Raw genomic sequence first — 57671 nt, 5'->3', positions numbered from 1 at the left:
GGCAGCCCAGGGTCGGATCTTCAGCGAGGGCACGTTTCGCGTCGGTAAGGAGATCAAGCCCGGCACGTACGTCACCACGGACGTCGAAGGCTGCTACTGGGAGAGGCAGAACAGCTCCGGCGACACAATCGACAACTACTTCACCAACAGCGCCCGCCGAGTGCAGGTGACCATCCGCGCCTCTGACTACGCCTTCAGCTCCGAGAACTGCGGCGAGTGGCGCCCCGCGCGCTGAGCTGAGGCACCCACATCCACCGCCTACCCCGGGCGGGCCGACGAGTCGTCGGTCCGCGGACCCCACACACCTGGAGACGATCATGACCGAGCCTCCGCAGCCCACCACGCCCCTGATCGAACTGATCTTCGAGCGGCTGGCCGCCGCTGACGTACCGACCGAGACCGCCGAGCTGGTCCTCGCCGCCCTCACCGGCGACGACGACCTGACCGCCGCGCTCGCCGGCGCCCCCACCCGGCTCGACCCCCACTCCCCCATCGGCGACGACTCGGCGGAGCACATCTGGTTGAAGTCGGTGACCGTCGCCGGTTTTCGCGGCGTCGGCCCGGAGCGGACCCTCCAGGTCGACCCCGGTCCGGGCCTCACGCTGGTCGTCGGCCGTAACGGATCCGGCAAGTCCAGCTTCGCCGAGGCCGTCGAGCTCGCCCTGACCGGTGACAGCGCGCGCTGGGCCGACAAGACGAGCGTCTGGCGTACGGGGTGGCGCAACCTGCACAACCCGGACCCGTGCTGGGTCGACGTGGAGCTGCGGGTCGACGGGGTGGCGACGCCGCCCCGGGTGCACCGCGCCTGGCCGGTCGACGCGGGGCTCACCGATGCCGAGGTGACGGTCACGAGCGCGCACGGGCGGCACGGGGGGCTCGACGAGCTGGGGCTGGCCCGCCCGCTGGAGCTGTACCGACCGTTCCTCACCGCGGCCGAACTGGGCAAGCTCGCCTCCGGCACGCAGAGCCAGCTCTTCGACGCGCTCTTCGCGATCCTCGGGCTCGACGCGCTCACCGACGCTGATCAGCGTCTGCTACGCGCCGCCCGGCCGCACGACACCACCATCAAGGAGGTACGCGCACAGCGCACCGCCCTGGCCAACGCGCTCGCCGACATCACCGACGAGCGGGCCCAGCGGATCGCCGTACTGCTGCGCGGCCGGGGAGCCGTTGACCTCGGCGCGGTCACGGCCGTCCTCGACGAGCCGGAGGAGGCGACCACCGACCGGGAGGTGCTGCTCTGCCGCGAGCTCGCCGACCTCGACCCGCCCCCGATCGACGAGGTGACCCGGCTCGCCGGTCAGCTGCGGGACGCGGCGAACGAAGCGACGCGGTACGACGGTGGCCGGTCCCGGGCCGCGTTGCGCAGCGCCGAACTGCTCCGCCTCGCCCTCGAACAACACGAGGACGACGGCGATGGAGCGTGCCCGGTCTGCGCCACCGGCACCCTCGACGATGGGTGGCGTGCCGCCGCCGAACGGTCGCTGACCGAGCTGAGGCAGCGCAGCGTCGCCGCTCAGACGGCGACGACCCGCCGGACGGCCGTGCTGCGGCAGGCGCGCCACCTGATCGACGACCTGGCGGTACCAGAGCACCTCGGGTCGGAGGCCTCGGTCGGCGTGTTGCGCGACGCCGTGGCCGCGCTTGCCCGCGTACCCGGAGAGCCTGCCGAGCTGGCCGACCACCTAGCCGCGCGGTACCCGGTCGTAGTGGCGGCGGCGGACGCGGCCCGCGCGTACGCCGAGGGGTTTCTGCGGCAGCGCGACACCGGCTGGCGGGCCGCCGCGGCCGACGTGCGCGAGTGGGTGGCCGCCGCCGGCGGGCTTGCGGCGCGGGAGGCGACCCTGGCCCGGTTGAAGGCCGCGCGCGCGTGGCTGAAGGGGGCGGCTATGGAGATCCGCAACGAGCGGATCGCGCCGTTCGCCGGGCATTCGCAGCGGATCTGGGCTCAGCTACGACAGGAGAGCAACGTCGAGTTGGGTGCGATGACGCTGGAGGGGATCAACAACCGGCGGCGGGTGGTCTTCCCGGTCAGCGTGGACGGCGCCGACAACGGCACCGCGCTGGGGGTGATGAGTCAGGGTGAGATGCAGGGGCTCGGGTTGGCCACGTTCCTGCCGCGCAGCTGTGCCGCGGAGAGCCCGTTCCGGTTCATCGTGGTCGACGACCCGGTGCAGAGCATGGATCCGTCGAAGGTGGATGGCCTGGCCCGGGTGCTCGCGGAGTTGGCCGAGCAGCGGCAGGTGGTCGTGTTCACGCACGACAGCCGTCTGCCGGACGCGGTGAGCCGGCTCGACCTGGGCCGGGCACGGATCATCGAGGTGACCCGGGCGGAGAGGTCGGTGGTGACGCTGCGCGCCGGCTCCGATCCAGTGACCCGCTATCTGAACGACGCCCACGCCCTGTCGCGCAACGACGAGATCCCCGCCGAGGTGCGCGGCCCGGTCGTGGCCGAGCTGTGCCGCTCCGCGGTGGAGGCGGCCTGCGACCGGAGGGTGTGGCGGTCCCGGGTCGCGCGCGGGGTCCCGCACGCCGACATCGAGTCGGCCATCGAGAGCGCCTCGCGTCGACTGGCGACCGTCGTCGCCCTCGCCGCGTTCGACGACGCCGACAAGGGCGGTGACGTGCTCGGCTGGCTCCACCGCCGACACGGGCGTCGGGTCGTCGACGCGTACCAGGCGTGTCGGGAAGGGGTACACGGCGGGTACCAGGCGGACCTGCCCGGCCTGGTCGCGGACGTCCGTCTCCTCGCCGGGGCGCTGTCGTGACCGCGCCAACGCCGCAGCGCTGCCTGGCGGCGGCCGACGAACTGCTACGTGGATCCGGTCTGCTCGGAGCTGCGGCCCTGAGCGCCGGTTGGTGGCCACGGGCCTGCGCCTGCCTGATCCGGCTCGCCCTCGAAGGCGGCGTCGACGCGTACTGGGGGCGGGTGAAGCCGACCGTGGCGGCCTGCCGCCAGGGCCGCGCGAAGCAGTTGATGCTGCGCGGCCGGCTCGGTCCAGGCCCGGAGGTCGCCCGCCGGGTGGCGTTCGCGTGGACGACCCTCTCCGCCGCCACGCACCACCACTGCTACGAGCTGGCCCCCACGGCGACGGAGTTGCGTCGGCTACACGGCGAGGTGAGCACTCTCCTCGCCCGACTTGAACCGACCGCGTGAACTGTTCAGCCACTCGCGTATGGACACAACGCGCAACGAGGTGCCGCTCCGGTTGAGCCGGCGTGACCACGTTGACACCTACTGTGATGCTCCGATGTCGATCATGAGGGACGTGGGATGGCAGAACTTGAGGAATTCGAGAGCGACCTAGCCATACCCGTTGACTACGTGCCCGGTGCCCGTGGTCACGCTGTTCTCGCCGTGGGACCCGACGGCGACGGCACCGAGGCCCTGGCCGTGTGGCGACTCAGCCCGACCGGACGTGCCGGCGGCGCTTGGGTGGTACGCCTCGATGAAGTCGAGCAGGACGACCAGTTCGTTCGCATCATGTGGATGTTGCAGGGGCGATGCCTGGTGGGGTGGGACCGGGAGACTCCGGCCACGATCCTGGACAGGATCGCTCACTTACTACCCAAGGAACTGGTCAGCACGTTGCAGGGGAGCGTGCTGACCATCCCTGAGCTTCTCGCGGAGATCGCTGAGCATCGGTCCGCCTACAGCGAAGCGGTCGACCGTCAGCGTGCGGTGTCGAAGTCGAAGCTTGCTCCGCTCGCCTGGCCCACCGAGGTACCCGATCATGAGGATCTAGCGATCCGGCTCGCGGTGCAGCCCCGTGCCGCCTCGCCGGTAGCGGGGGTAGCGCTGGCCCTGACGTCGGCGGTCGCCATGACCGCTCAGCTATGGCAGGACACCGAACAGGCGCGGTATCGCCGAAAGTACCTACGCACTCTGGGCGAGCCCCAGCCATTGCCTCCGCGTTGGCTGGCTTCCTTGCGTGCTGCCGCCGGCAATTCCGCTCAGGTCACGATCTAAGGAGTCGACGTGTACGCAGTTTTCGACCTCGAGACGACCGGCCTGCGTACCAGTTGGCACGACCGGGTGGTCGAGGTCGCCGTCATCCACCTCGACGGCGCCGGGCAGGTGACGCACGAATGGTGCAGCCTGGTCAACCCCGACCGGGATCTCGGTCCACAACTCATCCATGGCATTTCGGCCGCCGAGGCGCGGCGCGCACCAGAGTTCAAGCGAATGGCAGGTCACGTAGCCAACCTTCTGCGCGGGCGGGTGCTGGTCGCTCACAATCTGCACTTCGACGCCGCATTCCTCCTCGCGGAGTACCGCCGGCTGGGGATTGAATTGCCGATCAGCCTGGCGGAGGGGTTGTGCACCATGCGGCTGGCCGGGCACTTCCTTCCGTCAGCCGGCCGTAGCCTGCACGACTGCTGTCGCGCCGCGGGATTGCCGCCCCACCAGGCTCACTCCGCTCTGCACGACGCGAGGGCTGCCGCGAAGCTTCTGACCCGCTATCTGCTGGACGCGGGAACACCACCGCCGTGGACGTCAGTCATTGACGCCGCTGCGGCTGCGCCCTGGCCACCCTTGGCTACCGAAGCAGTGGCGCCGGTGCCACGTCGTGGACTGGGGCACCGCGAGGAGCACTTCCTGGCCCGTCTGGTGGACCGGCTCCCTCGGCTGCGCGAACCGCAGGGTGACGCGTATTTGGACCGGCTCGACAAGGCACTGCTTGACCGGCACATCTCCGCCAGCGAGGCGGACGCGCTCGTCGCCACGGCCGACGAAGTCGGCCTCGCCCGAGTCGACGTCGACCACCTGCACCGCGCCTATCTGGCGAGTCTGGCCGCTGCAGCGTTAGAGGACGGCGTCCTTACGTCGGCCGAACGCAACGATCTGGACCAGGTTGGCTCGTTGCTCGGGCTACAGGTGACGGACGTCGACCATGCCCTCAAGGTCGCTCGTGACGTCGGCGCGGTCCGGCCTCAGACCAAGGGCTGGCGGCTGCAACCCGGTGACGTGGTGGTCTTCACCGGGGCGATGGACCCACCTCGGTGGTCCTGGGAACAGGACGCTCGGGCAGCGGGGCTAAACGTCGGTGACAACGTCACCAAGAAGACTCGACTTCTGGTGGCTGCCGACCCCGATTCGATGTCCGGCAAGGCCAGGAAGGCCCGCGATTACGGCGTTCCGGTAGTTCACCCCATCGCTTTTCAGCGCATGCTCGCCGACCTCGGCCGGTAGGACGCGTCCAAGGAACGAACTCACCAACCAGTACGGCGTCTAGCTAAGGAGTTGAAGGCATGGCAGACGATGTCCCGGATGGACCGGTCCCGGAGGCGGCCGGACGCGGGCAGCGGGTCCTCGACGTGCTGGACAAGGCGATCGCACTGCAGAGCCCATTGGTGCAGAAGAACATCGCCCGGGCCCGTCAGCGGAACCCAGAGGCGACACCGGCCGAGGTGGTCCGCAACCTGGAGCGCATGTACATCAGCGCGTTGACCGGGACGGGCGCTGCCGTCGGCGGAACTGCGGCGGCACCGGGCGTCGGCACGGGCGTCGCACTGGCGTTGTCGGCGGGCGAGGCTCTGTCCTCGCTTCAGCTGAGCGCCCTGTTCGCGCTCTCGATCGCCGAAGTCCACGGAGTCCGCATCGACGAGGTCGAACGCCGCCGAACGATCGTCATGGGGATCATGCTGGGCGGATCAGGGTCGGCCACCATCACCAAGGTAGCCGAGCGCACCGGGCAACACTGGGGACGTCAGGTTGTCGCCAAGGTGCCCGTCGAGACGTTGCGACAAATTAACAAGGTCCTGGGAAAGCACTTCATCACGAAGTTCGGGACCAAGCAGGGGATCATTGTGCTCGGCCGAGTGGCACCGTTCGGCATCGGCGCGGTGATTGGCGGTGGCGCCAACGCTGCTCTCGCCGCTCTGGCCGTGCGGGCAAGTCGTCGCGCGTTCGGCCCACCTCCGCCCTCATGGCCGTGATCGACACCGCTGACGTGGATCGACATGTTGCTTGAGGTAGTGGCATCGATTACCTGTCCCGCTGCCAACTTATGAAGGGACGTCTTGGCGAGCAGGTCGGCCGAACAGGTCCGGTGCCCTATGGTGATAAACCGGACGCCTGGTGGGTGAGCGTCCGGTCGCAGCTCGCGCGCCGTTTCAGCCGAAGGGTGGACCGATGACTGAGCACGCCCGCGACGTCGACGACTGCTGAGATGGACTGGGCCGGATGGGCGTTGTTCGGGTTGGTCGCCACCGCGGCGCTCACCGCGGCGATGATCACCGCTCAACTGGCCGGCCTCACCCGGCTCGATCTTCCTCTGGTGCTCGGGACCTTCGTCACCGCCGATCCCGACCGGGCTCGGGTCGTCGGGTTCTTCCTGCACCTGTGCGCCGGTCAGGGGTTCGCCCTCGGGTACGCGGGCACGTTCGCGCTGTTGTACCGCGCCACCTGGTGGATCGGAGCGCTGCTCGGGATCGTGCACGTCAGCATCGCCCTGACGGTGCTGCTGCCGCTGCTTCCTGGTGTCCACCCCCGCATGGCGTCGCAGCGGGCGGGACCGGCCAGCACGGCGGTGTTGGAGCCACCCGGGCTGTTCGCCCTCAACTACGGCGTCCAGACTCCCCTGGTCACGGCCGTCGTCCACGTCGTCTACGGGGTCGCTCTCGGGGTACTCCTGCAGGCCCGGTGACCCGGCGCTCGTCGCGGGAGCGATCGCCGTGACCGGTGAGCGACCGATCAGCGACTACGGGCTGCTCGGCGACACGCGTACCGCCGCCCTGGTCGCCAGTGACGGCGCGATGGACTGGCTCTGCGTGCCGCGCTTCGACGGTGAGCCCCTGTTCGGCAGGCTGATCGGAGGTCCGGACGCCGGAACGTTCCGGATCGGCCCGGCGCGGTCGGCCACGGTCCTCGAACGGCGGTACCGGCCGCACACCGCCACCCTGGAGACCACCTGGGCGGTGGGCGGCGGCCGGCTCTGCCTCACCGAGGCGATGGTGGCCGAGGTCAGCGGTCGCCTGCTGCCCACGACGCTGGTCGTGCGCCGGCTGTCGGCCGAGCGGGCGGCGGTCGACGCGGTGGTGGAGTTCGATCCCCGCCTGGGCGTCCGGCACCGCCGGCCCCGCGTCCAGCACCGGCGTCAGACCCTGGTGTGTGAGTGGGGTGCGCTGGCGGTCGCGCTGGACAGCACGCCCTCGTTCCGGATCGAACCGGGCCGACCCACTCCCCTCACGGTCCGGCCGGGTCGTCCGGTCACCCTCGTGCTGGCCGTGGCCCACCGTGAGCCGATCGTCCACGTCGAGCCGACGGCCGCGTGGGACCTGCTCGTCGCGGACGAGGCCCGCTGGCGCGCCTGGACCGCGGAGATCGACGAGCGGGTGCCCTTCCGGGAGCACGTCGTACGAAGTCTGCTCACCATGCGGCTGCTCACCTACTCGCCCTCGGGCGCGCCGGTGGCCGCGCCCACCACGTCCCTGCCCGAGGACCCGGGTGGGGTACGCAACTGGGACTACCGCTACGTCTGGCCCCGGGACGCCAGCATCGGTGTCAGCGCCTTCCTCAGCGTCGGCAAGGCCGACGAGGCACAGGGCTTCCTCGCCTGGCTGTTGCACGCCAGCCGGCTGCAACGGCCACGCCTGCCGGCGCTGCTCACCCTGCACGGCCGGCGCGTACCAGCGGAACGGGAACTCCCCTCATGGCCCGGCTACCTCGGCAGCCGGCCGGTACGCGTGGGCAATGCCGCCGCCGGCCAGCACCAGCTCGACGGCTACGGCTGGGTGATCGACGCCGCCTGGGCGTTCGCTCAGGCCGGACACCGCCTCCATGCCGAGACGTGGCGGGCGGTGCGCGGTTTCGCCGACGTGGTCTCCCAATGTTGGCCGGAGCCCGATGCCGGTATCTGGGAGGTACGCGAGCCCGCCCAACACGTCCATTCCAAGCTCATGGGCTGGCTCGCCCTGGACCGTGCCCTGGCCATCGCCGACACGCATCCCCTGCCGGACGGTCAACGTCGACGCTGGCAGCGATCCCGGGACGCCATCGCCGCCGAGGTCCGGACGCGTGGCTTCGACCCGACGACGGGCAGCTACGTTCGCACGTACGGCTCCCGGGACCTCGACGCGGCTCTGCTCGTCCTGCCGCTGCTCGGCATCGACCGGACCGGGTCGCCCCGGATACGCGGCACCATCGACGCCATCGGGGACCGGCTGTCGGCCGGCGGTCCACTGCTCTACCGCTACCCGCCTGGGCGGGACGGCCTCCCCGGCACCGAGGGCGCGTTCCTGCCCTGCTCGTTCTGGCTCGTGCAGGCCCTGGCCCGCACCGGGCGTCGGCGCGAGGCCGTCGAGCTGTTCGAGGCCATGGTCGACCACGCGAGTCCCCTCGGCCTGTACGCCGAAGAGGTGGACCCGGCGACGGGCGCCCACCTCGGCAACTACCCCCAGACGCTGACCCACGCCGCGCTCGTCCAGGCCGCGCTCGCCATCCGCGACGCCCCCGTTGGTGATCCCGGCCCGGTCTGAGGGGAGTTGCACGGCCAGCGCCCCCGCACCCCGTGATACTGGGCCGGTGGAGAGTGCCCGCCCCCGCCTGCTGCTGGTCGAGGACGACCGTGCGCTGACCGCGCTGCTCACCGACCTACTCACCGACGAGGGGTACGAGGTCGACCTGGCCGCTGACGGGCAGAGCGGCCTGCACCAGGCGTTGGCCCGCGACTACCAGCTCATGGTCATCGACCGGGGGTTGCCGGTGCTGGATGGCCTCGGCCTGGTCACGGCGCTGCGCGGACGCGGTGTGACCGCCCCGGTGCTGATGCTCACCGCCCGCGGCGCCCTCGACGACCGGGTGGAAGGGCTCGACGCGGGCGCGGAGGACTACCTGGTCAAGCCGTTTGAGGTACCGGAGCTGCTGGCCCGGCTGCGCGCGCTGCGCCGCCGCCATCAGGACGTGGCGAGCCGACTGCCACTGGGTCCACGGCGCTGGTTGGACGTGGGTAACCGGCGGGTGTTCGACGACGGTCAGGAGATCCCGTTGTCCGCCCGCGAGTTCGCCGTGCTGCGGGCGCTCGCCGGCCGGCCCCTGAAGGTCTTCACCCGGGCGGAGCTGCTCAGCACCGCGTTCACCCATGCCGACGCCCCCGGCAGCGTCGACGCCTGCGTCCATCACCTGCGCCGCAAGCTCGGTCGGGGCGCGATCCGTACGGTCCACGGGCTCGGCTACCGCATGGGTACGGGCTGACAGCGTGAACGAGGCCCGGCTGACTCGTGCGCGTCGACGCAGCGTGGCCCAGACCGCGGGGGCGATCGGCGTCGTGCTGCTGCTGGTCGGCGCGTTGATGTTCGTCCTCACCAGCCGCCAGGAGTCCCGGGCGCTGAATTCCGAGCTGGGTCAGGTACTCGCCATGGCCGAGGACGTGGACGACCCACCGCCCGGCCAGGTCCTCGCCCAACGGACAGCCGGGACCGACGCGGTCGAGGTGACCCCGAGCGCGTCGCCGGAACTGGTGCGCGTTCTCGACGACGCGCTGCGGCGGCAACCGGGGCGGTTCGACACCGACGCGGGCGACGACCACCCGGTCCGTGTGCTGGTCGCTCATCGGCCCGACGGCAGCCGCTGGGCGGTCGCCGCCGACCTCGCGCCCCTGCGCGAGCGGCAGGGGCAGCTCGGCGTCGCGCTGCTCGTCGCCGAACTGGCCGGTCTGGCCGGAGCGTTGGCGGCCGCCGCTCTGCTCGCCCGCCGAGCCGTCGCTCCCCTGGCCACCGCGCTGACCCTGCAACGCCGCTTCGTCGCCGACGCCTCGCACGAGCTGCGCACCCCGCTCACCGTGCTGCACACCCGGGCGCAGATGATCGCCCGTCGCGCCCGGGCCCAACCGGTGGAGCAGCTCACCGACCAACTCGACCAGCTTGTCGCGGACACCCGGGCGCTCGGTGAGGTCGTCGACGATCTGCTGGTGTCGGCTGCGGCCGAGCAGAAGCCGCCCCCGGACACCGTCGTCGACCTGGCCGAGGTGGCTCGTGAGGTGGTGGCGAGCATGTCGGCGTACGCGCGGGAACGGGACGTCGAGCTGCGCGTCGAGGTCGAGGCGACGGCGCCGGTGCGGGGCGCTCAGGTGGCCCTGCGGCGGGCGCTGACCGCTCTGGTGGACAACGCTCTGGGCCACGTGAGCGCGGGCGGGCACGTGCGGGTGCGGGTGCGTCACCGACCGGGGTGCGTCGCCGCCGAGGTCGTCGATGACGGGGTCGGCCTGGACCCGGCGGAGGCGGATCGACTCTTCGAACGCTTCGCGCATGGCACCGCCGGGACGGGTCGTCGGTTCGGGTTGGGCCTCGCGCTGGCGCAGCAGGTGGCGCAGGCGCACCGGGGCTCGCTCGAGGTGACCGGCGCCCACGGCCGGGGCGCCACGTTCACGCTGCTGCTACCCCTGGCCTGACCTGTCGGGTGCGAATTCGGCCCCGCAAGGACTTCGCAAGAATTCGGCTATAACGTCCCGCGCAGTGACATCCCGAGCGCCGAGGAGATCCTGTGCCTGACACCGTCAATGGCCTGCCGCTGCACCCCCTGGTGGTGCACGTCGTGGTGGTCCTGCTGCCGCTGGCCGCGATCGGCGTCGCCGCGCTGGCCGTCAAACCGTCGTGGCGCGGCCGGTACGGCACGCTCGTCGTCGTGATCGCCGCGCTGGCCACACTCGCTGTGCCGCTCGCCTCCTCCAGCGGTGAGGACCTTGAGCACCGGGTCGGTGACCCGGGGGTGCACGCCCAGCTCGGAGACACGTTGATCTGGTTCGCGATACCGCTGCTCGTCGCCGCCGTGGCGCTGGTCTGGCTGCACCGCCGCACGTCGCGGCCGGCGGAGAACCGGACCGGCACCGCGGGGAAGGTCACCGTGGTCGTCGCCGCGCTGGCCGTGGTCGTGGCCGCCGCGAACCTGGTGCAGGTCTACCGGGTGGGCGACTCCGGGGCGAAGGCGGTCTGGGGCAACACCCCGGCCGCGTCCGCCGGGCACGGCGACGACGACTGAGATTAGCCGGTGCCTGGGCTGCCCAGCCGACGGTGACGCGCCAGTCGTGCGAGTAGGGTCCCGATCATGACGATTCCGCACCTGAGCGCTGCCGACGGCACGACCCTGCCGGCGATCGGGCTCGGCACGTACCAGTTGAACGGCTCGGCGGGCGTCGACGCGATCGGGCACGCGATCCGGGCGGGCTACCGGCTACTCGACTCGGCGGTCAACTACGAGAACGAGGGCGCGGTCGGTCGGGCCGCGCGGGACGCGGGCGACGTCCGCGACGAACTGATCGTCACCTCGAAGCTGCCGGGGCGGCACCACGGCCACGACGCGGCGCTGGCCGCGATCGAGGAGAGCGTGTTCCGCACCGGCCTCGACCGGATCGACCTGTACCTGATCCACTGGCCGAACCCGAAGGCCGACAGGTACGTGCAGGCGTGGCGGGCGCTGATCGAGGCGCGTGAGCGGGGTCTGGTGCGGCACATCGGGCTCTCCAACTTCCTGCCGGAGCACATCGACCGACTGGTGGCCGAGACCGGCGTCGCGCCGGTGGTCAACCAGATCGAGGTGCACCCGTACTTCCCGCAGCAGGAAGCGCTGGACTACCACCGGGAGCAGGGCATCCTGGTGCAGGGGTGGAGCCCGCTGGGCCACGGCAACGACCTGCGACAGCACCCGGTCATCGCCGAGATCGCGGCCGCGCACGGCGTCAGCACCGCGCAGACGATCCTGGCCTGGCACGTGGCCCGCCAGGTGATTCCGCTGCCCAAGGCCGCGTCGCCGCAGCGGCAGATCGAGAACCTGGACGTCTTCGACGTCACGCTCACCACCGACCAGGTCGAGGCCATCACCGCGCTGGGCCGCCCCGACGGGCGGCTGTCAGATCAGGACCCCGCGGTGTACGAGGAGTTCTGACCGACCCGCCACGCCGGACTGTCATCGCGCCGGGAGAGCATGTGTCGTGCTCGACGGACTTGACGACATCGACTGGGCGCGGCTGGGCCACGCCTACGGGGCGGCCGACGACGTGCCCGGCCAGCTACGCGCCCTGCTCTCCCCCGATGGGACCACCCGGGACGAGGCCCTGGGTGAGCTCTACGGCAACGTGTTCCACCAGGGCAACCGGTTCGAGGCGAGCGCCTACGCGGTGCCGTTCCTGCTGGAGATGCTCAGCGATCCGGCCACCCCGGACCCGGCGTCGGTACTCGGGCTGTTGAGCGCCCTCGCCGTCGGGTACGACGAGGGTGTCCTACCCGACGGCTTCCCGGTGGCCGAGTACCGCCGGGCCGCCGAGGGCGGGCGCGCGCTGCTCGCGGCCAAGCCGCCGCCGTGGACCGGCAGCGACGAGACCCAGAAGGAGTACGTCGAGTACCTCTACCTCGAGTCACTGTCGACGACGGATCAGGGCCGACTGTGGGCGTACGTCGCGCTGGCGGCCTACGACGCGGTGCGCGTCGGGGTCCCCGTGTTCCGCGACCTGCTGGGTCACTCCGATCCGGATGTGCGCCTGGTCGCGGCGTACCTTCTCGCCTGGTTTCCCGAGGAGGCCGAGGGCAGCGTATCCGCGCTGGCCCGCGCCCTCGACGCCGCCTCGGGCGTCGCGGCGACGCCCGGCGAGGTGGCCACCATGCTGGTGTCCGCGGGGCTGCTCGGTACCGTGCCGGACACCCGGTGGCTGACCGATGCGCGCCCACTGGTCCGCTGGGCCGCCGCGATCGGTCGGACCCGGGTCCTCGGCGCGGCGGCCGACCCGGCGACCGTCGCGGAGCTGGTGGGCTGGGCGTCGGCGGCTTCCGGCGAGGCCCCGGCCGCGCCAGCGGAGGGTGAGTGGGTGCCGTTCCTCGGTGGCGATCTCGGCGGCTACGCGGCGCTCGCCCTGCGCCAGCTCGGTCCGCGGCACGCCGACCACGCGTTCGACGCGCTGCTCGAACGGTTGCCGACCGTCAGCGGCGAACGGTCGTTGACGGCGTTGGGCGCGGCGCTCCCGCTCGCGTTCCCGGACGGCCCGGCGACGGCAGGAACGGCCGCGGACGCCCTCACGCCCCGCCAACGTCGGCTCGCGGAGACGCTGAGCCGGTCGCCCGAGCCATGGCTGATCGACGGTCAGAATTTCGGCAACGTCACCGAGCTGGTCTGCGGCTACGGCCTCCCGGGAACGCGGGAGGAGATGCGCGCCTACCTCGCCCGCACTCCGTAGCGGGGCGTCGAGGTCACCCGATTGATCGCTACCGTGGGTGACCTCGGTGGGGGCAGGCACCCGGCCGAGCGTGATGACTGTGTGGCATCAAGATGCCGCTGAGGCATCACGCTCGCCGGGGCACCCGGGCCCCACCGCGGGCCGGGCCCCACCGCGGGCATCCGGCCCTCACCGCCGGGCACAAGCCGCCCACCGCGCCGACGCTGTCGGCCACCGCGCCCAGGTCGCCCACCGCCGGCTGCGGCGCGCGCCACCCGGGCCGAGAACGGCCCGGTAACGCCGGCACCAGCTAGACGAGCCCGCCCAGGGCCGGGTCGCTGATGCTGTCCTTGCCGTTCTCGATGTGGCCCGCGCAGCGGTACGTGAAGTCGGGGTCACCCGCGACGGCGACCGTCAGGTCGTACCAGCCGTGCGTGCGGGCCAGCTGCCAGGTGGCGCGCTCGGTGTGACCGGGGCGCAGCGACAGCGTGACCGCCCGCGAGTGGTACCCGTCCCGAACGGTCACCTCGACCCGCTTCGGCCCACGGTTGGTGAGCGTGAGCTCGATCTTGTCGCCCCGCTCGTCGAAGGCGGGCGTGATGTCGAGATCCGAGCGACCGGCGGCGAACCGACGGAAGAAGCCGTTCGGTCCGTGCACCGACAGGTCGTACCCGGAGGAGACCTGCCAGGTGTCGGCCAGGCGCTTGCCCGGCTCGACCGTATAGCTGCGCGGCGCGGCCGTGCTGCCGGCCTGACGGACCTGGAAGACCGCTCCCGCGCCGCCGGTGTTGCGGAACTCGATCCGGAACTCGCCGTCGCTCCGCCGTCCGTCGGCGTGCAGGGCGTACGGGATCGCCCGCGCCGGGCGTACGCCGCGCTCCTGCTTGGGCAGCCGCCCCTCGGCCGGCGGCACCGGCACCTCGTCGGGGTGCCGGACCAGGTCGGCGGGCTTGAAGTCATCGGTGTCCGGCAGCTTCACGTCGCGCGAGCGGTTCGGGTGCCGGAAGTCGAAGGCCGTGGTCAGGTCACCGACGACGGCACGCCGCCACGGGGTGATGTTCTTCTCGACCAGGTCCGGCCGGCCGTGCCCGAACCGCGTCTCCAGGAACTTGATCAGCGAGGTGTGGTCGAAGACCTGCGAGTTGACATAGCCGCCCCGGGTCCACGGCGACACGATGATCATGGGTACGCGGATGCCGAGGCCGTAGGGGCCCGCCGGGTGGTCGGCGTCGCCGGGGAAGATCTCGTTGGTGGTCGGCACGGTCGACTGCCCGTGCTCGCGCGTCTGCGGAGGTGTCGGCGGGACCACGTGGTCGAAGAAGCCGCCCTCCTCGTCGTACGTGATGAAGAGCGCCATCTTGCTCCACACCTCGGGGTGCGAGGCGAGGATGTCGATGACCTGCGAGACGTACCAGGAGCCGTAGGCCGGTTCCCAGTTCGGGTGCTCGGTGTACGCCTCGGGCGCGGTGATCCAGGAGACCTGCGGCAGGCGTCCCGCCTCGACGTCGGCCCGGAAGTCGGCCAGCAGCGCCTCGGGGTCGCGGCCCTGGGTACGGATCTCGGTGCCGGTCTTCGCGCGGTCCGCCAGCGGCGTGCCGGGCTGCGCGTTCTGGTACTGGTGGAAGTAGAGCAGCGAGTTGTCGCCGTAGTTGCCGATGTACGGGTCGTTCGTCCACCCCCAGGAGCCGGCGGCGTTGAGCCCGGTGCCGACGTCCTGGTAGATCTTCCAGGAGATGCCGTTGCGCTCCAGTCGCTCCGGGTACGTCGACCAGTCGTAGCCGGCCTCGGCGTTGGTGATGACCGGGCCGCCGCCCTTGCCGTCGTTGCCGACCCAGCCGCTCCACATGTGGTAGCGGTTCGGGTCGGTCGGCCCGATCAGCGAGCAGTGGTAGCTGTCGCAGACGGTGAACGCGTCCGCGAGCGCGTAGTGGTAGGGCAGGTCCTGCCGGGTGTGGTACGTCATCGACGTGACGCCCTTGTTCGGCACCCACCCGTCGAACCGGCCGTCGTTCCAGGCGGCGTGCCCGTCGTTCCAGCCGTGCGGCGGGTCCGGCAGGAAGGTCTGGCCGAGGTCCTTCACCTCGGGGCGGAAGGGCAGCAGCTCGTCGGCGCCGTCGGGCTGGTGCCACACGTCCTTGCCCGACGGCAGGGTCACCGGATGCGGGTCGCCGAAGCCACGCACACCGCGCATGGTGCCGAAGTAGTGGTCGAAGGACCGGTTCTCCTGCATCAGGATGATCACGTGCTCGACGTCCTCGATCGAGCCGGTCCGGTTGTTCGCCGGGATGGCGAGCGCCTTGCTGAGGTCCAGCGGGAGCGCCGCGCCGATCGCGGGAACTCCCATCGCCTTGAGGAACGTACGCCGATCCACCGTGCCCATAACTCCGCCTTTGTGTGCTCTGGTCGAGAAACTGGCGACCGGACGGTATCGGGGGCGGGTTGACGGCAGATGACCATAATTGGACCGGACGGGAGCCCTCCGACGTACCGTGAGATCGTGCCGACGAGAGACGTACTCACCAAGGCTGACCTCGCCGAACTGCGCCGCTCGGCGCTCGGTGCGGCCGACCCGCTCGGTGTCGCGGCCGACCTCGCCGAGGCAGTCGAGCAGGGCCGGTTGGAGGATCCGGACGATGCCGGGGACGCCCTGACGCTCGCCGCCGAGATCGCCCGGATCCGGGCCCGGACCGACGCGGCCCTGCGGTACGCGGATCAGGCGCTGGCGGCGTACCCCTCGGTCGACGACCCCCGGGCGGGCGTGGCCCGCGCGCTGCGGGCCCGGGTGATGTTCCAGGCCGGCGGCCGGGACGACGAGGCGATGGCCGAGCTGACCGCGCTGCGTCCGTTGCTGCTCACGCAGCCCGACGTGCCGGCCTACCTGAGCGCGGCGCTGGACGCGGCCGGTCGGTCGTCGACCGCCGAGACGTGGCTGAGCGAGGCGGTCGGCACACTGCTCGCCGAGCGCGACACCACGGCGGACCCGGAGGTCGGTCCGCCGGACGCCCCCGGTGTGCTGTTCCTGCTGCTGCAACAGCGCCACCGGGTACGCCGCAACCTCAACCTGACGCACGACCGGCAGGACGATCTGGCCGACCGGCTGGAGAACCAGCTCGTCCGCCAGGTCTCGGAACGCCAGGGCGGCGCGTCGGATCTGCTGCTCTGGCCCCGCGACGAGTTCGACGAGCTGCTCGCCGCCCACCCCGAGCTGACCGACGTGTACGGGCCGGACTGGGACGCGCACCGGGCCCGACTGGAGAAGGAGTTGGTACGGCTGACCGGCGCCGGCCGGACCGGGCTGGGCGTGTACCGGGCGACGGTGGCCGGCCTGGACGCGTTCGCCCGTGGACGCGACGGCGACCCGACCGACGCGGCGATCCGGGCCGGCTACGCGGCCGAGGTGTCGGCGCGGCCCGCCGCCCGCGTGCCCTGGCCACCCGAGCGCAACGACGCCTGCTGGTGCGGATCGGGCCTGAAGTACAAGAAGGACTGCCTGCCGCGCTCACGGAGCTGAGTGGTGGCTCCGCGTACGCGACTCTGGGCACGCCCGATCGGTACCGATAGCCTCCATGCCGCGGATCATCGAGATCCGCCATGGCCGGAGGAGTCGCCGAATGTTCGAAGAGTTCCAGGGCATCCCCGCCCACCCGCTCGTGCTGCACGCCGCGGTCGTGTTCGTGCCGCTGCTGGCGCTCCTCGCGATCGGCTACGCGCTCGTCGCGCCGATCCGGCCGCACACGCGCTGGGTGCTGGCGCTGCTCGCGGTGGGCGCGCCCATCTGCGCGCTGCTGGCGAAGCTCACCGGGGACGCCTTCTTCGAGCGGTTGCGCTCGGCGAACCGGGTGACGCCGGAGTTCGTCCCGAAGCTGGAGGCGCACCAGGATTTCGGGGACATGACCCTGTACGCGACGATCGCGCTGGGAATCGTGGCGCTGGCCCTGGTCCGCTTCGTCCCGCCGCGCGCCGTCGAGGGCGTACCCGCCAACCGGGCGGTGACCGTGGCGTTGCAGGTGCTGTCGGTGGTGGCCGCCGCCGTCGCCGTGTACTACGTGGTCCGTACCGGCGACTCCGGCGCGAAGGCGGTCTGGGAGGGTCAGTGACGGCGGTGGTGTCGGCCCGGCCGTAGCCGAGCCGACACCACGTCACCCGTCAGCCGGCGTGGTACGCCCGGATGACGGTCTGCTCGATGCCGCTACCGCCGTTGCCGGCGGCCTTCACCCGCAGCGAGACGGCCTGCCCGGAGGCGACCTTCGGCAGGTCGAACCGGTAGTTGTCACCGCTTCCGGTGACCCGGGCCGACTTCCAGGTGACGCCGTCGTCAGTCGACGTCCACACCTGCATCGACGTCACCTTCTGCGCCTTGACGCCGTACGCCTGCCGGACGGTCAGTTCCGCCGGACCGCCGACGGTGTGGTTGTCGTGGTCCATCGGCAGCGCGTAGTCGACCGCGAGCAGCGGCAACGGCATGCGGCCGGTCCCGACCGGCCCGGCGGACCGGAACGTCCAGGACGTGTTGACCTTGGTGGAGATCGGCAGGATGAGGCTGGTGTCGACGTCGAAGGTCAGCCGGTAGTCGGCCATCGACTGCGGCACCGTGAAGTCGGCGATCGGCCGGTCGCTCTGCTCGACCAGCTTGCCGTTGCGGTACAGCGACAGCGTGCGCTTCACCCCGATCGCCTCACCCTGCAGGCAGTCGGCGCGCTGGTGCTGGTCGGTCAGCGTCACCATGTCCAGGTGCAGGTTGCCCTGGGTCCGCGACGGCGGGCTGGCGCAGCTCCAGCCGTCACCGGCCGGGTCGTCGTACCAGTCGGAGTGCAGCGGCTGCCGCGCCCAGACCTTGGACTGCTGGCTGCCCGGCCGGTACTGGCGCGGCGCCTCCATGGCCCCCAGTCCGCCGTAGACACCCTGGTCGGCCCAGACGATCTCCGGTGACAGGTACGACGTCCGGTTCGGCGGCATGACGCCCTCGAAGGTCTGGGTCACCGGCACCCCGTCGACAGTCTCACCGAAGCGGACGAACGTGGTGTACATCTCCGGTGAGTCGGTCTGGTGGAACCGCTCGTCGATGCGGGCCAGCCGGGCCTGCTCCGCCCTGGTCACCCGGAACGACGGGTCGGCGGGCACGCCGGCGGTGTACTCGTGCACGATGTTGTAGCGGTACGGCTTCGCGGTACCGGCCGGCGAGTCCATGTTGACCGCCGCCCAGGTGCGCCGCGATCCGATGGTGGGCTTCGGGACCGCCACGCTGCGGATCGCCGTCGCCACACCGAACCCGCTGATCTGGTGCCACCACGGCAGGCCGTTCACCGCGGTCTGGAAGGTGGTGAGGTCGGTCCGGGTGGTCCGGGTGGCCGCCCCGTCGACGGTCGCCGTGACCGGCCGGGCCTGCGCCGGGTCGAGGGTCACGCTCCGGTCGGCGCGCATGTCCAGGTCACCTGCGGCGGTGAGGGTGCTCTCCTGCACGTCGCTGTCGACGTAGTAGGCGATCGACGCGCCGAGCACCGAGTACCGTCCGGCCGGCACCCGCAGGGTGAACGTGTCCCCCGGAGTGCCACCGGCTCCGCCGTAGAACAGCAGCGGGTCGGTGAGGTTGGCGACCATGAGGTTGATCCAGGCGTCCGCGCCCTCGCGCAGGCCGGGCATCGGCTTGGTGTGGATCGTCAGGTCGTAGCTGGGCTGCTCGACGTAGAAGCTCACCGGAGTGGAGGCGACCACGTTGAGGCCGGTGCGGGCGGTGACGGTGGCCAGGTAGAGGCCCGGCCGGCTGGCCAGCGCCGCGCGGTTGATCCGCAGCGTCGCCGCCCCCGTCGCGCCCCGCTTGAGGGTCACCCGGCTCGTCGACAGCGACGCCGCGCCGCGCGGCACGCTCTGGCCGTCGTGGTTGACGATCGACACGTCGAGGTCGAGGACCGTCGTGGCCGGGGTGGACCCGCCGGTCCAGCTCAGCTTCGTCTCGCTGGTCCCGGCCTGCGGGTACGCGAACGTGCCGAGGTTGATCACCGGCTGGTCGCTGGTCGGGCCGCCGAGGGCACGGGCCGCGTTGAGGCGGCCGGCTCCGATGGCGTACGGGTCGATGCCGGTCAGCGGGTCGGACGCGCCGACCAGGGCGGCCTTGATCTTCTCGCCGGTCCAGTCGGGGTGCCGCTGGGCGAGCAGCGCGGCGGCGCCGGCGACGTGCGGCGTCGCCATCGAGGTGCCGCTGAGCGACTCGTAGTACCTGTCGATCGGGTCCTGCAGGTTGGTGCCGGCGGCACGGGCCGCGACGATGTCGACGCCCGGCGCGACCAGCTCCGGCTTGGCCGCGTGGTTGTTGATCAGCGGTCCCCGGCTGGAGAAGTCGGCGAGCTTGTCGTCGCGGTCGACGGCCCCGACGGTGAGCGCGGTGGCGGCCGACCCGGGCGAGGAGATCTGCGCGCCGCTGTTGCCGGCCGCGATGACGAACAGCGTGCCGGTCTGCCGGCTCAGGGCGTCGACGGCGAGCGAGAGCGGGTCGCTGCCGTCGTCGGCCTGGCTGCCGCCGAGGCTCATGTTGATGACGTCGGCCCGGGTGGCCGCCCACTCCATGCCGAGGATAATGCCGGAGTCCTCGCCGGAGCCGTGGTCGTCGAGCACCTTGCCGATCACGAGCTGGGCGTCCGGCGCGACGCCACGACGCTGACCGTGCGAGGCTGCGCCGGTGCCGGCGATGGTCGAGGCGACGTGCGTACCGTGGCCGTTGTGGTCGACGGCGTCACCGCCCTCGGCGGTGAAGTCGGCCCGCTCGACGACCCGCCCGGCCAGGTCCGGGTGGCTGAAGTCGGCGCCGGTGTCGAGCACCGCGACCCGGGCGCCCTTGCCGGTGTAGCCGGCCTTCCAGGCGTCGGGCGCGTCGATCTGGGTCAGGTTGCGGTCCAGGCCGGCGGGCTTCGCGGCGGCGGGCAGGGCGGTGGCGCGGACCTTGCGGTCCAACCAGACCTTCTTCGCGCCGGCCAGCAGCGAGTTGGTGGCGAGCTTCGCGGTGGCCGGGCTCTTCTTGGGTACGTGGCCGGCCACGGCGCCGATGCTGGAGAGCGTCTGCACGTCGGCGAGCGCGGCCACCCGGGCGGAGGCGGTGGCGGGCTGCACGATGACCGGCAGCTGGGTGGTGCTCTCGTCGTCGTACCCGTCGGCGATCAGGGCGGTGACGTCGAACAGGTCGGGGTCGAGGACCGAGCCGATCTGGGACGCGACGCGGGCGGGGACGACGTGCAGATGCCCGTCGGGGCCGCAGCTCTGGTCGATCACCGCGTTCTCGTCGACCGGCCGGATCGTGACCTGCGGGCAGCCCGAGCCGGTGCTGAGGACGGTCACCACGTCGCCGGTCAGCAGGGTGACGGTGTGCGTCTTGCCGTCCGGGGAGGTGCGGGGTGTGTCGGTGCCGGCGATACCACCGGGGCCGGCCGTGGCGGTGCCGCCGGGCACGGCGGTCAGCGCCGTAGCCGTCACGGCGACGGCCAGCAGCCAGCGTGTTCTCCTGAGCATGTCGCTCCTGTCTCATGTGGACAAATGGCGCCTCTTGGGCGACATTTGCAAGATCATAGGTCTGCGCGGCGGATCTTCGGGAGGTCGCGAAGACGGTTTTTTTCCCCGCCGAGACAACGTTGCCCGCCATGTGTCGACGGCCCACCTGGTTCGATGTCGATTCGGTTACCGCCGCCGACCCCGATCGGGAGAACGGCCGGAGTCGGCCACCCGAAGGGATCGACGCCGACGTCCACCCGCACCTAGCATGGCGACGAATGGATCTTCGCGACTGGCCCCTGCCGAGACCCGGCAACCAGCCCGACCGAAGGGAGACGCGCGTGCGTCGACCCCGTCATCTGGCACTTCTGAGCGTCGGCGTGTCCGGCGCACTGGTCCTGAGCGCGACACCGACACCCGCAGCCGCCCGCCCCACGGCGTCCGCGCCCACCGGCATCGTCGTGGCCGACGGCATGACCCAACCGGTGTTCTCGCTCGCCGACGCCATCGAGGAGCGGGTGTACGTCCAGACCCCGGTGGACACCGACCACGACGGTCGTCCCGACCGGGTGGCGATCGACATCTCCCGGCCGCGGGAGACCGCCACCGAGGGCTTCAAGGTGCCGGTCATCTTCGAGCACAGCCCCTACCGCAAGGGCACCTGGGGCGACGTGCCGTACCCGAGCGTGCTCGTCGACGACCTGCCGCAGAACGGCCTGACCGACCGCTCCGGCCGGCGTGCGCTCGACGCCGGCACGCAGCGCGCCCAGGCCAAGGCCAACCTGCCCGGCTCGCTGGACGACTACTACGTGCCGCGCGGGTACGCGGTGGTGCTCGGCCAGAGCGTCGGCACCGGTGACTCGGACGGCTGCCCGACCAGCGGTGACCAGGCCGAGACGCTCGGCACCAAGGCCGTCATCGACTGGCTCAACGGGCGGGCCAAGGGGTACGACGCCAACGGCGCCCCGGTCACCGCCGGCTGGACCACCGGCGCGGTCGGCATGACCGGCGTCTCCTACAACGGGACGTTGCCCAACCAGGTGGCCACCACCGGGGTCAAAGGCCTGAAGACCATCGTGCCGGTCTCGGCGATCAGCAGCTGGTACGACTACTACCGGGCCAACGGTCTGGTGGTCGCGCCCGGCACGTTCCAGGGCGAGGACCTCGACATCCTGGCCCAGTACACGGCCGGGCAGGCACGCGCCGAGGGGCAGTGCGCCGACGAGCTGGCGCAGATCACCGAGGAGCAGGACCGGGTCACCGGCGACTACTCGAAGTTCTGGCGCGACCGCGACTACCTCGACGCCCGCAACGTTCAGGCCAGCGTCTTCGTCGTGCACGGCCTCAACGACTGGAACGTCAAGACCGAGCACTTCGCCGGCTGGTGGGACGAGCTGGCCAAGCGCCACGTACCGCGCAAGATCTGGCTGCACCAGGGCGGGCACGGCGGACCGGGCAGCAGCGCCTCGGTGACCCTGCCCAGCGGGCAGACCTGGACGTACAAGCAGACCGAGAACCGCTGGTTCGACTACTGGCTGTGGAACGTGCGCAACGGCATCATGGACGAACCGACGGCGGTGCTCCAGCGCGAGGACCGGGTTTACACCACGTACGCCAACTGGCCCGACCCGGCCGCACGCGAGGTCGGGCTGCGGTTCGCCGCCACCGACGCCACCGCCCCGGGCACGCTCACCACTGCCAAGCCGCCGAAGGCCCGCATCGAGCAGAGCTTCGTCGACGAGGGACGGACGATCCACCCGGACACCCTGGTCGCCGACCCGGACACGGCCAGCGCCAACCGACTCGCCTACCGCTCCCCCACGCTCGCGCAGAGCGTGCGCATCTCCGGCCGCCCCGAGATGCGGCTGCGGATGGCTATCGACAACAAGCCGGACGCCAACCTCACGGCCTACCTGGTCGACTACGGCCCGGCCGGGTCGACCGCCACGCCCGTCGTGGTGACGCGCGGCTGGATGGACCCGCAGAACCGCGTCAGCGCCGCGCGCACCGCGCCGGTCAAGCAGGGCAAGCTGTACGACTACCGGTGGACCATGGAGCCGAAGGACTACGTCTTCCCGGCGGGCCACCGGATCGGCGTGGTCGTCTTCTCCAGCGATCAGGAGTACACGCTGTTGCCGTTGGGCGGCACCGAGCTGCGGGTCGCCCCGAACGACAGCGAACTGCGACTGCCCGTGGTGGGCGGGCGGGGCGTACTCGGTTTCTGATCGACTCCGTCAACGGGTGGGGCGGTCCGACGACGCGTCGGGCCGCCCCACCCGTGTCTGGTCGTCGGCGCTCCCGGTGTGTGCGAGTGCGGCGAGGAGTCGCAGTTTCTCGTCGCTGTCGCTGTCCTTGTCGGGGTAGTAGACGACGAGGATGACGTCATCGATGGGGAGCTTGTCCCGGTGCAGGCGTAGGTCACCGACGACGGGGTGGTGCACCGTCGTCGTGCCTCCGTCGAGATTGCGGACGTCGTGGCGGGCCCACAGGGTGCGGAACCGCTGACTGGACAGCGCGAGTTCGCCCACCAGCTCGACGAACCGGGGGTTGTCGATGTCGTCCCCGATGGTGGTGCGGAGGGTGGCGATGAAGTTGGCGGTGGCCTTCGTCCAGTCCTGGTGGAAGGCTCGTTCCTCGGGATCGAGCAGGAGCGACCGCAACCGGTTCTCACCGGGCCGCAGGCGCGGGGAGAACGCCACGGCCATCGGGTTGGAGGCCAGCACGTCGAAGGCGCGTCCTTCGACGAACGCGGGGACCTGAAGGTGGGCAAGCAGCTCGTACACGCGCGCCGGTACCTGCTCGGACCGCTTGCGGCGCGGCGCCCGGGGGCGCGCCGCCGCGAGGTCGAGCAGGTACATCCGCTCGATGTCATCGAGCTGCAGGACGCGCGCGAGCGATTCGAGGACCTGCGGTGAGGGGTTCCTGTCCCGCCCCCGTTCCAGCCGCAGGTAGTAGTCGGGGCTGATCCCGGCGAGCAGGGCGACTTCCTCGCGGCGTAGGCCGGGCACGCGGCGCCGGCCACCGCTCGGGAGCCCTACCTGCGACGGTGAGACCAGTTCGCGGCGGGCCCGCAGGTAGCTGCCCAGCCGGTGGCCGCCGCCCGACTCCTCTTCCCTCATGGTCACCACGGTAGTGCGGCGCGGGTGCCGCAGAGGGGCCCTGGTGGGACCTGGGAAAACCGGGGCCCTGCCACCCCCGCCGGGCTCGGTCAAGACTGGTGATCGCCCTGTTCGGCAAGGACAGCGAGCAGCACCGTCTGCGCCCGCGAGTTTCCGCGTCGGCGCCCTCTGGATCGAAGGGAAGATCTCGTGGATCTCTCCAACCGCACAGCTTTCATGGTCGGCGGCACCTCGGGTATCGGGCGGGAGTTGGCCCGGCGGTTCGCCGCGGCGGGCAGCACCGTGGCCGTTGGCGGTCGCAACCCAGAGGCCCTCGCGGACCTCGCCACGGAAGGTTTCGGCACGTTCGGCATCGACGTCACCGACGGCGCCTCTGTCGCATCCGCCCGGGACGCCGTGCTCGCCCGCTACCCCGAGCTGGACACGGTGGTGACGATGTCGGGTGCCATGCTCCTGGAAGACCTTCGCGACCCTGCGCACTTCGCGGCGGCGCAGACGACGATCGACACCAACCTGGTCGGCACCATCCGGGTCATCGACGCCTTCACGCCGCATCTGGTCGGTCGGGGTGCGGGCACCTTCATCACCGTCACCTCCGGCATCGCCTTCCTGCCGTTCCCGCCCATGCCCAGCTACGCCGCCTCGAAGGCCGGGGTGCACGCCTACTCCGAGGCACTGCGCGCGCAACTCGACGGCACCGGTGTCGACGTCGTCGAACTCGTCCCCCCGGCCGTCGCGACAGCCGGTCAGGAGAAGGTGAACCCGCGCGCGCTGCCGCTCGACGACTTCGCCACCGAGGTCATGCAGCTGCTCTCGGCGAACCCCACCCCGAGCGAAATCCTCGTCAAGGGCGTGCACATGCACCGTTGGGCCGAGCGCGACGGCACCTACGCCGACCTCGTCGCGCAGCGCTCGAAGGCCCTGGCGATGCTTCCCGGTCGCGAACGCTGACACCGTCCGGGGCGGCGGGCACACCCACTAGGGCATCCTAGGAAGATAGTTCACCGCGCGGCAGCCGGCCGGGCCCTCACCACCGGCCCGGCCGGTGTGCTGTCGTCGTCATTTTTCCAGCAACTGCGGGACGTATTGACAACTTTCGACATCAGGGTGAGGCTTGGACTGCTGAGAGCGCTCTCTCGCACCGGCCCACCGGGCCACCACCAGTCTGGCCAGGGCACACTCCGCTGTCTTCGGCGGCGGCATCGGAGTTGCCCCTGACCCGTCCCCCGACAGGAGTTACCAGATGGACAGGGCCGCACCCCACGTCCCCCGCCGGCTACGCCTCACCGTGGCGATCGGCGCCCTGCTGACCCTCCTCGGCACGTACCTGGTCTCGACCACCGACCGGGCCGACGCCGCCCCGGTCGCCAACGTCATCCGGGTCGCCGAGTTCCCCGCCGACTGCACGTACAGTCACCGGCTGCCGGACGACCCGATCGTCTTCCCCGGACTGCCAGGGGCCTCGCACATGCACAGCTTCTTCGGCAGCACGGCGACGAACGCCACCACCACCCTGCCCGACCTGGTGAAGTCCACCACCACCTGCGACCCGGCGGTGGACGTCTCGTCGTACTGGGTGCCGACCCTCTACCGCGACAACGTCGCGGTGGAACCGGCCATCGCCACGTTCTACTACCTCGGTGAGGGGGTGCGCTCCGACGTCGTCGCCAACACCCAACCGATCCCGCAGGGCTTGCGGCTCGTCGCCGGCAACGCGAAGGCCACCGGCCCGAACGACAGCATCGCCCGCTGGTCCTGCCTGCACGCCGGTCAGGTGCCACCGTCCAAGGACTTCGTCAACTGCCCGGCCGGCACAATGCTGGAGTCGTACCTGGACTTCCCGCAGTGCTGGAACGGCCGCGACCTGGACTCCGCGGACCACAAGAGCCACCTGGCGTACCCGGTGAACCAGGCCTGCCCGAGCACCCACCCGGTGCACGTGCCGAAGCTGCGGCAGGTGCTGCGGTACCCGGTCAACGGCGACCCGTCGCACTTCCGGCTCGCCTCCGGGCCGGGCTACACCATGCACGGCGACTTCTTCAACGCCTGGCCGACCGCGGAAATGGCCCGCCGGGTCCAGGACTGCATCCGTCCGGTCATCAAGTGTGGACACGACGGCCGACCGATCTGAATCGTCGTACCCGACGGGGACGGCCCGGTCCTGCCGGGTCGTCCCCCGCTCCTCGGGAGGCCGCGGCGGAAGGAGGAGGCATGCGCGTGCAGGTCGCGTTGCTCATGACAGCGGTACTCGCCGCCGGCTGCGCCGGTGGACCGTCGAGCAGCACGGACGAGGCGGCACCACCGCTCTCCACGCCGGCCGTCGCCGCCCCGTCGACCGGCGCGTTCAGCCCCACCGACATCGCCTGGCTGCAACTCACGGCGGCGATGACGCAACGGTTGCTCCCGGTGCTGGACCTGGTGCCCACCCACACCACCGACCCGACCTGGCGCGGGCTGGCCGCGCGGGTCCAGGCGGGCAACCGGGCCGACCTGGCCCGCTCCCGTGACCTGCTCGGCGAGGCCGGAGCGCCGACGACCAACCCGCACGAGGGTCACGACATGCCCGGCATGATCACCGCCGACGAGCTGGCCGCGCTCCGGTCGGCCACCGGGAAGGCCTTCCAGCGGCTGCTCGCCACGCATCTGCGGGCGCACCTCGCGCAGACGGTCAAGATCGCCGCTGCCGAGCAGCGGGCCGGCGTCCACCCGGACACCACGGCGCTGGCCGCAGCCGTGATCCGAGCCGGTGACGGCGATCTCGCCCGTCTCGACCAGCTCGACCGACCACCGGGAACGCCCCGGCCGACCTGACGGTTCGGGCCCGCCGCCGCGTTCAGCTCACCAGCAGCCGGGCGATCGTCGCCGGTTCCGCCAGGTGCGGGAAGTGGCTGCCGGACAGCACGGTGACCTCGACCTCCGGCAGGACTCCCGTCAGCCAGGCGAGGTAACGAGCCGGCGGCTCGGACGAGGTCACCCAGCGGTAGGGAACTCCCCGCTCCGCGATCGACCGCAGGTCACCGGAGCGCGCGGCGGCGATGTCCTCGTCGGAGGAGTGCAGGATCTCGCCCCAGTACCCCAGCAGCAGATCCGGCCGGGGGTCGGTCGCGGTGGTGACGATCGCCCGCGCCTCGGCCGGCAACGACTCGATGCCCATACCGGCCAGCATGCGATCCCACACCTGCCGCCACTGCGGGCCGCGCAGCGTCGGCTCGGCCTCGCGTACGGCGGCGCCGAACGGGCCGGGCAGCAGGATCTGGTCCAGGTTGACCACGCCCCGCACCGGATAGTGCGCCGCGTAGGTCGTGGCGACGACCGCGCCCACCGAGTGCCCCACCACGATCGGCGTGCCGAGACCCGCCTCGGTCACCCGGGCGTGCACGACCTCGGCGACCTCGGACATCCGGTAGGAGTCCCGCCGGGGCGCGTCGCCGTGACCGGGCAGGTCGAGGGCGAGGATCCGCCGGTCCGGGTCGATCGCCGCCAGCTCGCGCCGCACCGGGTCCCACTGCCTCTTGTCGTAGGTCAGGCCGTGGATCAGGACCAATGGCGGTCGGTTGTCGTCGGTCACTGCGGTGCCTCTTCCAGGTTCGGGTTGCCGCTGCGGCCGGCCCGCAGCGAGTCGAGCGTGAGGTCCAGGGCGGCCTCCAGGTGGTCGACCTCTCCGGTGTTGATCAGCAGCAGGACGCCGCCCTGGATGCCGGCCAGCAGCGCCGCCGCCGTTCGGTGGGCGTCCACCTCGGCAGCGATGTCTCCGGTCGACTGCATGTGCCGGATGCCCTCGGTGATCTTGTCCTGCCAGCGCCACATGAGCCCGGTCACGATCGCCTGCGCGCCCGGCGCGCGCCGACCCGTCTGGCCGAGCAGCCCGTTGAGCGGGCACTTCACGCCCTGCGCGAGGTAGCGCTCGACGAGCCGGTCCCGCCACGCCTGCCAGGCCGGCCAGGAGGTCAGATTGCTGAGCATCGGCTCCTGGTCGGTGAGCACCTGGTCGGCCTCGTGCTGGGCCACCGCGAGCAGCAACTCCTCCTTGCCGTCCGGAAAGTAGTGGAAGAGCTGACCCTTGCTGGTGCCGGTGTGGGCCATCACATCTTCCAGGCGTACCTCGTCGACGCCGCGCTCACGGATCTCGGCGGCGGCGCCGGCGACGATCCGCGCCCGGGTCGCCTCGCCCTTGCGGGTCAACGCGCGAGTCATGGCCTCACCCTAGCTCGGGTTTTGGACTTGCAGGTCCATTTCTGGCGAGCCAAGGTCGTGAACGCGCGGCCCGCTCCGAGGACCGCACAGCGACCGGGAGGACGCGACGATGAACCAGTACTACCTGCTCGGACGGTCCGGCCTGCGGGTGAGCCGACTCGCGCTGGGCACGATGAACTTCGGTGTCGACGGCTTCCACGCCGCGTACGGCAAGACCGAGGAGGAGTCCGAGCCGATCTTCCGCCAGTATCTCGAATCGGGCGGCAATTTCGTCGACACGGCGGACTTCTACACCGCCGGGGAGAGCGAGAAGATCCTCGGCCGCCTGATCGACCGGGCCGGTGTCCGCGATCGACTCGTACTCACCAGCAAGTTCACCAACACCATCGACCCGGGCGACCCGAACGCGAGCGGCAACGGCCGCAAGCACATCATCCGGGCCGTCGAGGCGTCCCTGGGCCGACTCGCCACCGACTACATCGACCTGTACCTGCTGCACACCTGGGACCGGATCACCCCGGTCGAGGAGGTCGTGCACACCCTCGACGACCTGGTGCGCTCCGGCAAGATCCGGTACGCCGGCCTCTCCGACGTACCGGCCTGGTACGCGGCCCGCGCGCAGAGCTACGCCGAGGCGCACGGCCTGGCCCCGCTGATCAATCTGCAACTGCCGTACTCCCTGGTCAACCGCGGCGTCGAGGCGGAGTTCGTGTCGATGGCGCAGACCGTGGGCATGGGGCTGACCGCGTGGAGCCCGATCGCCGGCGGCCTGCTCACCGGCAAGTACCGGCGCAGCGGCGAGGGCCTGAGCGGGTCTGGCCGGTTGACCACTCCCAACGCCGGGGGTCGGGAGATCAGCCCCGGCGACTGGCAGGTCATCGACGCGCTGGAGAGCGTGTCCGCCGATCTGGGCCGCAGCATGGCACAGGTCGCGATCAACTGGGTCGCCACCCAGCCCGCCGTCGCCTCGGTGATCATCGGCGCGAGCAGCGCCGCGCAGGTCGCCAGCAACTTCGAGGCGCTCGACTTCGAGATCCCGGCCGACGCCCGTCGCCGGCTCGACGAGGCCAGCGCCCCGAACCTCGGGCTGCCGTACGGCATGTTCACCCCGCAGTACCAGTCCTGGGTGGTGAGTCCGGGTCTCTCCATCGGCGACAAGCCGGCCGGCTACGCCCCGCAGGTCGTCAACGCCGCTGCCGACACCGCGCGGTAGCCACGCGTCGAGGCGGTGTGCCGCTGCTTGCGCGCGGCGCACCGCCGCACCCCAGCGTGGGTCACAACCCTTGGCCGCCCACGGCGGCTGAGGTCGTCGACGCCGAAGAGCCCTCGTAGAGGTCGACGTAGCGCCGCAACACGTCGGCGGCCCGGTCGTCGAGCGCGGTCAGGTCGAGGGTGTTGTGGCGAACCCCCAGCGACTCGGGCAGGGCGTACACCCGCAGGTCGATGCCGTTCGCCCGGGCGATCCGGCGGGGCACCCGCACTGCCGCGGCGGGATCCACCACCGTGTCGAGCGGGCTGATCGCCACGGCCGCGCTCACGAGGCCGGTCCGTCGCGCCGTACGCGGCAGGGACCGCACGATCGTCAGGTACCGTGTGACCGCCGCCAGCGAGTAGCCGCGCGCGGTGACCCGGTCGCGCAGGACGCGCCGCCCGTACAGCGTGATGAGGGGCCGGACCGCGAACGCCGGGGCCTGCCGGGGGCCGAAGAACGGCGACAGCACCAACAGCCGCCGTACGACGTCTCCCCGGGTCTGGGCCAGCCAGGTGGCCAGCACCGCGCCACCGGAGATGCCGACCACGCCCACCTCGTCCCCCAGGCCCGCCGCGACCGTCACGGCCTGCTGGGCGTACGCAGTCAGCTCGCCGGCCCCGACCCGGTGGTGGGCCCGCCGGTCGACGGTGCCGTGGTGCGGGGCGCGCGGTATCCACACGTTGTAGCCCCGGGCGAAGAACACCTCGGCCAGGGCGTCGTACTGCTCCGGCGCCATGGTGTAGCCGTGCAGCAGCAGGACGGCCCGCGCGGTACGCGAGCCGTGGCTCAGCAGACGGCTGCGCGACTCCGGCCGTACCTGCGGATCCGTGGCCTCTGCCGCCGTGGTGCTCTGCGCGGCAGCGGTGGCGGCATCGAAGTCGAGCGGTGACGCCGGTGCGAGCCGCAGCTTCCGGTGCCCCAGCGGCCAGAGGTACAGCCCGGCGACCGCCGCCGCGACCAGCGCCGTCGCGCCGACGACGAGGGTGAGGAACTCCGGCATGGGCAGATCCTGACAGGAGGTGACGTCGGCACGGCCGCGGGGGCGCGCCCCGGTGACCCGGGGCGCACCCTGCAGGGACTACGCCGTCCCGCCTGGCGAGGCAGGCGGTTCGAACAGCACCCGGGCGCGGAGCTGCCGGAATCCGGTGCGTTCCAGCTCCGCGAGCACCGCGACGCGGTGGGCGTCCACGTCGGCGATCACCTCCCGCGCGCCACCGGCGGCGAGCACCCGGACCGCCTCGGTCAGCAGCTCACCGCGCGCCGCGTCGTCGAACAGGCCGAGGTACGCCAGGAGTGGATAGCAGGCGTCGCCGGCCGTGCCGACCAGCCCCACCGGCCGCCCGTCCGCCACGCCGACCCGCCAGTCGTCGGGCGACTCCCCCAGCCAGGCCACCGGATCGGTGGCCAGGTCAACTCCGGCGACGGCACTCGCGATCTCCCTGCCGGTCAGGACGTCGGGCTCGGCGATCCGGGCGACCAGGGCGTTGATCTCCGCCACGTCGACGGGTGGCCGGAAGGTGTAGCGGCCGGAGGTCGCCGGCAGCGGCGTGCCCGTCCACGAGCAGCGCAGCCGCTCACCCACCTCGACCAGGCCGGCGAGCCGGGCCGCCTCCATCGGCGCGCTGACCACGGCCAGCACCTCGGGTCGACGCCGCCAGTGCGCCGGCAGCGCCGCGTAGTAGCTACCGGGACCTCCCAGCGCCTCGTGGGCGGCGCGCAGCAGCGCGGCCCCCACCTCCGGCTCGGCGGCCAGGTCGAACCGCTCCAGCCAGGGGGCGCCGACGGCCCCGGGCGGGAGGAGCCAGGCGGCCCGGCCGACGACCCGGCCGTCGCGCAGGGCGATCCAGGTGGTTTCGGGTCGGTAGCCGCCGCCGGCGATGCCGTCGGCGTACGGGATCTGCCGCAGTTGGGGCAGCGGATCGGTCATGGAGTCGAACAGATTCTCCTCGCCCGCGACGAGCGGGCGGATGAGCAGACTGGTCATGGCGGACCTCCGGAAAGCGGACGCCCCGGGTCAGATCCGCGCGGACGCCGGTGCGCGGAGGGGGCGCAGAACATCGGACATTGTTCTGACCTCCTCTCGGCTCGACGGCGTGCCGCCACCATACGGGAGGCGCCGTCGGCGTTCAACACCCCGGCTCACAGCGTCGGATTGGTCTGCGCGCCGCGTCGGTGGGCGTGCCCGTCGGCGACGGCGATCCCGGCCAGGATCAGCGCCGCCAGGCCGGTCACGGCGACCGGCGGGAGCAGGACGCTGGGCAGGGCCGCCACCGCCAGCACCGCAGCGCCGACAAACAACATCTGGCAGCGCGGCGCGGACTGGTACCGGCGCTCCAGGAAGCTGCGGCCGATCAGGAACAGCACCGGACCACCGAAGATGATGGCCACCAGCGCCCAGTCGATGGGCGGATGCGGATCCTCGATGACCTGCCCGAAACCGACGGCGGTGCAGATGATGCCACCGACGATGAACAGCAGGCTGTAGCTCGCCAGTCGCGACAGTTGGAGCCCTTCCCCGCCGGCGCTGCCGCTGGCCTGCTGGCCCGGCCCCACGTGGTAGAAGTAGATCCGCCAGAACGAGACCGTGGCGACGAACGCGGACACCAGGACGATGGTCCGCTCGGTCGAGAAGCCCGGGAAGCTGACGGCGGCGCCGGCTTCGAGCACCACCTCGGCCAGCGCGATCATGAAGAACTGGTTGTACCGCTCCGCGAGGTGCACCTCGGACACCGAGACCAGGCTGGCGATCGGCGCGCGGCCGATGCGCGGCACGGGCCAGTTGAAGGCCGCACCGACCAGTTCGATGCCGAGCGCGAGCGTCCAGAAGACACCGCGACCGAGGCCGCCGTCGAGGCCGCCACCGATCCAGAGCGCGCCGGAGACCGCGTGCCAGGTCAGCACCCGGTACGAGAACATCTGCGCCGGATGACCCCGGAGGGCGAACACCAGGTAGAGCGGCCTGCCGAGCTGGATGACGACGTACGTGCAGGCGAAGATCATGCCTCGCTGACCGAACGCCTGCGGCAGCGAGACCGCCAGCACCAGCGTGCCGAACATGGTGGCGAGCAGGAGGACCTGCAGGTCCACCCGGCGCGGGTCGTAGGTGCTGGCCACCAGCGCGTTCAGCGACCAGATCATCCACATGGCCGTGAAGAACAGCAGCGTCTGCCCCGCCTCGGACAGCAGGGTGTGCCGGACGATGGTCAGGTCGTCCGCGACCCGCCCGGCGAGGCGGGCGAGCGCGAAGACGTAGACGATGTCGAACAACAGCTCCAGGACGGTCGCCGAACGCGGGCTCGTGCTGTCGGCCAGCCCGCGCATCCAGGTGCGCGTCAGCATGGCCGCACCCCCTCGTACCGGTTTAGGGAACTTTATCCCGGTACGCCCGCTCGTCAGGCCGGATCGCCCGCAGCGGGCTCGACGTGGTCGCGCCACGAGTGCCGGGGCTCGTAGCCCAGGACCCGCCGCGCCTTGTCGATGCTGAGCAGGGTCTCGTGCTCGCCCAGCTCCTTACGGATCTCGACGCCCGGGTAGACCTCGGCCAGCAGGCTGGCGCTGGAGCGGGTCATGACGGTGTCGGCGTTGGCGATGATGAAGACGTCCGCACCCGGCCGGTCGTACGCGAGGGCCCGTTCCACCGCCTGGGCGCCGTCACGGGAGTCGATGTAGCCCCACAGGTTCCACCGCCGCGCCCGCGGGTCGGCGTCGAACGACGGGAACGGCGCGTAGTCCTCGACGTCCATCACGTTGGAGAAGCGCAGACCCACCATGACCAGCTCCGGGTCCCACCGGCAGAAGTGCCGCGCCATCTCCTCCTCAAGGGCCTTGTTCAGCGAGTACGTCGACTCCGGCCGGGGCGCGTACTCCTCGTCGACCGGCGCGTACGGCGGTGGGGTGTCGAACGGCAGGCCGAGCACCGTCTCGCTCGACGCCCACACCACCCGCCTGATGCCGGCCGCCCGGGCGGCGGCGAAGACGTTGTACGTCGCGGCGGAGTTGTTCGCGAACGTGACCGCGTTCGACATCAGCCCGGGCGCCGGAACGGCGGCCAGGTGCACGACCGCCTCGATGCCACCGGCGTGCTCGTCCGCGCCCCCGGTGAACGCCTCGACGACCTGCCCGTAGTCGGTCAGGTCGACGAGGAGGAACTCGCCGTCGACGTCGCGGGGGTCGCGCCCGCCCGCACGGTCCACCGCGAGCACGTCGACGCCGACGCCGCGCAGGTGGGCGACCACGGCGCGGCCGAGCTTGCCGGTGGCGCCGGTGACGACGACACGTGCGGGGAGTACGGGATCGCTCATGGAGCCATCCTTACCGGCCCGTTCCGGTGGCCCGCACGCGGGTGCGTACCGGCGGCCACCCGCCGCACCGATCAGGAATCGAGAAGTCACCGCTGGCGGCCCTCCCTAGCATGACCAGCATGGACATCACCATTCACACGACCGTTCTCCCGCACGTCGACCCGGACGCCTCGGTGGCCTTCTACCGCGACGCCCTCGGCTTCGAGATCCGCAACGACGTCGGAACGGGCACGATGCGGTGGATCACCGTCGGCCCCGTCGGGCAGCCCGGCACGTCCATCCTGTTGGCGCCCCCGGCCGCCGATCCGGGGATCACCGAGGACGAGCGGCGCACCATCGCGGAGATGATGGCCAAGGGCACCTACGGGTGGATCCTGCTGGCGACCCGGGACCTGGACGGCACCTTCGAGAAGGTGCAGTCCGGTGACGTGGAGGTCGTCCAGGAGCCGACGGAACAGCCGTACGGCGTGCGGGACTGCGCCTTCCGGGACCCCGCCGGGAACATGGTCCGCATCCAGGAACTGCGCTGAGCCCTCGGATCCCCCGCCGCGCCGAACCAGCCGGCATGTCGCCCGACCACCGGCCGTCGGTGCGTACGGTGCAGGGGTAGCTGTTCCACGCGAGGAGGAGACCCATGTCCAAGCCACCGCTTCCCGAGGCCGCGGTCGAGATGCTCAAGAAGCCGAACCCGGCTGTCATGACCACGCTTCGCAATGGTGGTCAGCCGGTGTCCGCCGCGACCTGGTACCTGTGGGAGGACGGCCGGATCCTGGTGAACATGGACGAGAGCCGCCGCCGCCTGGAGCACGTCCGCAACGATCCCCGGGTCTCGCTCACCGTGCTGGACGAGGCTGGCTGGTACACCCACGTGAGCATCGTCGGGCACGTCGCCGAGCTGCGCGTGGACGAGGACTTCACGGACATTGACCGGTTGGCCCGGCACTACATGGGCAATCCCTATCCCCGGCGTGATCGGGGCCGGGTCAGCGCCCTCATCGAGATCGACCGGTGGCACGGCTGGGGGTCGATGAAGGACAACAGCCAGGTCGGTTGACCGACCGGGGCGGCGGTGGCGGACGGACTGCTCTTGACCGCAGAGCGTGATCGGCTTAACTTCATCAATCAGATAAGTGTCTTTACTAATTCTGTTTGATAAGTCGTGGGAGTGCCGATGCGTCCATTGCGCCACCGCCGCCTCACCGCCGTCGTCGCCCTGGCGACCCTGCTGATCACCGCCGCCCCGCCCGCCGCCGCGAGCGCCACCGCCAAGCCCGACCGCCAGCCCGGCTACCACCGCGTCGGCTACTTCACCCAGTGGGGCATCTACGGCCGGGCCTTCCCGGTCAAGAAGCTCGACACGTCCGGGGCGGCGAGCCGCCTCACCCACGTCAACTACGCCTTCGGCAACATCAGCGAGGACGGCCGCTGCTATCTGGACGGCGGGCCGGGCGAGGGCGACGCCTGGGCCGACTACCAGCGGCCGGTGCCCGCCGAGGAGAGTGTCGACGGCGTCGCCGACGCCCCCGGCCAGGCGCTCAACGGCAACTTCCACCAGCTCGCCAAACTGAAGGCCAAGCACCCCCAGCTCAAGGTGCTGATCTCGCTGGGCGGGTGGAGCTGGTCGACGTACTTCTCCAACGCCGCCCGCACGGACGCCTCCCGCAAGGCGTTCGTCGCCTCCTGCATCGACCTGTACCTCAAGGGCAACCTCCCGGGCGCGCCGGGCGCCGGGGCGGGCGTCTTCGACGGCGTCGACCTCGACTGGGAGTGGCCCAACTGGGACGGTGAGCCCGGCAACGTCATCCGCCCCGAGGACCGGGAGAACTTCACCAAGCTGCTCGCCGAGTTCCGCCGGCAGCTCGACGCGTACGGTCGCACCACCCGCTCGCACCACCCGCTGACGGCCTTCCTGCCGGCCAACCCGGCCACGATGGACGCCGGCTACGAGGGCCGCAAGATCTTCACGTACCTGGACTTCGCCACCGTGCAGGGGTACGACTTCCACGGCGGCTGGGAGGCCCGCACCAACCAGCAGTCGGCGCTGCGCGTGCCCGCGGGCTCGCCCGACAACCCGGACTTCTCCGTCGAGGTGGCCGTCGACGGGTGGATCGCCCGGGGCGCGCCACGGCACAAGCTGGTCCTCGGCATCCCCTACTACGGTCGCGGCTGGACCGGCGTCACCGGCGGCGGCAACGGCCTGTTCCAGCCGGCCGCCGGGCCCGCGCCGGCCGCCTTCGAGGCCGGCTACGAGGACTACAAGAACCTCAAGAACCTGGCCGGAAACGGCTACACCGTGCACCGCGACCTGCGCGCCGGGCACGCCTGGCTGTTCGACGGTACGACCCTCTGGACGTACGACGACCCGGCCGTCGTGTTGCAGAAGACGCTCTACATCCGACGGGCCGGCCTGGGCGGGGCGATGGTCTGGTCGCTCGACGGCGACGACGACAACGCCACCCTCACCAAAACGATCGGCCTCGGCCTAACCACCCGGTAACCCCGCGCGGCTCCCTTGATCACTTGATGACCAGCAGTTTCCAGCACCGGTTCCCGAACTGCTCCGCATCAAGTGATCAGGGGGTCGGCCCTACTCCGGCGCCACCGCGCGCACCGCGGCCTCGATGAGCGCCGTCACCTGGTCCATGTCCCGCGCCCGGCGGACGTCCAACTCGGCCGACGATCCGCCGGGTAGAACGAGGTGCACCGTCACGTCCTCGCGGCGGTGGGTCAACCAACTGGCGACCGCCTGGACCAGCACCATGACCGTGCCGGCGTTGCCGATCGCCACCCGCAGCACGTCCGTGCCGTCCGTTGACGTCTCATCGGTCGGCGGTGTCGTGGTCACCCCGTCGCGCAGCCGGTCGTCGGCGCGCAGCCAGGACGCGAGCGAGCGCTGGACATCGACAGACGGACGATCCGGACGAACCGCGATGGTGATCGTCTCCGGCACGTTCTGCCTCCTCCAGGACGACGCTGAGTCACACCACCATCCTGCCAGCCGGTCCCCGACCCGGCATCCCACGCACTCACCGAAGTCGATCAGGCCTTGACCGTCGTGTCGGCCCGTCCATAGGCTCCGGCCACTGCGAGGCTTTCCCCCAAGAAGGGAACCCGAGACATGGCCCCATCGTCGCGTCCGTTCTGGACGGTCCCTCCGAGGCGGTTGGCGGGTGCCGCCGCGATCACGCTCCTGCTCGGCACGACTCCCCTGCTCGGCGGCACCGCACCGGCGAGCGCCGCCCCACCGTCGACGTGCAGCAGCGACCCGACCGCCCGGCTGGGTACCGTCCCGACCCCGGAGGCGACGCTCGGCTTCCCCCTCGGCCTGGGCCAGGAACGGGTCGTGACCAACGACGAGGTCCGTACCTACCTGGGGGCCGTCGACCGCGCCTCCGAGCGGGTCGTCACCGGAGTGCTGGCGGCCAGCGTCCTCGGGCAGCCCCTGCCGTACGCGGTGGTGTCCAACGAGCGCAACGTGCGCCCGTCCGCGCTGCGCAAGATCGCCGACGACGTACGCGACCTGCGTGATCCCCGCCGGACGAGCGCGCGGACGGCCGCCCGTACGGCGAAGGACAGCCCGGCCATCGTCTGGATCACCGCGAACGTGCACGGCGGCGAGAAGAGCGGCACCGACGCGGCCCTCAAGACCCTGTACGAGCTGGCCGCCGGCCTGTCCTGCGAGGTCGCCCGGCGCAACGACAACCTGGTCACCGTCATCGTGCCGACGCAGAACCCGGACGGCCGCGACGCGACCCGGCGGCAGAACGAGTTCGGCTTCGACCTGAACCGGGACTGGTTCTCCCGCACCCAGCAGGAGACCGACGGCAAGCTCGAACTGCTGCGCCGCTATCCGCCGCAGGTGTACGTGGACGCGCACGAGATGGGCGGCCGGCAGTACTTCTTCCCGCCCAACGCCGACCCGATCCACCACGAGATCGCCGGTGAGGCCGTGGACTGGATCAACCGGATCGGCGAGGCCAACAAGGCCGGCTTCGGTTACAACGGCGCCTGCGACGACACCGTCACCACCGAGTGCTACTTCAACTACGACACGTACGACATGTTCTTCATGGGCTACGGCGACACCGTGCCGACCACCGGTTTCGGGGCGGCCGGCATGACGTACGAGAAGGGCAGCGCCTCGGCCGTCGCCGACCGGGTGCAGCAGCAGTTCCACACCCAGTGGTCGACGCTCGGCTGGGCCGCCGCCAACAAGCGTGCGGTGTTGGACGGCTACTTCGACATCTGGACCGACGCGCTGGCCCAGGGCCGGGCGGGCACCCTCGAACCGAACGAGGTGGTGCAGCCCACCAACGAGGTCCAGTTCCCGGTGCCCGACGTGACGATCCGCTCGTACTTCCTGTTGCCCGACCGGCAGCTCGCCGACGTCCGCCGGCTCGTCGAGCGGCTGCGCCGAATGGACGTCGAGGTGTACGAGGTGCAGAAGCCCACCCGGGTGCCCACCGCCCGCGTCTTCGGGGGCCGCAGCGCCACAAACGTCACGGTGCCCAAGGGCGCGTACTGGATCCCCATGGACCAGCCGCAGAAGCACTGGATCCAGGCCATCATGGGCGAGGACCCGTACGTCCCGTTCCCGTACTTCTACGACGTGTCGTCCTGGAGCAACCCGCTGCTGATGGGTGTCTCCACCATCTACACGGGCGACAACGTCCGGCCGAAGGCCCAGTTGGTGCGGGGCATCACCGGCGGCCGGAGCGGGCTGGCGTGGCCGTGGGGCTCCTACACGTACCCGCTGGACTCCGCCGCCGCCGCCGAACTCACCTTCACCCTGCTCGGCCGGGGCATGCCGCTGACCCGTGACCTGGCGACCAACACCGTCGCCGTCCCGGCGAGCAGGGTGAGCCGTACGGTCGACGACCTGGCGAAGGCCGCCGGGGTCACCCTCGCACCGGGCGGACGCCCCACCGGCACCCCACTCGCCCTGCCCGACGTCGGGCTGTTCCAGGGCACCGGCGTCTCCACCACGTCCGGCTCGCACGGCGAGGCCCGCTACGTGCTCGGCAAGCGGTGGGGACTCGACCTGAAGCCGGTTACCACGGCCGACATCAACGACAACACCGAGGCGTTCACCGGACGTACCGTGCTGCTGGTCCCCGACGGCAGCAGCCCCACCGGCGGTCTGACCGCCGCCGGCCAGGCCAACCTGCGCGACTGGATCGCCCAGGGCCACACCTACCTCGGGCTGCGCAACGAGGGCACCCGGCTGGCCCGCGCCGCCGGCCTCACCTCCACCACGGAGAAGACCAGACCGGTCGACTACCTGGTGATCGGCTCACACCTGCGGGTCGACGTCGACACCGACAACCCGGTCGCCCTGGGCCGTCCCGCCGAGGACTTCGAGTTCAACAACAGCGACCCGATCCTCACCCCGAGCAGCACCGGGACGAACGTGCTCAGCTACCCGAGCGGAGACACGTTCTGGGCCAACGGCTACACCGTCGGCGCGGACATCCTCAAGGGCACGGCCGCCGTTGTCGACGAACCCACCGGCGCCGGTCGGGCGGTGCTGTTCGCGTTCAACCCGCTCTTTCGGGCGTACAACGAAAATGGTCTGCACCTGGTGGCGAACGCGCTGCTCTACCCGCCGGGCGCGCCCGACGCCCGACGCACGCCGGGCGGGGACGCGGCGCGCGCCAGCGCCGCCGCCGCGCCGGTCGCGGCGGACCTGGGCGGCGGCTGGCGGCCGATCACCATCGAGGTCGCGGCGGCCGACCTGCCCCGCGCGCGGGCCGTCGTCGAACGCTTCACCACCGACGCGCGCACGACCGCGAAGGACACCTCGGCGTACGTCGTGATCCCCAACCCGCAGGGCCTCCAGGCCGACGAACACCCCTTCACGAACGATCTGGTACGCGCGCTGCGCGCCGCCGGAGTGCCACTGCGGTCGGTGGTCGCCTGACCGGTTCGCGGCACCGGCCAAGCGCCCGCCCCGGCTGATGTCGGGGCGGGCGCTTACGGTTTGCGGGCCACGCCGCTGTAGCCGGTGCGGGCGACGTCCGCGTCGACGGTGGCCGGTGGCTCGGGGTACGGCCACATGTTGACCAGGCCGGGCGGCTCGAGGACGAAGTCGCCGAAGAACCCGCTGACGTCGACGTGGCTGCGGGGCACGAACGGGGTGTTCGCGCGGGCGTAGATCGCCGAGATGCGGGCCATCAGGTCGGGGTGCACGTCGGTGCTGGCGTGGGACAGCGCGAGGTAGCTGCCGGGGGCGAGCGCGTCGCGGTAGGCCGCCACGATGCGCTGCGGGGCCTGCTCGTCGGGCACGAGGTGCAGCACGAACATCATGAGGACCGCGACCGGGCTGTCGAAGTCGATGGCGGCGGCGACCTCCGGGTGGCCGAGCACCTCGGCGGGTCGACCCAGGTCGGCCTGCACCACCGACACCGTCGCCGCGTCGGCGAGCAGGGCACGCCCGTGGGCGCAGACCACGGGGTCGTTGTCGACGTAGACGACGCGTACGGCCGGGTCGATGCGGTGGGCGATCTCGTGCACGTTGTCCCGGGTCGGCAGCCCCGAACCGAGATCCAGGATCTGCCGCACGCCCTTCTCCTCGACGAGGTGGCGGACCGTACGGGCGATCAGGTCGCGGCCCTGCCGAGCCGCCTCGGGCATCCACGGCGCGACCTGCAACACCATCTCGGCGGCGGCCCGGTCGGCGGCGAAGTTGTCCTTGCCGCCGAGGTAGTAGTCGAACATGCGCGCCGCGTTCGGTCTGTCGGTCTGGAGGTTCACTCCGGGCTCCGACTGCGTCATGGTCGACCACCTCTCCCCCCGCGGAGCCCGCAGCATAGCGTCCACAATGGTTGGCCGGCTCCCCGGCCGTACCCTGATGAGCTTGATGCCGGTGAGTCATCTAGATGACTCACCGGCATCAGGCTCACCGACAGGTGGCCTCGGCCGCTCGTGTCGAACGTCAGTCGCCCAGGCCCGGCTGGCCCGGTGAGCACGCACCGGTTCGCGCCCGGGACAAATGTCCTGGCCGACCGCGTACCGGTGACTCTGCCCGCGCCCCGCGCGCCTGAATAGCGTGACAGGCATGGATGACACAGCCGTACGCCTCGACGGCCTCACCCGGCGGTTCGGTCCCGTCCGAGCTGTCGACGGGCTCGACCTGACCATCGCGCGGGGCAGCACGGTCGCCCTGCTCGGGCCCAACGGCGCCGGCAAGTCCACCACGATCTCGATCATGCTGGGTCTGGACCGACCGGACAGCGGCACCGCCACCGTGTTCGGTCGGCCGCCGGCCGAGGCGGTCCGGGCGGGACAGGTGGGCGCGATGCTCCAGGACGCCGGCTGGGCGTCCAGCGCGACCGTCCGCGAGGTCGTCGACCTGGCTCGGGCGCTCTACCCGCGAACGATGGCCACCGACCAGGTGCTGGCGCTGGCCGGGCTGACCGAGCGTGCCGGCCGCCGCCTCGACAAACTCTCCGGCGGCGAGGCGCAGCGCGCCCGGTTCGCGTTCGCGCTGGCCGGCGACCCGGACCTGCTGGTCCTCGACGAACCCACCGCCGCGCTGGACGTCGCCGCCCGGCAGGCGTTCTGGGCGGCCATCGACCGGTACACCGCCGACGGGCACACCGTCCTGTTCAGCACCCACCACCTGCACGAGGCGGACGAGTTCGCCGACCGGGTCGTGGTACTCGCCGCGGGGCGGGTCGTGGCCGACGGGCCGCCCGCCCAGATCCGCGCGCTGGCCGGCGGCCGTACCGTCTCCTTCGACCTCGACGGCGGTCCGGTCGACGGCCTCGACGCGCTTCCCGGGGTCCGGTCGGTGCAGGTCCGGGGCGGCCGGGTCGCGCTCACCACCGACGACGCCGACGCCACCGTCCTCGCCCTGGCCGGCACGCGTGGCTTCCAGGGCCTGGAGGTCACCACCGCCGCCCTGGACGCCGCCTTCCTCGCCCTCACCGCGACACCGACGACCCGCACCGCGACACCGACGGAGCACTGACATGCGCGCGTACCTGCGATTCGAACTGCGCCGACTGGCCCGCGACCCACGGCTGCTGCTGTTCACCGTCCTCGCGCCGGTGGTCACGTACCTCATCTTCTCCGGGGTTGGTCCGGACGGCGACCGGGTGGAGGGCGTCGACGCGGCGGTGGCCCTCATGGTCGGCCTGGCCGGCTACGGCGCGGTGGCGGGCGTGCTCTCGGTCGGGTCCGCGGTCTCGCAGGAGCGGGCGTCGGGCTGGCTGCGCCAGCTCCGCGTCACCCCGCTGCCCGCCTGGCGGGCGGTGACCGCGAAGGCCCTCGTCTGCACGCTCAGCGGGGTGCCGTCGGTGGTCGCCGTCGGCTGCGCCGGACGCCTCGCGCACCACGTCGAGCTGGGGGCCGCGCGGTGGGTCGCGCTGCTGCTGCTGATGTGGGTCGGCACGGTGCCGTTCGCGCTGCTCGGGCTCGCCATCGGGTACGGCCTCAGCCCGCAGCTCGCCCAGCCGGTCAACTTCCTCGCCTTCCTCGGCCTGTCGGTGCTGGGCGGCCTGCTGGTGCCCGTCGCCTACTTCCCCGCCGTGCTGCGTCAGCTGGCACACGCCCTGCCGACGTACCGGTTCGCGGAACTCGGCTGGCGCTCGGCCGCCGGGCTGACGCCCACCCCGTCGGGACTCGCCGTGCTCGCCGGGTGGACGGTGGCGTTCACGGCCCTGGCGGCGTGGGCGTACCGGCGGTCCACCATTCACCGGTGACCCCCGATACGGTGTCCACCATGTCGTCCGGTACGGCTGCTCCCCGCCGGAGGCGGCAAGGGTTCGTGCTCGTCGCCGCGCACACTCTCTGGCTCTGGCTGCTGCTGACGCCCGCCGCCGCGATCGCACACGGGCAGGTGCGCCCCGCCCTGCCGGCGGCGGTGGGGCTGGTCGTCTTCGCGCTGTTCTACCTGGCCCTGGTGGCCGTACCCGTGGCCGACCTGACCGTCCGACCGGCCGTGCACCACGGCGGGCTCGTGGTGTTCGCGCTGCTCGCGGTCGGGCTTGCCGCCGCGTACGCCGGCGGGCCGGAGGGCTGGCTGGTCCTGTTCCTGTACGTCGCCACGGCCGGCGCGGTCGCCTTCGTGCGTCCGGCCTGGGGGTTCGGGTGGGTCGGCGGATCGGTCGCCGCCATCGTGCTCATCGGTGCGGCGCATCGGCTGCCGGCCACCGAGACCGCCCAGATGGCGCTGATCACCGTGCTCGGGGGCACGCTGACGTTGGCGTTCGCCCGCACGGCCCGGCTGGTGGAGGAGCTGCGGCGTACCCAACGGGAGCTGGCCCGCACGGCGGTGGAGCAGGAGCGGCTGCGTTTCGCGCGGGACCTGCACGACCTGCTGGGCCATACGCTGTCGCTGGTGGTGGTCAAGGCGGAGGTGGTGCGCCGGCTCGCCCCGACCGATCCGCGGCGGGTCGTCGCCGAGGCGACGGACATCGAGCGGATCGGTCGTACGGCGCTCGCCGAGGTGCGCGAGGCGGTCACCGGCTACCGGGAACGCAGCTTCGCCCGGGAACTCGACGGCGTCCGTACGGTCCTGGGCGACGTCGGGATCACCGTCAGCGTCAGGGGCGGTGACCGGCAGCTCGGGGTGGAGGCCGACGACGCGTTCGGTTGGGTGCTGCGGGAAGGGGTGACGAACGTCGTGCGGCACAGCCGGGCGTCGCGGTGCGACATCGAGGTCACCGCCGACACCGACGAGGCGGTGCTGACCATTCGCGACGACGGGGTGGGTGGCCGGCCGCGGTACGGCAACGGCCTGCGTGGCCTCACCGAACGGTTGGCGCAGGCCGGCGGGACGCTGCACGTCGGCCCGGCGCGCGACGGCGGCCTGCTGCTCACCGCCCGACTCCCCCACGCCCCCACCGGACGGTGGGCGTCGTGATCCGGCTCCTGCTCGCCGAGGACCAGGGCATGATGCGCGGCGCGCTGGCCCTGCTGTTGAACCTCGAACCCGACATCGACGTCGTGGCCGAGGCCGCGACCGGGGCGCAGGCCACGCGCGAGGCTCTTCGGGTACGCCCCGACGTGGCGCTGCTGGACATCGAGATGCCCGACGGCAGTGGCCTCGACACGGCCGCCGCGCTGCGCGACCAGTTACCGTCCTGCCGGGTGCTGATCCTGACCACCTTCGGCCGCCCCGGCTACCTGCGCCGGGCCATGGAGGCCGGCGCCCATGGCTTCCTGGTCAAGGACGGGCCGGTGCAGGAGCTGGCGGTGGCCGTCCGACGGGTGCTGGCCGGCGAGCGGGTGATCGACCCGACGCTGGCCGCCGCCGCCCTCGCGGCCGGCCCGAACCCGCTCACCGACCGGGAGCGCGAGGTGCTGGTCGCCGCCGTGGACGGCGCCACGGTCGCCGACATGGCCGCCGCGCTGCACCTGTCCGAGAGCACCGTGCGCAACTACCTGTCCGCGGCCATCGGCAAGACCGCCACCCGCAACCGCATCGAGGCGGCCCGCACCGCGCGCGCCAACGGCTGGCTCTGAGGCGGCACGGCCCGCGCGGTCCGCTCCGCACGGACCGGCCGGGGTCAGCGCGGTGGGCGGGCGCTGTCGCGCACGACGAGTTCGGTGGCGAGTTCGATGCGCGGGCTCTCGGTCTTCTCGCCTCCGGCGAGCCGCAGTACCGTCCGGGCCGCCAGCATGCCCATCTCCGCGAGGGGTTGGCGGACGGTGGTCAACGGTGGGGAGCACCAGCGGACCTCGGGCAGGTCGTCGAAGCCGATCACGCTGATGTCGTCGGGCACCCGCAGGCCACGTTTGCGGACCGCCTCGTAGACGCCGAGGGCCATCTGATCGCTGGAGGCGAAGATGGCGGTGGGTGGGTCGGGCAGGGCCAGGAGCTGCGTACCCGAGGTGAAGCCGGACTCGTGGTAGAAGTTGCCGGGCCGGATGAGGGCGTCGTCGACGGCGATGCCGGCGGCCCCCAGAGCCGCGCGGTAGCCGTCCATCCGGGCTCGGCTGCACATCAGGTGCGGCGGCCCGGCGATGAAGCCGATACGGCGGTGACCGAGGCCGATCAGATACTGGTTGGCGCTCAGGCTGCCCGCCCAGTTGGTCGCGCCGATGGTGGGTGACTCCTGCGGGTCGACGCCAGCGGGGTCGATGATGACCACGGGAAGGTGCAGCCGGCGCAGCTCCGCCTGAAGTGGTGGGTTCACCATCGAGGTCACGAAGATGACGCCCTCGGTGGATCGGGTACGCATGTTGTCGAGCCACTGCTTGGCCGAGGAGATGCGCCAGTGGATGGCGGAGACGACGGTGCCGACGCCGCTGGCGCGGGCGACGTCCTCCACCCCGCGGATGATCTCCACCGCCCACGGGCTGTCCAGGTCGTTGAAGACCAGGTCGATCAGCGCGGCCTCGGTGCGCCTGGCCTGGGTGCGTCGGCGGTAGCCGTGCTGGTTGAGCAGGGCCTCGACGCGCTCCCGGGTATCGGGAGCGACGTCGGTGCGACCGTTGATGACCCGCGAGACCGTGGGCACGGAGACACCGGCCAGTCGCGCGATCATCGCGATGGTGACGTTTCGGCCGTTGTCGGAGCCCACGGTCCGCTCCTTCGTGTGGCGGGGCGTTTCAGGTCGGTCGGTGATCCGGTGTCGTCACCCCTTGACGCTGCCGGTGAGGCCGCCGATCAGTTGACGTTCGGCCACGGCGTAGAAGCCCAGCGCGGGAAGCATGGACAGCACGACGTAGGCGAGCACCCGGGCGGTGTCGTCGGCGTACTGCCCCTGGAACGCCTGGACCCCGACGGGCAGGGTCCACCAGCTCTGATCGCTGAAGACGACCAGCGGGAGCATGAAGTTGTTCCAGCTGGTGACGACGGCCAGGACCGAGACGGTGGCCAACGCGGGGCGGGCCATCGGCAGCAGGACCCGCCAGAAGAACCCGAAGGAGCTACAGCCGTCGAGGACGGCGGCCTCCTCCACCTCGGCGGGGATGGTCCGGAAGAACTGACGCAGGATGATGATGGTGATCGGCAGCCCGAAGGCGGCCTGGGGAAGGATGACGCCGAGCGGGTTGTCCAGCAGGCCGATGGAGCGCAGCAGGACGAACAGCGGCAGGATCGCCACCGCGAACGGGAACATCAGGCCGATCGCGAACAGGGTCACCAGGAACTCGCGGCCCCGGAAGGCGTACCGGGCGAAGACGAACGCGGCCATCGCCGCCGCGGCGACCACGATGAACGTGCTGCTGATGGCGATGAGCAGGCTGTTGCCGAGCTGCCGCCAGAACACGCCGGAGGCGAACAGATCGGTGTAGTTCGACGGCACCCAGGGGTCGGGCAGGCCCAGCGGGTTGGTCGACAGCTGGCCGTTGTCCTTGAAACCACCGATCACACCGAACCAGACCGGCACGACGATGAGCGCGCCGACGCCGATGCAGACGAGGTGCAGCACGATGCTGCGGGTCCGCTGGGCGCCACTGGTCTTGGCGGTCATCGCTGGCCTCCCTGGTTGGTGATCGCGCCCGCGGTGTCCCGACGCAGGACGACGCGCTGGTAGAACAGGGCGAAGACGAGGCTCAGCAGGAACATGATCATGCTGATCGCGCTGGCGTAGCCGACCTCGAACCGACGGAAACCGAACTGGTACATGGTGACGGCCATGGTCTCCGAGGAGTGGATCGGACCGCCGCCGGTGAGCACCCAGACCATGTCGAACAATTGGATGGTGCCGATGACCGACAGGAAGATGCTGATCCGGATCGTCGGCCCGAGCAGCGGCAGAGTGACGTGGCGGAAGGCCTGCCAGGCGGTGGCGCCGTCGGTGACCGCGGCCTCGGACAGCTCCTTCGGGATGCCCTGTCGGGCCGCCAGGAAGAGCATCATGTAGAGGCCGAAGTACTTCCAGGACACCACCAGGAAGACGGCGTACAGCACGGTGGACGGGTCGGCGAAGACCGCGCCCGCCTCCGCGCCGAGGAACTTCGAGACCGACTCGCCCAGACCCCGGTTGGGCGAGAACACCAGGGTGAACAGGACCGCCGTGGTGACCTCGGAGAGCACGTACGGCGCGAAGAAGATCAGCCGGTAGGCGGCTCGGCCGCGCAGCGGCTGGTTGAGCAGCATCGCCAGGGCCAGCGCGGCGGGCAGCTGCACGGTCAGCGACAGCAGCACCAGCACGAGGCCGCGCCACAGGTCGCCGCGGAAGGTCGGGTCACCGAAGGCGCGGGTGTAGTTGTCCAGCCCGATGAAGTTCTCCGGCAGCCCGAAGCCGTTCCACTTGTAGAGACTGGCGTAGGCGGCCACCAGGATGGGCGTGATGACCAGCAGCAGGAACAGGGTCAGGGCGGGCGTCAGGAAGACGGCAAGGACGCCACCCCGCCCCGGCCGGGGCTGGCGGCCGCGCCGTCGCGCGGTGCCCGGCCCCGGTGCCGGCGGATCTGTCGCCGTGTCGCCGCGTCCTGGGTACGACACGGTCGATGGCCTGGTCATGCCTGCTCCACTCGGTTTCTATCGCCGGCTACGGATGGGTACGGGGTCACGATCAGACGGTCTTCGCCACCTGCGTGATGTCCTTGAGGATCGCGGCGGGCGCCTTCTTGCCCGCGATGATCTCGGCGACGCTGTCGTTGATCTGCTGCCCGAGCGCGGGCGCGTACGCCTGGTCGAGGTAGAGCTGGAAGCCGGTGTTCTTGGCCAGCGTCTCCGCGACGACCTTGTTGTTCGGGTCGCTGATGGCGTCGGTGGCGTCCTTGACCGTGGGCAGAACCGCGCCGGTCTTCGCGGACCGGCGCTGGTTGTCGACGCTGAGCAGGAACTTCAGGAAGTCGATCGTGGCGGGCGGGGCGTCCTTGCCGACGGCGAAGCCGTTGCCGCCGCCGAAGACCTCGGTGGCGGTGCCCTTGCCGCCGTCGACGGCGGGGAACGGGAAGAAGCCGAGCTTGTCGCCGATGCCCTTCTTGCTGGTTGAGCTGGATGCCTGTACCGCCGGCGCCCACTGACCCATCAGCTCCATGGCCGCGCCGCCGTTGCCCATGGTGGCGGCCTGCCCGTCCGGGGAGCCGTACTCGGCGCCGAGGAAGCCCTTCTGGAAGGGTTGCAGGTCGACGAGCTCCTTGAGCCGCTCACCCGCGGCGGTCAGGTCGGGGGTGTCGAAGTTCTTGTCGTCGACGGCCTTCTGCAGCGCGCCGACGCCGCCGATGCGCATCGCCAGGTACGACCAGTAGAAGTGGGCTGGCCACTTGTCCTTGCCGGCGATGGCGACCGGGGTGATGCCGGCGGTCTTGAGCTTGCGGACCGCGTCGAGCAGGGCGGTCCAGGTGGTGGGGGGCTCGGTGATGCCGGCGCGGGTGAAGAGGTCCTTGTTGTACCAGAACCCGACCATGCCGATGTCGAACGGGATGCCGTAGATCTTCCCGTCGATCGTGTACGGCCCCATGGCGGCCGGCAGGATGCCGCTGACCAGGTCCTTCACGTCGTCGGTGAGGTCCTTGACCAGACCCGCGTCGACCTGCTGCTTGAGCACGCCGCCGCCCCACGACTGGAAGAGGTCCGGCGGGTCGCCGGCCTGCGTGGCGGTGGTGAGCTTGGCCTTGAACGCCTCGTTCTCCAGCGGCTGGATGGTGAACGTGACGTTGCTGTGCGCGGTCTTGTACTCGTTCGCCATCGCGGCCCAGACCGGCAGCATCGGCTCGGTGTTCTGGATGTGCCACCAGTTGATCGTCTGCGCCGCGTTCGGGTCGCTGGACTTGTCGTCGCCGCTACAGGCGCTGAGCAGGTAGGCGCCGGCGCCGGCGCCGGCGATGCCGAGCAGCGATCGGCGGGAAAGGTGCGCTGTCATGATCCATCCCTTCGGGGACTCACGGTGTGCTCGGACGCCGGCCGAGCCGGCAAGGGTTCGAACCTGGATCTCCGGAACTTTCATTGCTTCGTCGGTATTACCGATCGATGGCCGGGACGCTACGAGCAGTTCCCCCAGCGGTCAAGACCCCTGTCCTATCGCGATAAGACCGGCTACCGTACGAGGGGCTTCCAGTGATCTGGTCCCGCAAGTTTCCGGAAGTTTCACAGCCGCACCGCACAGAGGAGCCCCCGTGTCGACCGACACCGCTGACGTGGCGACCGCTGCCTGGTCGATCCGCAACCCCGTCCTCGCCGGGTTCCACCCGGATCCGTCGATCCTGCGCGTCGGCGATGACTTCTACCTGGCCACCTCGACCTTCGAGTGGTATCCCGGGGTACGCGTGCACCACTCGCGCGACCTCGTGAACTGGCGCCCACTGGGTGGGATCATCACCGACCGCCGCCTGCTGGATCTGCGCGGCTGCGGCGACTCCAACGGGGTGTGGGCGCCCGACCTGACGTACCACGACGGGCAGTTCCACCTCGTCTACAGTGACGTGGCCAGCTTCGCCAGCGGTTACTGGGATCCGCAGAACTTCCTGATCACCGCGCCCGACATCGCCGGGCCCTGGTCCGACCCGGTGAAGCTGCACGGGCGTGGCTTCGACGCCGCCCTGTTCCACGACGACGACGGCACCAGCTGGCTGCTGAGCATGAGCGCGGACTGGCGTCCGGGCCGGGACCGCTTCGGCGGCATCGAGATCCAGCAGTACGACCGGGCGGCGCGGCGTCTCGTCGGCCGACCCCGCATCCTGTTCACCGGCACGCCGGTCGGGGTGACCGAGGGGCCGCACCTGTACCGCCACGACGGCTGGTACTGGCTGATCACCGCCGAGGGCGGCACGAGCTGGGAGCACCAGGTCACCGTGGCGCGCTCGCGGGAGTTGTTCGGCCCGTACGAGGTGGACCCGGATGGGCCGCTGCTCACCTCGGTGGGCCGCCCCGACCTGCGCCTGCAGAAGGCCGGGCACGGCAGTCTGGTCCAGACCCCCGACGGTGGGTGGTACCTGGCCCACCTGGTCGGTCGCCCCTACTCACCCCTGGGCAACTGTGTGCTCGGGCGGGAGACCGCGATCCAGCGGGTCGAGTGGCCGGACGGTGGCTGGCCCCGCATCCCCGGAGGGGTCCCGGCCGAGGAGGTCGTCGCTCCGGACCTGTCTCCGCACCCGTGGCCCGAGGAGCCCGCCACCGACGGCTTCGACGCCGCCGAGCTGGAATCCTGCTGGTCGACGCTGCGCCGGCCGGCCACCCCGGACTGGGTCGACCTGCGCTCCCGTCCCTCGCACCTGCGCGTGCACGGTGGACAGTCGCCGGTGGGTCGCCAGGCGCCGAGCCTGGTCGCGCGACGGGTCGGGGCGACGCACTGCTCGCTGGAGACGGTCGTCGAGTTCGACCCGATCGACCACCGGCAGCTCGCCGGGATCACCGCGTACTACAACACCCTGAACTGGCACCACCTCTACCTGACCCGTGCCGACGACGGCCGTACGGTGTTGGAGCTGCTCAGCTCCGACAACGGCCGGCGCACCCCGTACCCGGAGCTGACCGTCGACGCCAGTGGTGTCACCCGGGTCGGTCTGCGGGCGGTGTTCGACGGGCCGGTGGTCCGCTTCGACTACGACCTCGGGGCCGGGTGGCAGCGTCTGCCCGTCGACCTGGACGCGACCATCCTGTCCGACGAGCACGCCGCGTTGATCATCGACGGGGAGCCGGCGGCGTGGGGCTTCACCGGCGCCTTCGTCGGGTTGTGGGTGCAGGATCTCGGCGGTGACGGGGTGTACGCCGACTTCGACCACGCCACCTACCGGGAGCACTGACCTGGCGAGGCGCCTCACGGCCGTTGGGCGACCGCGCGCAACTCGCCGAGGGTGGTGCGCAAGCCGTTGCCCGACGCCGTCGCGTCCTCGGTGCGCAGGCCGGTGACGGCCATGGCCGGCGAGCGGGTGGCCGCGACGGCGTCGTCGCCGGACCCGGTGACGTCGAAGATGCCGAAGTCGCCGCTGAGCGTCCGGTACGTCGGCGTCGCGGTCCCCGCGTCCTGGGACAGGTAGAGGACCACGTGCTGACCCACGTCGAGGGTCGACATGTGGGCCATGTCGGCCACCCCGGCGTCGAGGCTGGCGAGCGTGATCGACGCTCCGGGGCGTACCCCGGAATCGGTCCTGGCCCGCAGCACCTCGTCCACCCGGAAGCCGGCGGACGTGACCTGGCCGCGTACCACCAGGTCGGCGGCCTCGGTGAGCTGCTGCACCGTGCCGTACCCGCGCAGCTTTCCGCGGGCCGGCGCGGGCGGCGCGCTCGCCGTCGGCGCGACCGCGCCGCCGGTGGTGGGCGCGGCGGCCGGCTCGGCGCCGTCGGCGCTGCCGCAGGCCGACAGCGCCGCGACGGCGAGCACGGCGGTCGCGGCGGCCCACCAGGGCAGGGTACGGCGGAGATCGACTGCCATGGAACGCTCCTCGCGGTCGGTGGCGCTGCTGACGAACCCGGGTCGGTGCGCTCGCAGGCACCCTCGGGGCCCGCGCGCGGGCTGACGATAGCGACCGACGCGCACGGCCGCGCAACGGCCGGATGAACAAATGATCTTCGTCTCCGACGTGTCGCATCGCGGTCTCACGGCCTGGCCGGACCGGTCACGCCGGATCGCTTGCCAAGCCGTCCAGGCGACGCAGCGCCCGCCGGGCGGTGTCCTGGTCGGCGGGCAGCAGCGGCAGTCGGACCGCCGGGGTCGGAATGCGTCCCCGCGCGTGCAGCACCGCCTTGATGACGGTCGGGTTGGGTCCGGCGAACAGCGCGGCCGACAGGCCCGCGAGTCGATGACCGAGCGACCGCCCACGGACGACGTCACCCGCCTGCCAGTGGGTGACCAACCGGACGAACTCGGCCGCCGCGACCTGGGCCGAGGCCGCGATGGCACCGTGCGCGCCGAGGGCCAGCAGCGGCGAGAGGAGCGGATCTTCACCACCGAGTACGGCGAAGCCGGGCGGAAGGTCGGCGAGGAGGTCGATCGCGTCCGCGTCGATCCCACCCGTGGCGTACTTGACGCCGACGACGCCCGGCACCTCGGCGAGCCGGCGGAGATCGTCGGCGTCGAGTTGCTGCCCGGTCCGGTACGGGACGTGGTAGACGACCAGCGGCACCGGGCTTTCCTCGGCGAGGTGGGCGAAGTGGGCGAGCACTCCGGCAGCGCCCGGCCGCAGGAACGGGGGTACCAGGCTCAGGGCCGCCGTCACCTCGGGCCGCTCCCTGAGGGCGCGTACCGCCGCGACGCTGTTGGCGCCGACGAGCAGGCGCGCGCCGCGTTCCCGGCACACCGCGGCCAGGACGTCGAGGACCACGCTCTGCTCCTCGTCGCTGAGGGCGGCCGGCTCGCCCGTCGTGCCCAACGCGACCACGCCGGCCGCGCCGGCGTCGAGCGCGTCGAAGGCCAGGGTGGTCAGCGCGTCGACGGCGACGGCTCCGGACCTGTCGAACGGGGTGATCAGGGGCACGTACAGGCCGGTCAGGGTCATGCCTTCACTCTCGACGGACCGAACCAGGTAGGTCCAGTTCCGATTACTCACGCAATACCTAAGCTGAGCTGATGCTTGACGTCCGTCGCCTCGTTCTGCTGCGGGACCTGGCCCGTCTCGGCACCATCGCCTCGGTCGCGCGGGCACACGCCTACACGCCGTCCGCCGTGTCGCAGCAACTGGCCGCTCTGCAACGGGAGGCCGGCACCCGGCTGCTGGAGCGCACCGGCCGCCGGGTCACCCTCACGCCGACGGCGACCGCGCTCGTACGGCACAGCGAGGTCATCCTGGCCGCGCTGGAAGCCGCCGACGCGACCCTCGCGGCCGCCCGGACGGGACTGCGCGGGAGCGTACGCATCGGCGCCTTTCCCAGCGCCGTCCGCACCCTGCTCCCGGCGGCGCTGGTCACCCTGGCCCGCGACCATCCGGCGCTCGACCTGATGATCACCGAGTTGGACCCGGTCGACGTGCCGGCCGCCCTGCGGGGCCGGCAGCTCGACGTCGCGCTGCTGCACGACTACGACATCGCGCCGGTCGCGCCCGATCCGGCGCTGGACTCCATCGCGCTGCTGGAGGAGACCGTCTACCTCGCCGTACCCCCTGGGGTCGTGCCGGACGGCGGCGGCGCCGGTCCGGTCGGCGAGGCGCGCGACGCGCAGTGGATCGTCGGCACGCCCGGGACGCTCTGCCACTCGGTCGCGCTGCACGTCTGTCAGCTGGCGGGCTTCGCCCCGGCGGTACGGCACCACGTCGACGACTTCACCGCCATGCTCGCCCTGGTCGCGGCGGGTGAGGGGGTCGGGCTCGTGCCACAGCTCGCCATCACGCGGCCCTCCGCGCAGGTTCGCCTCCTCCCGCTGGCCCTGCGCCGTCGCACGAGAGTCGCCTACCGCAGGGGTGCGGGTGAGCACCCCGCGGTGCTGGCGTGCGTCTCCGCGCTACACAGAGCCACCACCGCCCTGCCCAGCGGAGTTCCGATTGACAGTTGATCGACGTACTGCTATCTGTTAATACAGTTTCCTGATATTCGGGGTGCCCCGGCGCCCTCCCCCACGCCGGGCACCCGACCGGTCGGCGGCCTGCCGCCCCTTTCCCCCGAGGAACACCATGGTGCGTAAGAGAACAGCCGCCTACGCCGTGGGCACCCTGCTGATCGGCGTCGCGGCGGTCGGCTACGGCCTGCCGTCGGCCAGCGCCGCGACCGCCGGCCCGATCACCGGCCTGGCCGGCAAGTGCGTCGACGTGGCCGGCGCGAACTCGGCCAACGGCACAGCGGTGCAGCTCTACGACTGCAACGGCAGCGCGGCCCAGACCTGGACGGTGGGCAACAGCGACAGCTCGATCCGCGCGCTCGGCAAGTGCCTCGACGTCACCGCCGCGTCGACCACCAACGGCGCCAAGATCCAGCTGTACGACTGCAACAACACCGGCGCCCAGAAGTGGACCGCCGGCAGCGGTGGCGCCCTCGTCAACACCGCCTCCGGCAAGTGCCTCGACGTGACCGACCGGAGCACCGCGAACGGCGCCCGGCTACAGATCTGGACCTGCGGCGGCACCACCAACCAGCAGTGGACCCTGCCCGGCGGCGGCACCCCCACCCCCACGCCGACCGCCAGCGGCTCCACCGGCACCAACCTGGACGACCCGGCGAAGAAGGACGTCGCCATGCAGCTCGTCTCGGCGGCGGAGAACTCCTCGCTCGACTGGCGCGCCCAGTTCTCCTACATCGAGGACATCGGCGACGGTCGCGGCTACACCGCCGGCATCATCGGCTTCTGCTCCGGCACCGGCGACATGCTCGAACTCGTCCAGGCGTACACGAACACCAAGCCCGGCAACGTGCTCGCCGGCTACCTGCCGGCGCTGCGCGCCGTCAACGGCACCGCGTCGCACTCGGGCCTCGACCCGAACTTCACCCGCGACTGGCGCACCGCCGCCAACGACTCCGTGTTCCGGGCCGCGCAGGAGGCCGAGCGGGACCGGGTCTACTTCAACCCGTCGGTCCGCGACGGCAAGAACGACGGGGTACGCGCACTCGGCCAGTTCGCCTACTACGACGCGGCGGTCATGCACGGGTACGAGGGCATGCGTCAGATCCGCAGCCGCGCCCTCACCCGCGCGAAGCCCCCGGCGCAGGGCGGCGACGAGCGGACCTGGCTCAACGCGTTCCTTGATGAGCGGGTCATCGAGATGAAGAAGGAGGAGGCCCACTCGGACACCTCCCGCGTGGACACCGCCCAGCGGGTGTTCCTCAACAACGGCAACTTCAACCTGAACACGCCGTTGACCTTCGCCGTCTACGGCCAGCAGTTCCGCATCAACTGACCTGTCGATCGCACACCGTCTGCGATGACGATCGCGCCGTCACCCACGCCTCGAAGGGGCACGGGTGGCGGCGCGATCATCGTCCGGGCCGCCGATTTCAACCCGCGCCAAGGTCCTGCGCTGGTGGTCGCTCCAGCGAGCCGTCCGTCTCGCCAGCCGCCGCCGATCGGCACCGTCCGGACATCCAATCGATCATGATTACTGAAACTGTCGTACACCTGTTCTAATGTCAGGTCATGGTCGAGGAGCTGACGCAGGCAGACGCGGCGGTCGCCGCCTGCCTCGACGCGTCCGCCTGGAGCCTCGCCGAGCACGAACTCGTCGCCGCGCTCGACGCCGCGCACCGCCTCGCGCAACGGCTCGCCGCGCTCCAACTGACCCTCGTTCGCGAGCTGGACGGTCGGGGCATCGCCCGCGCCCACGGCGCGTCCGGCACCGCCGTCTGGCTCCGCGAACGCCTACGCCTCACGATTCCGGCGGCCCGACGGCTCGTCGACCTCGCCGCCGCCCTCGACAACGGCCACAACGGCGGAGTCCGGCAGGCGTTGGCCGACGGGAACATCACCGCCGAGCAGGCCCGCGTCATCACCGACACCGTCACCACGGTGCACGACAGCGCCGGCTCGACAGCCGCCGACAAGGCCGTCGGCGTCCTCATCGAATGGGCCGGGCAGTTCGACCCGACCCTGCTGCGCAGGTTGAGCACGCGCATCCTCGACCACGTCGCCCCCGACGTCGCCGAGGCCGCCGCGAAGGCCGCGCTGGAGGCCGACGCCCGCCGCGCCGACCGCGATCGGCACCTGACCGTTTCCGAGCAGACCGACGGTCGGCTGAGACTCGCCGGCACCCTCGACGTCGAGACCGCCGGACTGCTCCGCGCCGCCATCGACCCGCTCAGCGGTCCCAGCGGCCCAGACGACACCCGTACGCCGGGCCAACGCCGCCACGACGCCCTCGCGGACGTCTGCCGACTCGCCCTCCGCACGGGCGACCTACCTGCGAACGGCGGTGAGCCCGCCCAGATCGTCGTCACCACCGGCTACGACGCCCTGAGTCAGCAGCTCGGCGCCGGCACGCTCGACACCGGGCTCTCCCTGACCCCGCAGACGGTACGTCGGCTCGCCTGCGACGCCGCCATCCTCCCCGCCGTTCTGGGCGGCAATGGCCAACCACTCGATGTCGGCCGGCAACGCCGCCTCATCACCGGTCCCCTGCGGCGCGCCCTCGTGCTTCGCGACCGTGGCTGCGCCTTCCCCGGCTGCGACCGGCCACCGCGCTGGTGCGACGCCCACCACGTCCGTCACTGGGCCGATGGCGGCGACACCTGTCTCACCAACGCCGTCCTGCTCTGCGGCCACCACCATCGCCACGTACACAAGGGAGAATGGACGGTCCGGCTCGGCAGCGACGGCCGACCGATGTTCGTTCCGCCAGCCTGGCTGGACCCCGACCAGCTACCCCGCCGCAACCGCTACCACCGACGCAACTAGACCCGTGTCTGATGATGATCGCTTTGCTGGTTGGCGGAGCGCCAGAGCAGCGTTCCACGACGTCGCCTGCTGGTCCGCCCGTGCGTCGAAGGCGAGCGGGCTGCCCCGCGCGGGAGCCCTGGCGGAGCCGGTTGGCCTGCTGGTCCCGCCGCGCGGCCGTCGACGGCCAGGTGGACCTTGGTCGTCGACAGGCGAAATGGGCGCCGTCTCAGAGCCCCGAAGATCATTTGTCAGATGCGGCCGAGGCCGACAGCGACATCCCCGGGGCCCTCTCAGCGGTGGCCAGGAACGGGGGGCGTGGGCTGGCCGAGGACCGCTTGCGACTCGTCGACGAGTCCGGTCAGGCGCGCGACCTCGGTGTCGGTCAATTGTTCGGCAACTTCGGAGGCTGCGATGTTGGACCGCAGGTGGTCGGTGCTGCTCGTGCCGGGGATGACGACGATGGAGGGCGAACGGCGCAGCAGCCAGGCCAGTGCGATCTGGGCCGGTGTGGCACCCAGGCGCTCTGCCGGGCCGGTCAGCTCCTGGTGGCCGCTGAGCCGTCCGGCGGCCAGCGGGAAGTAGGGGATGAAGAGGATGCCCTGGGTCTCGCAGTCGGCGAGGACCTGGACGCCGCTGCGGTCAAGCAGGTTGAAGCGGTTCTGCACCGCCGCGATGGGGGTCATCTGCTGGGCGCGGGCCAGCATCTGCGGGGACGCGCCGGACAGGCCGATGCGGCGGATCAGCCCCTGGTCTCGCAGCTGGACGAGTGCGCCGAGCGACTCCTCCAGCGGTACGTCCTGGTGCGCGCCGGGGGTGTCGCCGACGAGTCGGAGGTAGGTCAGCTCGCTCGCGTCCGTTCCCAGGTCGGCAAGGGACTCGTGAACCTGCCGCCGGACCGTCTCCGGGCGACCGTCGACGACCCAGGACTTGTCCGGGCCGCGCTCTGCGCCGACCTTGTTGCCCACGATCACGCCCTCGGGGATCGGTCCCAGCGCCTGCCCGATCAGCTGGTTCACCGTTCGTGGCCCGTAGGCGTTCGCGGTGTCGAAGAAGGTCACGCCCAGCTCGACAGCCAGGCGCAACAGCCGCCGTGCCGCCTCCGGGTCGTCCGGGAACCCCCAGACATTAGGGCCCGCAAGCTGCATGGCGCCGTATCCCACACGATTCATCGACCTCTCCCGCCGTATCACTGATACGGTATCTCCCGTATCGCTGACCGAACCAGTGATACGCCTTATGCCGTAGCATTGCAACCGTGGATGACGCGAAGACCCGCAGTCGCCGGCAGATCCTGGAAGTCGCAGCCGAGCTTCTGGAACGCGAGGGCGCCCAGGCGCTCTCCACCCGCGCCGTCGCAGCGGCGGCAGGCATCCGTGCCGCCTCCTTGTACCAGCTCTTCGGCGACAAGGACGGGCTCCTTTCGGCGCTGGCCATCCACGGCTTCGACCTGTACCTGGCGCAGAAGCACACCTTGTCGTCGAGCGGCAACCCGGTCGACGACATGCGCCGCGGATGGGACATGCATGTCGACTTCGGCCTGAAACACCCCGCCTTCTACCTGCTGATGTACGGCACCGACCGCCCCGGCCGGCGCCCACCTGCCGCGCGGGAGGCTCAGGAACTCCTCATGACGTTCCTCGGCCGCGCCGCCTCCGACGGCCGCCTACGGGTGTCGCCCGTCCTGGCCGCCCACCTCACGCTGGCAGCGGTAACCGGCACCACGCTCTCCCTGATCGGCATCCCCGAGGGCGAACGCGACCCGGAGGTCTCACCGCGCATGCGGGAAGCACTCATCGAAGCCCTGACCACCGACACGAGCCCAGCCCCGGACTCCACCCTCGCCGCTCGCGCCCTCGCGCTCGATGCCACCCTCGGCGGGGCGGATCCAGCCATCGTCCCGCTCCGCCCCGTCGAGACCGCACTCCTGCGGGACTGGCTCCAGCATCTCGCCCACTAGGGGCTGTTTCATAAGGGCGGTCGAGCCGAGGCGGAGTCCGGGCGGCGATCCGGCAAGGCGCGGTGGCGTCCGGATACCGGTGTTGTATCCGGAC

General features: G+C 71.4%; 51 protein-coding genes (1 of these 51 running past the window's edge). 33 read left to right on the top strand and 18 right to left on the bottom strand.

The genetic code is table 11. The annotated features are described in order from the left end of the window. The 13 genes from AB0I89_RS28545 to AB0I89_RS28485 form a co-directional block, all read left to right on the top strand. Positions 1-235, top strand: partial view of a hypothetical protein gene (locus AB0I89_RS28545; RefSeq protein ID WP_357133084.1) — the 3' end only. The gene continues 683 nt to the left of window position 1, outside the view; only the last 235 of its 918 coding nucleotides appear in the window; the start codon falls outside the window, past its left edge; its stop codon occupies positions 233-235. Between the two features lie 82 nt (positions 236-317). Next, complete coding sequence (locus AB0I89_RS28540) at positions 318-2768, top strand: AAA family ATPase (RefSeq protein ID WP_357133082.1); 2451 nt, start codon at positions 318-320, stop codon at positions 2766-2768. Next, positions 2765-3157 carry a hypothetical protein gene (locus tag AB0I89_RS28535; protein ID WP_357133080.1) on the top strand — a complete coding sequence of 131 codons (393 nt, stop codon included), beginning with the start codon at positions 2765-2767 and terminating at the stop codon, positions 3155-3157. Before AB0I89_RS28540 ends, AB0I89_RS28535 begins: the two co-directional genes overlap by 4 nt. A 117-nt stretch (positions 3158-3274) precedes the next feature. After that, positions 3275-3970 (top strand): DUF6218 family protein, encoded by a 696-nt coding sequence (locus AB0I89_RS28530; RefSeq protein WP_357133078.1) that lies wholly within the window; start codon positions 3275-3277, stop codon positions 3968-3970. 9 nt (positions 3971-3979) lie between these two features. Continuing rightward, on the top strand, positions 3980-5194 hold the full coding sequence (locus AB0I89_RS28525; protein WP_357133076.1) for an exonuclease domain-containing protein: 1215 nt from the start codon (positions 3980-3982) through the stop codon (positions 5192-5194). A gap of 59 nt (positions 5195-5253) precedes the next feature. Next, positions 5254-5940, top strand: coding sequence for a hypothetical protein (locus tag AB0I89_RS28520; RefSeq protein ID WP_357133074.1), 687 nt, complete (start codon positions 5254-5256; stop codon positions 5938-5940). Positions 5941-6173: 233 nt separating this feature from the next. Continuing rightward, positions 6174-6650: a hypothetical protein gene (locus AB0I89_RS28515; protein WP_357133072.1), complete on the top strand. Its 477-nt coding sequence runs from the start codon at positions 6174-6176 to the stop codon at positions 6648-6650. Between the two features lie 28 nt (positions 6651-6678). Beyond that, positions 6679-8481 (top strand): glycoside hydrolase family 15 protein, encoded by a 1803-nt coding sequence (locus AB0I89_RS28510; RefSeq protein WP_357133070.1) that lies wholly within the window; start codon positions 6679-6681, stop codon positions 8479-8481. Positions 8482-8527: 46 nt separating this feature from the next. Continuing rightward, on the top strand, positions 8528-9196 hold the full coding sequence (locus AB0I89_RS28505; RefSeq protein ID WP_357133068.1) for a response regulator transcription factor: 669 nt from the start codon (positions 8528-8530) through the stop codon (positions 9194-9196). 4 nt (positions 9197-9200) lie between these two features. Next, a complete protein-coding gene (locus AB0I89_RS28500) occupies positions 9201-10391 on the top strand; it encodes a HAMP domain-containing sensor histidine kinase (protein WP_357133066.1) in 1191 nt (396 codons plus the stop codon). Between the two features lie 92 nt (positions 10392-10483). Beyond that, the gene (locus tag AB0I89_RS28495) at positions 10484-10978 is read left to right on the top strand and encodes a DUF2231 domain-containing protein (protein WP_357133064.1); all 495 of its coding nucleotides are present in this window, start codon (positions 10484-10486) and stop codon (positions 10976-10978) included. A gap of 66 nt (positions 10979-11044) precedes the next feature. Beyond that, positions 11045-11881, top strand: a complete 837-nt coding sequence (locus AB0I89_RS28490; protein ID WP_357133062.1) for an aldo/keto reductase — start codon at positions 11045-11047, stop codon at positions 11879-11881. 46 nt (positions 11882-11927) lie between these two features. Continuing rightward, a complete protein-coding gene (locus AB0I89_RS28485) occupies positions 11928-13163 on the top strand; it encodes a hypothetical protein (protein ID WP_357133060.1) in 1236 nt (411 codons plus the stop codon). Positions 13164-13452: 289 nt separating this feature from the next. On the opposite strand, the gene AB0I89_RS28480 is transcribed toward AB0I89_RS28485, so the two are convergent. Further along, positions 13453-15522, bottom strand: coding sequence for a phosphocholine-specific phospholipase C (locus AB0I89_RS28480; protein ID WP_357133058.1), 2070 nt, complete (start codon positions 15520-15522; stop codon positions 13453-13455). Between the two features lie 117 nt (positions 15523-15639). On the opposite strand from AB0I89_RS28480, the gene AB0I89_RS28475 reads away from it, so the two are divergent. Both AB0I89_RS28475 and AB0I89_RS28470 read left to right on the top strand, forming a co-directional pair. Then, entirely contained in the window at positions 15640-16653 is a 1014-nt protein-coding gene (locus tag AB0I89_RS28475) for an SEC-C domain-containing protein (RefSeq protein WP_357133056.1), read from the top strand. Between the two features lie 100 nt (positions 16654-16753). Next, a complete protein-coding gene (locus AB0I89_RS28470) occupies positions 16754-17239 on the top strand; it encodes a DUF2231 domain-containing protein (protein WP_357133054.1) in 486 nt (161 codons plus the stop codon). A gap of 49 nt (positions 17240-17288) precedes the next feature. On the opposite strand, the gene AB0I89_RS28465 is transcribed toward AB0I89_RS28470, so the two are convergent. Further along, the gene (locus tag AB0I89_RS28465) at positions 17289-20639 is read right to left on the bottom strand and encodes a S8 family peptidase (RefSeq protein ID WP_357133052.1); all 3351 of its coding nucleotides are present in this window, start codon (positions 20637-20639) and stop codon (positions 17289-17291) included. Between the two features lie 320 nt (positions 20640-20959). Between AB0I89_RS28465 and AB0I89_RS28460 the strand changes: the two genes are divergently transcribed. Beyond that, positions 20960-22843 carry a Xaa-Pro dipeptidyl-peptidase gene (locus AB0I89_RS28460; RefSeq protein ID WP_357133050.1) on the top strand — a complete coding sequence of 628 codons (1884 nt, stop codon included), beginning with the start codon at positions 20960-20962 and terminating at the stop codon, positions 22841-22843. Between the two features lie 9 nt (positions 22844-22852). Here the strand turns inward: AB0I89_RS28460 and AB0I89_RS28455 are convergent, their stop codons facing one another. Then, a complete protein-coding gene (locus AB0I89_RS28455) occupies positions 22853-23737 on the bottom strand; it encodes a helix-turn-helix transcriptional regulator (protein WP_357133048.1) in 885 nt (294 codons plus the stop codon). A 189-nt stretch (positions 23738-23926) separates the two neighbouring features. Between AB0I89_RS28455 and AB0I89_RS28450 the strand changes: the two genes are divergently transcribed. The 3 genes from AB0I89_RS28450 (at position 23927) to AB0I89_RS28440 (ending at position 26548) form a co-directional block, all read left to right on the top strand. Next, on the top strand, positions 23927-24688 hold the full coding sequence (locus AB0I89_RS28450) for an SDR family NAD(P)-dependent oxidoreductase (protein WP_357133046.1): 762 nt from the start codon (positions 23927-23929) through the stop codon (positions 24686-24688). 292 nt (positions 24689-24980) lie between these two features. After that, positions 24981-25868 carry a DUF1996 domain-containing protein gene (locus AB0I89_RS28445; protein WP_357133044.1) on the top strand — a complete coding sequence of 296 codons (888 nt, stop codon included), beginning with the start codon at positions 24981-24983 and terminating at the stop codon, positions 25866-25868. A gap of 80 nt (positions 25869-25948) precedes the next feature. After that, positions 25949-26548 (top strand): DUF305 domain-containing protein, encoded by a 600-nt coding sequence (locus AB0I89_RS28440; RefSeq protein WP_357133042.1) that lies wholly within the window; start codon positions 25949-25951, stop codon positions 26546-26548. A 22-nt stretch (positions 26549-26570) separates the two neighbouring features. Here the strand turns inward: AB0I89_RS28440 and AB0I89_RS28435 are convergent, their stop codons facing one another. Both AB0I89_RS28435 and AB0I89_RS28430 read right to left on the bottom strand, forming a co-directional pair. Continuing rightward, positions 26571-27305, bottom strand: a complete 735-nt coding sequence (locus tag AB0I89_RS28435) for an alpha/beta hydrolase (protein WP_357133041.1) — start codon at positions 27303-27305, stop codon at positions 26571-26573. After that, positions 27302-27931: a TetR/AcrR family transcriptional regulator gene (locus AB0I89_RS28430; protein ID WP_357133040.1), complete on the bottom strand. Its 630-nt coding sequence runs from the start codon at positions 27929-27931 to the stop codon at positions 27302-27304. The genes AB0I89_RS28435 and AB0I89_RS28430 overlap by 4 nt, the downstream gene beginning before the upstream one ends. A gap of 109 nt (positions 27932-28040) precedes the next feature. On the opposite strand from AB0I89_RS28430, the gene AB0I89_RS28425 reads away from it, so the two are divergent. Continuing rightward, positions 28041-29144 carry an aldo/keto reductase gene (locus tag AB0I89_RS28425; protein ID WP_357133038.1) on the top strand — a complete coding sequence of 368 codons (1104 nt, stop codon included), beginning with the start codon at positions 28041-28043 and terminating at the stop codon, positions 29142-29144. A gap of 61 nt (positions 29145-29205) precedes the next feature. Here AB0I89_RS28425 and AB0I89_RS28420 read toward each other — a convergent pair whose 3' ends face one another. The 4 genes from AB0I89_RS28420 to AB0I89_RS28405 all read right to left on the bottom strand — a co-directional run bounded on the left by AB0I89_RS28420 (position 29206) and on the right by AB0I89_RS28405 (position 33484). Then, positions 29206-30183, bottom strand: coding sequence for an alpha/beta hydrolase (locus AB0I89_RS28420; protein ID WP_357133036.1), 978 nt, complete (start codon positions 30181-30183; stop codon positions 29206-29208). 78 nt (positions 30184-30261) lie between these two features. After that, complete coding sequence (locus AB0I89_RS28415; protein WP_357133034.1) at positions 30262-31167, bottom strand: acetyltransferase; 906 nt, start codon at positions 31165-31167, stop codon at positions 30262-30264. Between the two features lie 155 nt (positions 31168-31322). Then, entirely contained in the window at positions 31323-32522 is a 1200-nt protein-coding gene (locus AB0I89_RS28410; RefSeq protein WP_357133032.1) for a low temperature requirement protein A, read from the bottom strand. 53 nt (positions 32523-32575) lie between these two features. Next, positions 32576-33484, bottom strand: coding sequence for an NAD(P)-dependent oxidoreductase (locus AB0I89_RS28405; protein WP_357133030.1), 909 nt, complete (start codon positions 33482-33484; stop codon positions 32576-32578). A 119-nt stretch (positions 33485-33603) separates the two neighbouring features. Between AB0I89_RS28405 and AB0I89_RS28400 the strand changes: the two genes are divergently transcribed. The 3 genes from AB0I89_RS28400 (at position 33604) to AB0I89_RS28390 (ending at position 35981) form a co-directional block, all read left to right on the top strand. Beyond that, positions 33604-34014, top strand: a complete 411-nt coding sequence (locus tag AB0I89_RS28400; protein ID WP_357133028.1) for a VOC family protein — start codon at positions 33604-33606, stop codon at positions 34012-34014. 104 nt (positions 34015-34118) lie between these two features. Beyond that, complete coding sequence (locus AB0I89_RS28395; protein WP_357133026.1) at positions 34119-34538, top strand: PPOX class F420-dependent oxidoreductase; 420 nt, start codon at positions 34119-34121, stop codon at positions 34536-34538. A gap of 117 nt (positions 34539-34655) precedes the next feature. Beyond that, complete coding sequence (locus AB0I89_RS28390; RefSeq protein ID WP_357133024.1) at positions 34656-35981, top strand: glycoside hydrolase family 18 protein; 1326 nt, start codon at positions 34656-34658, stop codon at positions 35979-35981. Positions 35982-36071: 90 nt separating this feature from the next. Here AB0I89_RS28390 and AB0I89_RS28385 read toward each other — a convergent pair whose 3' ends face one another. Then, positions 36072-36434, bottom strand: coding sequence for a hypothetical protein (locus tag AB0I89_RS28385; RefSeq protein ID WP_357133022.1), 363 nt, complete (start codon positions 36432-36434; stop codon positions 36072-36074). 168 nt (positions 36435-36602) lie between these two features. On the opposite strand from AB0I89_RS28385, the gene AB0I89_RS28380 reads away from it, so the two are divergent. Continuing rightward, positions 36603-39404 (top strand): M14 family zinc carboxypeptidase, encoded by a 2802-nt coding sequence (locus tag AB0I89_RS28380; protein WP_357133020.1) that lies wholly within the window; start codon positions 36603-36605, stop codon positions 39402-39404. A 53-nt stretch (positions 39405-39457) separates the two neighbouring features. On the opposite strand, the gene AB0I89_RS28375 is transcribed toward AB0I89_RS28380, so the two are convergent. Beyond that, complete coding sequence (locus AB0I89_RS28375) at positions 39458-40258, bottom strand: SAM-dependent methyltransferase (RefSeq protein ID WP_357133018.1); 801 nt, start codon at positions 40256-40258, stop codon at positions 39458-39460. A 283-nt stretch (positions 40259-40541) separates the two neighbouring features. Between AB0I89_RS28375 and AB0I89_RS28370 the strand changes: the two genes are divergently transcribed. Genes AB0I89_RS28370 through AB0I89_RS28355 form a run of 4 tightly spaced genes read left to right on the top strand, consistent with a single transcriptional unit; the run spans position 40542 to position 43954 of the window. After that, positions 40542-41456: an ABC transporter ATP-binding protein gene (locus AB0I89_RS28370; RefSeq protein WP_357133015.1), complete on the top strand. Its 915-nt coding sequence runs from the start codon at positions 40542-40544 to the stop codon at positions 41454-41456. A 1-nt stretch (position 41457) separates the two neighbouring features. Then, positions 41458-42189 (top strand): ABC transporter permease, encoded by a 732-nt coding sequence (locus AB0I89_RS28365; RefSeq protein WP_357133013.1) that lies wholly within the window; start codon positions 41458-41460, stop codon positions 42187-42189. Beyond that, positions 42186-43352, top strand: a complete 1167-nt coding sequence (locus AB0I89_RS28360; RefSeq protein ID WP_357133011.1) for a sensor histidine kinase — start codon at positions 42186-42188, stop codon at positions 43350-43352. The genes AB0I89_RS28365 and AB0I89_RS28360 overlap by 4 nt, the downstream gene beginning before the upstream one ends. Further along, positions 43349-43954 (top strand): response regulator transcription factor, encoded by a 606-nt coding sequence (locus tag AB0I89_RS28355; RefSeq protein WP_357133009.1) that lies wholly within the window; start codon positions 43349-43351, stop codon positions 43952-43954. Before AB0I89_RS28360 ends, AB0I89_RS28355 begins: the two co-directional genes overlap by 4 nt. Positions 43955-43998: 44 nt before the next feature. On the opposite strand, the gene AB0I89_RS28350 is transcribed toward AB0I89_RS28355, so the two are convergent. The 4 genes from AB0I89_RS28350 to AB0I89_RS28335 are packed head-to-tail and all read right to left on the bottom strand — an operon-like array spanning position 43999 to position 48252. Continuing rightward, positions 43999-45015, bottom strand: coding sequence for a LacI family DNA-binding transcriptional regulator (locus tag AB0I89_RS28350; protein ID WP_357133008.1), 1017 nt, complete (start codon positions 45013-45015; stop codon positions 43999-44001). 54 nt (positions 45016-45069) lie between these two features. Continuing rightward, complete coding sequence (locus tag AB0I89_RS28345) at positions 45070-45909, bottom strand: carbohydrate ABC transporter permease (RefSeq protein WP_357133006.1); 840 nt, start codon at positions 45907-45909, stop codon at positions 45070-45072. Beyond that, positions 45906-46904 carry a sugar ABC transporter permease gene (locus AB0I89_RS28340; RefSeq protein ID WP_357133004.1) on the bottom strand — a complete coding sequence of 333 codons (999 nt, stop codon included), beginning with the start codon at positions 46902-46904 and terminating at the stop codon, positions 45906-45908. Before AB0I89_RS28340 ends, AB0I89_RS28345 begins: the two co-directional genes overlap by 4 nt. Before the next feature lie 52 nt (positions 46905-46956). Continuing rightward, positions 46957-48252, bottom strand: a complete 1296-nt coding sequence (locus tag AB0I89_RS28335; protein WP_357133002.1) for an extracellular solute-binding protein — start codon at positions 48250-48252, stop codon at positions 46957-46959. 253 nt (positions 48253-48505) lie between these two features. Between AB0I89_RS28335 and AB0I89_RS28330 the strand changes: the two genes are divergently transcribed. Next, entirely contained in the window at positions 48506-50131 is a 1626-nt protein-coding gene (locus AB0I89_RS28330) for a glycoside hydrolase family 43 protein (RefSeq protein WP_357133000.1), read from the top strand. Between the two features lie 14 nt (positions 50132-50145). On the opposite strand, the gene AB0I89_RS28325 is transcribed toward AB0I89_RS28330, so the two are convergent. Next, complete coding sequence (locus tag AB0I89_RS28325) at positions 50146-50760, bottom strand: hypothetical protein (RefSeq protein ID WP_357132998.1); 615 nt, start codon at positions 50758-50760, stop codon at positions 50146-50148. A gap of 184 nt (positions 50761-50944) precedes the next feature. Next, complete coding sequence (locus tag AB0I89_RS28320) at positions 50945-51823, bottom strand: dihydrodipicolinate synthase family protein (RefSeq protein WP_357132996.1); 879 nt, start codon at positions 51821-51823, stop codon at positions 50945-50947. A 71-nt stretch (positions 51824-51894) separates the two neighbouring features. Here AB0I89_RS28320 and AB0I89_RS28315 point away from each other — a divergent pair, with 71 nt between their 5' ends. The 3 genes from AB0I89_RS28315 (at position 51895) to AB0I89_RS28305 (ending at position 55638) form a co-directional block, all read left to right on the top strand. Beyond that, positions 51895-52812: a LysR family transcriptional regulator gene (locus AB0I89_RS28315; protein ID WP_357132994.1), complete on the top strand. Its 918-nt coding sequence runs from the start codon at positions 51895-51897 to the stop codon at positions 52810-52812. A 118-nt stretch (positions 52813-52930) separates the two neighbouring features. After that, on the top strand, positions 52931-54148 hold the full coding sequence (locus AB0I89_RS28310) for a chitosanase (RefSeq protein ID WP_357132992.1): 1218 nt from the start codon (positions 52931-52933) through the stop codon (positions 54146-54148). Between the two features lie 236 nt (positions 54149-54384). Further along, entirely contained in the window at positions 54385-55638 is a 1254-nt protein-coding gene (locus tag AB0I89_RS28305) for a DUF222 domain-containing protein (RefSeq protein ID WP_357132990.1), read from the top strand. Positions 55639-55910: 272 nt separating this feature from the next. Here AB0I89_RS28305 and AB0I89_RS28300 read toward each other — a convergent pair whose 3' ends face one another. Next, on the bottom strand, positions 55911-56789 hold the full coding sequence (locus tag AB0I89_RS28300) for an aldo/keto reductase (RefSeq protein ID WP_357132988.1): 879 nt from the start codon (positions 56787-56789) through the stop codon (positions 55911-55913). A gap of 86 nt (positions 56790-56875) precedes the next feature. Between AB0I89_RS28300 and AB0I89_RS28295 the strand changes: the two genes are divergently transcribed. After that, on the top strand, positions 56876-57577 hold the full coding sequence (locus tag AB0I89_RS28295; RefSeq protein WP_357132986.1) for a TetR/AcrR family transcriptional regulator: 702 nt from the start codon (positions 56876-56878) through the stop codon (positions 57575-57577). Positions 57578-57671: the final 94 nt, after the last annotated feature.

Origin of the sequence: Micromonospora sp. NPDC049801 (assembly GCF_040656575.1) — a bacterium.
Taxonomy (GTDB): Bacteria; Actinomycetota; Actinomycetes; order Mycobacteriales; family Micromonosporaceae; genus Micromonospora.
Note: the sequence above shows the minus strand (reverse complement) of the source record. Positions and strands in the feature narration are given on the sequence as shown.

Excerpts from the sequence above, each read along its gene's own strand:
- AB0I89_RS28540 (WP_357133082.1), top strand. The coding sequence starts at position 318 with ATGACCGAGCCTCCGCAGCCCACCACGCCCCTGATCGAACTGATCTTC.
- AB0I89_RS28530 (WP_357133078.1), top strand. The coding sequence starts at position 3,275 with ATGGCAGAACTTGAGGAATTCGAGAGCGACCTAGCCATACCCGTTGAC.
- AB0I89_RS28520 (WP_357133074.1), top strand. The coding sequence starts at position 5,254 with ATGGCAGACGATGTCCCGGATGGACCGGTCCCGGAGGCGGCCGGACGC.
- AB0I89_RS28515 (WP_357133072.1), top strand. The coding sequence starts at position 6,174 with ATGGACTGGGCCGGATGGGCGTTGTTCGGGTTGGTCGCCACCGCGGCG.
- AB0I89_RS28490 (WP_357133062.1), top strand. The coding sequence starts at position 11,045 with ATGACGATTCCGCACCTGAGCGCTGCCGACGGCACGACCCTGCCGGCG.
- AB0I89_RS28480 (WP_357133058.1), bottom strand. The coding sequence starts at position 15,522 with ATGGGCACGGTGGATCGGCGTACGTTCCTCAAGGCGATGGGAGTTCCC.
- AB0I89_RS28470 (WP_357133054.1), top strand. The coding sequence starts at position 16,754 with ATGTTCGAAGAGTTCCAGGGCATCCCCGCCCACCCGCTCGTGCTGCAC.
- AB0I89_RS28465 (WP_357133052.1), bottom strand. The coding sequence starts at position 20,639 with ATGCTCAGGAGAACACGCTGGCTGCTGGCCGTCGCCGTGACGGCTACG.
- AB0I89_RS28455 (WP_357133048.1), bottom strand. The coding sequence starts at position 23,737 with ATGAGGGAAGAGGAGTCGGGCGGCGGCCACCGGCTGGGCAGCTACCTG.
- AB0I89_RS28445 (WP_357133044.1), top strand. The coding sequence starts at position 24,981 with ATGGACAGGGCCGCACCCCACGTCCCCCGCCGGCTACGCCTCACCGTG.
- AB0I89_RS28440 (WP_357133042.1), top strand. The coding sequence starts at position 25,949 with ATGCGCGTGCAGGTCGCGTTGCTCATGACAGCGGTACTCGCCGCCGGC.
- AB0I89_RS28430 (WP_357133040.1), bottom strand. The coding sequence starts at position 27,931 with ATGACTCGCGCGTTGACCCGCAAGGGCGAGGCGACCCGGGCGCGGATC.
- AB0I89_RS28425 (WP_357133038.1), top strand. The coding sequence starts at position 28,041 with ATGAACCAGTACTACCTGCTCGGACGGTCCGGCCTGCGGGTGAGCCGA.
- AB0I89_RS28420 (WP_357133036.1), bottom strand. The coding sequence starts at position 30,183 with ATGCCGGAGTTCCTCACCCTCGTCGTCGGCGCGACGGCGCTGGTCGCG.
- AB0I89_RS28415 (WP_357133034.1), bottom strand. The coding sequence starts at position 31,167 with ATGACCAGTCTGCTCATCCGCCCGCTCGTCGCGGGCGAGGAGAATCTG.
- AB0I89_RS28410 (WP_357133032.1), bottom strand. The coding sequence starts at position 32,522 with ATGCTGACGCGCACCTGGATGCGCGGGCTGGCCGACAGCACGAGCCCG.
- AB0I89_RS28405 (WP_357133030.1), bottom strand. The coding sequence starts at position 33,484 with ATGAGCGATCCCGTACTCCCCGCACGTGTCGTCGTCACCGGCGCCACC.
- AB0I89_RS28400 (WP_357133028.1), top strand. The coding sequence starts at position 33,604 with ATGGACATCACCATTCACACGACCGTTCTCCCGCACGTCGACCCGGAC.
- AB0I89_RS28395 (WP_357133026.1), top strand. The coding sequence starts at position 34,119 with ATGTCCAAGCCACCGCTTCCCGAGGCCGCGGTCGAGATGCTCAAGAAG.
- AB0I89_RS28390 (WP_357133024.1), top strand. The coding sequence starts at position 34,656 with ATGCGTCCATTGCGCCACCGCCGCCTCACCGCCGTCGTCGCCCTGGCG.
- AB0I89_RS28380 (WP_357133020.1), top strand. The coding sequence starts at position 36,603 with ATGGCCCCATCGTCGCGTCCGTTCTGGACGGTCCCTCCGAGGCGGTTG.
- AB0I89_RS28375 (WP_357133018.1), bottom strand. The coding sequence starts at position 40,258 with ATGACGCAGTCGGAGCCCGGAGTGAACCTCCAGACCGACAGACCGAAC.
- AB0I89_RS28370 (WP_357133015.1), top strand. The coding sequence starts at position 40,542 with ATGGATGACACAGCCGTACGCCTCGACGGCCTCACCCGGCGGTTCGGT.
- AB0I89_RS28365 (WP_357133013.1), top strand. The coding sequence starts at position 41,458 with ATGCGCGCGTACCTGCGATTCGAACTGCGCCGACTGGCCCGCGACCCA.
- AB0I89_RS28345 (WP_357133006.1), bottom strand. The coding sequence starts at position 45,909 with ATGACCGCCAAGACCAGTGGCGCCCAGCGGACCCGCAGCATCGTGCTG.
- AB0I89_RS28340 (WP_357133004.1), bottom strand. The coding sequence starts at position 46,904 with ATGACCAGGCCATCGACCGTGTCGTACCCAGGACGCGGCGACACGGCG.
- AB0I89_RS28335 (WP_357133002.1), bottom strand. The coding sequence starts at position 48,252 with ATGACAGCGCACCTTTCCCGCCGATCGCTGCTCGGCATCGCCGGCGCC.
- AB0I89_RS28325 (WP_357132998.1), bottom strand. The coding sequence starts at position 50,760 with ATGGCAGTCGATCTCCGCCGTACCCTGCCCTGGTGGGCCGCCGCGACC.
- AB0I89_RS28320 (WP_357132996.1), bottom strand. The coding sequence starts at position 51,823 with ATGACCCTGACCGGCCTGTACGTGCCCCTGATCACCCCGTTCGACAGG.
- AB0I89_RS28315 (WP_357132994.1), top strand. The coding sequence starts at position 51,895 with ATGCTTGACGTCCGTCGCCTCGTTCTGCTGCGGGACCTGGCCCGTCTC.
- AB0I89_RS28310 (WP_357132992.1), top strand. The coding sequence starts at position 52,931 with ATGGTGCGTAAGAGAACAGCCGCCTACGCCGTGGGCACCCTGCTGATC.
- AB0I89_RS28305 (WP_357132990.1), top strand. The coding sequence starts at position 54,385 with ATGGTCGAGGAGCTGACGCAGGCAGACGCGGCGGTCGCCGCCTGCCTC.
- AB0I89_RS28300 (WP_357132988.1), bottom strand. The coding sequence starts at position 56,789 with ATGAATCGTGTGGGATACGGCGCCATGCAGCTTGCGGGCCCTAATGTC.